A 54613-nucleotide genomic window follows, 5' to 3' on the forward strand; every position below is an offset into this window, starting at 1 on the left:
GGCGGCCGGCGTCGGCCGGACCGTGCGCATGCCGGCGAGGCCGGTCAGCTCGCCGACCGACTCGCCACGACGGGCGGCGGCCCGTCGGCCGGGGGCCGGGGCGGGCGTGCTGACCCGCGCGCTGAGCGCGCTGACGAGGGCCTCGCAGCCGGCGTCGCAGGCCCGTACGGAGGCGACGGCCTGCCGGACGGTCTCGGCCACGGCGGAGGTGAGTGCCCGGTTGACGGCGGCGCGGCGGGGTGTCTCCGAGATGGCGACCCGCAGCGCGGTGACCGCCTCGTTGATCTCCTCGGCGTCGGCGACCCCGTCCGCCGCGAGATGCGCGGCGATGGCGTCCGCGGCGACTGACACCTCACGGCCACGGGCGATGGTGCCGCCGAGCATGCCCGGCTCGGGCAGCGCGTCCAGCACTGCCAGGGACACCGGCTCGGCCGGATCCGGATAGGCGCGCAGCGCCGCCGGGTAGAGCTCCCGCAGCACCTCGCGCAGCGCCACGGCGGCGGAGTGCCGGCCGCTGGCCAGGGCGGCGTGTGCGGCGAGCACCTGCTTGTAGCCGGCGAGGTCCCGGGGAGCCGGCAGCGTGACGGCGGAGAGCGCACCGGCCTGCAACGCGCGGGCCAGACCGACGGCCCGACGCTCGGCCGGGGGTGACTGCATCTCCTCCAGAGAGTCGTCGTCGGCGAACCGCTCGGCGAAGTCGTCCACCGAGTCGTCGTCGGCGATCGCCAGGGGCCGACCCGCCGCGCTCAACAGCGAGGTGACCGTGTGGTCGTCGCTGTCGGCGGCGATGGCCGCACCGCTCGGCCCGCCCGACCGCTCCACGAGCAGGGCGACGAGCTGGGCGTAACCAGCCGCGTCGTCGCCGATCTCGCAGACATGCAGCAGACGGCCTGCGTCGTCGACCACAGCGGACGTCAGCGTCGAACCGGCCGAGGCCGGTCGGTCAGCCGGATCCGCCGAGGCCAGACCGCAGTACACGCGCACGAGCGCCACGGCGTCGTCCTCCTCCCGGGACAGGTCTTCCTACTGCCAGCAACTGATGCTCCCCGGTACGGGTCAGTCGCGCCAGTCCACCACCGCAGAGATCTTGCCGACAATGGTGCGCCAACCCAAACTCGCGGTCTGTGCCCCGATCTTCTTCAACCGTCGCCGGCCCATGAAGGCGCCGATCCCGCCGTTGGCCGTGGCCCGCAGCGCCTCGTCCAGGTTGTCGAGGCTGGAGCCGGCGGAGAGCATGTCCAGTACCGCAGGCAGGCGCAACGCGTACGACAGGTCGCGGGCGACCTCGCCGGCCTCGATCAGCAGGGTCGAATCCCAGCTGTCGTGACCGCCGCGCAGGTTCTCCACGACGAGGTCGAGTTCGTAGGTGTCCTCGTCGAGCGGCGCGATGTCGGCCGGCTCCACCCGTTCGGACAATTCATTCCAGCTGTCCAGTTGGGACAGATCGTTGGGTGCGCCGGAGCGGATGAAACTGACAAGCGATTCGGGGGTCTTGAACAGCAGCAGCTTGCCGCGGTGGCTGAGGAAGACCGGCACCTCCTCGTCGTCCGCCTCGTCGGCGACGTCCTCGGCCTCGGCTTCGGTCTCGTCGTCCTCGGCGGTCGCGTCGGCGTCCGTGGCGCTGTCGCGGCGACGGCGGGACGACTCGTCCTCGTCGCTGTCGGCGAACTCCTCGGCCAGCTCCTCGTCGAGGATGACGACGGTCTCGTCGTCCTCCTCCTCGATCACCTGGCGGCGGGCGAGGAACGGGTCGTCCTGGTCGCGCTCGGTCACGTCGGTAGGGGTCAGTGACCCCGCCGGCCGGTACGCCCGCAGCGTGAAACCGGTGCCGGCGGGCAGGGCGATCTCCACCGGGTCGATCCGCAGCTCGTCCCAGAGCGACCGGTCGGCCGACGCGCGGGGGGTGTCGTCGGCCTCGTCGGCCTCGTCTGGCTCGGCCGGGTCGGTGGTGTCGTCGAGCTCGGGCTCGTCGGCGTCGGGCCGTTGGGGCGACTGGCGGGCCACGCTGACCTCCGTGTGCTTCGGGTTGCCCACCCGCCGGCGTCTCCGACCGGCGAGTGACTCTGGGCACATACCCTAGTCGGCGGCTCGGGAAGCCCGGAGCCCGCACCCCGTTGGCCGGCCGAGAAACCTGTCGGGCCTGCGCGTGCGTGACGGTGGCGATCCGGGCGTTCGACAAGTAGCGTAGCTACGCATGAAGGCCCAGGCGCTGCACGGCCACCTCGACGCCCTTCTGCTCGCCGTTCTCGAACAGGGCGCGCTGCACGGGTACGCCATCATCGAGTCCCTGCGGGCGCGCAGTGACGGCAGTCTCGACCTGCCCACCGGCACGATCTATCCGGCGCTGCGCCGGCTGGAACGCGCGGGTCACGTGGCGAGCACCTGGAGCACTGTCAACGGTCGCGAGCGGCGGACGTACCAGCTCACCGACTCCGGCCGCCGTGCGCTGGCGGGCGAGCGCGCCGGATGGCAGGAGTTCCGCGTGACTGTCGGCCGTTTCCTCGATCCCGGCAGCCCGCCCGTCACCCCCGCCTGAGCCGCCCGGGGGTGGGCCAGGGCGTCGGCGGCCGTCAGCCGGCGGCGGCCCGCAGCCAGCCGCGCGCGGCGCGGGTCAGCGAGAAGTGCGCCGCGCCCATCACGACCATGCCGACGATCATCGGTGGCCACGTCAGCGCCGCGTCCCACATATCGATCGACCAGGCGAAGAGTGCCCCGCCGGCCAGGATGCCGAGGACCAGCGTGCCGATCAGGGCGGCGCCCACCGCGCGCTGCGCCGCCGCCAGGCCCGGTCGTGCGGACCGGGCGCTCGCCCGCACGACCAGCAGGCCGGTCACGGCCAGCAGCAGCGCGCCGAGCCAGATCCAGTCGACCGAGGCGGAGAGCAGCCGGTAGAGCGCCGGCGGCGGCGGACCCGCGCTCCAGCTCGACCCGCGCCACGTCAGGTCGCCGGCGGCCACCAGGATCCCGGCCACGGCCAGCATCCGCAGGGACAGGCCGCGCAGGGCGGCCACCGCCAGCTCCGCCTGCCAGGAGGGCAGCAGCTGCGCCGGTGAGCCGAACTCGGCCACCGCCCGCAGCTGCGCCTCCGTGGGTGGCACACCGCTCTCGCGGTACGCGTCGACGGAGTCCTGCAGGTCGTGCCGCGCCTCGGTGAGCAGGTCGGACTTCAACCGCGCCGGCCCCTGCAACCGGGAAGCCAGCGCCCGCAGGTGCTCCTCGACCAGGAAGTCGTCAGCATGCCGCATGGCACCACCCTGCCACGGAGGCGAGCGCCTCCACGTCGGGGAGAACCCTGGTCCGTCCCCGAAGCGGGTCAGGGAGCGAGGGCCAGGTATCCGCGCTCGGCTGCCGCCTGGAGAAGCCACTGGTCCCGGTACCAGCCGGGGGTCGCGACCAACTCGGCGTGCCGGCCGCGCTGGATCACCCGGCCGCCGTCGAGGACGACGATCTCGTCGAGGTCGGCCAGCCCGCTGAGCCGGTGACTGATCAGCAGGACCGAGTGCCCGGCGGGGGTGGCGGCGAGGGCGGAGGCGAGCACCGCGTCGGCGGCCGTCGGGTCCAGCCCCTCGGTGGGCTCGTCGAGCACCAGCACCGGCGGCGCGGCGAGCAGGGCCCGGGCGAGCGCGAGCCGTTGCCGCTGGCCGCCGGAGAGCTGGCCGCCCTCCTCGCCGACCAGGGTGTCCCAGCCGGCCGGCTGGGCGCGTACCCAGTCGAGCAGGCCGGCGGCCCGCACGGCCGCGGTCAACTCGTCCTCGTCGGCCCCGGCCCGCCCGAGCAGCAGGTTCTCCCGGACCGTGGCATGAAAGACGTACGCCTCGGCGAGCAGCCCGCCGACGCTGCGGGGCAGGTCCTCCTCGGCGTACGTCCCCAGGTCGCGCCCGGCCAGGGTGACGTGGCCGGAGGTGGGCCGGACCGCACCGGTCAGCACGGCGGCCAGGGTGCTCTTGCCGGCGCCGCTCGGGCCGACGACTGCGATGCGCCGGCCGGCGGGCAGGTCCAGGCTCACCCCGTCCAGCGCGGGTGCGGCGCCGGTCCGGTACCGCACGCTCACCTCGACGAAGCGCAGGTCGTGCGGCTCGGCCAGGTCGGTCGCCGGGGGAGCGGGCGTGGCGGTGGGCTCCTCGACGTCGAGGAGGGCCGCCACCCGGGCCAGGCCGGGCCGCAGCTGGGTCCACTGCCGGGCGGCCGAGACGAGGGCCAGCGCCACCTCCACGGCGGCCAGGGTGCCGACGGCCAGCACTCCGACCAGGACGCCCGGCACGTCGGAGGCCAGCGCGACAAGCACCACAGCGGCGGCGGTCAGTCCGGCTGTCAACACCCCCGCGGCGTCCACCGCGAAGCCGGTGGCGGCCAGCCGGCGTTCCAGGCGGGCGAGCCGGCCGGCCCGCTGTTCGGCGACGCGCAGCGCGGCGTCGGTCGCCCCGAACGCGGCCAGGTCGGCGGCGCCGTGGGTGAGGTCGACGGCGTCGGTGGCCAGCGCGCCGCGCAGCGGCGCCACCTCGGCGGCGCTGCGCCGGGTGACGGCTGTGGCCAGCGCCGGCAGCGCCACGGCGGCGACCACCAGCCCGAGCGCGAGCACACCGGCGGCCGGTGGTGAGATCAGCGCCGCAGTGGCCACCGCCAGCACCCCGACCAGTGCCGCCGCCGCGCCGGGCACCAGCACCCGCAGCAGCAGATCCTGGACCGCCTCGACGTCGGAGACGAGCCGGCTCAGGACGTCCCCCGAGCGGTGTCGGGTGTCGCGGCGGGCCGTGAGGGTGGCGAAGACCCGGGCCCGTACGTCGGTGATCATGCGGAGGACCGCGTCGTGCCCGGCGAGCCGTTCGGTGTAGCGGAACACGCCACGGCTGATGGCGAGGGCCCGGACCGCGACGATCGCCACGGTGAGCCGGTCCAGCGGAGGCCGCCCGGCGGCGCTCATCAGCAGCCACGTCGCGGTGGCCATCAGGGCGAGCCCGGCGAACTCGGTGGCGGCGGCGAGCAGCCCGGCGCCGGCCAGCCGGCCCAGGTACGGGCGGGCCAGCCGCAGCACCGCGCGCTCGGCGCCGACCCGCCCGGCCGATGCCACGCCGGCCCCGACCTCCGGTCCGTGTTCCGCGCTCATCGTGTCGCCTTCGACGTCGGTTCGGGCGTCAGCTCGGTGACCCGGCCGTCCTCGATGCGCAGGACCCGGTCGGCGTCGGTCAGCAGCGCCGGACGGTGCGCCACCAGCAGCGCCGTCCGTCCGGCGACCAGCCGCCGGGTGGCGTCGAGCACCACCGCTTCGGCGGCCGTGTCCAGCCGTGCCGTGGGCTCGTCGAGCAGCACCACCGGGGCGTCGCGCAGGAACGCCCGGGCCAGTGCGACGCGCTGCCGCTGGCCGCTGGACAGGCCGTGCCCGCGCTCGCCGAGCAGCGTGGTCAGTCCGTCGGGCAGGGCGGCCACCACGTCGTCGAGGGCCGCGTCGTGGACCGCGGCGGCGAGCGCCTCGGGCGGGGTGTCGGGTGCGCCGAGCTGGATGTTGTCGGCCAGCGAGGTGGCGAAGAGGTGGGCGCGCTGCGGCACCCAGGCGAGCTGCCGACGCCAGGCGTCCGGGTCGGCGGTGGCGAGGTCGACGCCGTCGACCGTGATCCGGCCGCTGGTCGGGGTCACGAAGCCGAGCAGCAGACCGAGCAGGGTGCTCTTGCCGGCGCCGCTGGGCCCGATGATGGCGATCCGTTCGCCGGGCCGGATGGTCAGTGTGACGTCGCGCAGCGCGGTGGTCCGCTCGTACGCCACTGTCACGGCCTCGAACCGGATCTCACCGCGACCGTCCGGGGTGGTCGCGCCCTCGGCGGCGCGGGGGGTGGCGGGCGCGGCCGAGACGGTGAGCGCCTCGTCCAGCGCGGTGAGCCCCTCCATGCTGGCGTGGAAGCGGCTGCCGGCGGCCCGCAGCGGCAGGTACGCCTCGGGGGTGAGCAGCAGCACCAGCAGCGCGGTGTGCAGGGTCAGCCCTCCGCCGAGCAGCCGGATGCCGACCGGCACCGCGACCAGGGCCACCGACAGGGTGGCGACCAGCTCCAGCACCAGCGCGGAGAGGAACGCGATCCGCAGTGTCTTCATGGTGGCGACCCGGTGCCCGTCGGCCATCCGGCGGACCACCTCGGTCTGCGCGCGGGCCCGGCCGAAGGCGCGCAGGGTGGGGAGCCCGGCCACCATGTCCAGGAAGTGCCCGCCCAGCAGGGCCAGCCGGCGCCACTGCCGCTCGGTGGCGGCCTGCGCCTGCCAGCCGAGCAGCGCGCCGAAGACCGGGATCAGCGGCAGCGTCAACGCGATGATCAGCGCGGAGCCCCAGTCGGCGACGACGATCCGGGCCAGCACGGCCACGGGCACCGTCACGCTGAGCACCAACTGCGGCAGGTATCCGGTGAAGTAGGCGTCCAGCGCGTCCAGCCCACGCCCGGTCAGGGTGGCCAGCTCGCCGGCCCGTTGCCCCGCCACCCAGCCCGGCCCGTGCCGCCCCACCGCGCCGAGCAGGTCGGCCCGCAGCGTGGCCTTGACCGTGGCGGCGACCCGCGCGGAGACCGTGCCCTGTGCCCAGACCAGCGCCGACCGGGCGGCGACCGCGACCACGAGACCCGCCAGCGCCGGCCGGTTCAACCGCCCGTCGAAGGCGGTGGCCAGCACCGCCGCCAGCGCGGTGGCCTGCGCGACGATCAACGCGGCGGCGAGCACGCCGAGGAGCGCGAGCACGGCGAGATCGCGCCGGGCCGCAGGGACCCGACGCAGCAGACGCGGGTCGAAGGGACGGCGGTTCACCAGTACACCGGTGCCCTGCCGTCGGTCCGTCCCCGGAAAACCCACCAGCACATCGCCTGGAAGCCTAGTAGGGCCGGCAGCAGCGGTAGCGCCACCCAGCCGAGCAGCCGCAGCGTCGGCGTGCTGGCGGCGGCGTCGGCCACCGTCAGCGAGGCGCCCGGGTCGGTCGTGGACACCAGCACGTAGGGCCAGAGAGCCGCGCCGACCAGCGCCACGGGCAGCGCCATTGCCGCGCCGGTGGCGATCAGGGCCCACCCCGGCCGCCGCCGTGCCAGCGCCGCGCGGGCCGCCAGCAGCGCCACCACCAGCAACACCGGCAGGAGTACGGCCACCGCCGGTCGCCCGACGGCGTCGCGTACCCGGGAGGAGAGCACGCCCACGACGGTGGCCACGACGACCGCGCAGAGCGCCACCGGCACCAGGCGGCGGGCCGCGCGGCCGGCCGCGTCGGCGGCGTCGGCCGGCAGTCGCAGCGTGAGGAATGTCGCACCGTGCACCGCGACCAGGGCGACCATGGTCAGCCCGGCGGTCGCCGCGAACGGGGTCGCCAGGTGCGACACCCCGGCGACGTGCCCGTCGGCCTGGCGGGGCACGCCCTGCAACAGCGCGGCCAGCACCACGCCCCAGCCCAGCGCGGCGAGCGCGCTGCCGACCACGATGACCCGGTCCCAGCGGGCGCGGACCCGCTCGTCGCCCGGCCGGCTGCGCAGTTGCACCCCGGCGGTGACCAGGACGACGCCGACCAGGGCACCGGCGACCGCCGGGTAGCAGCCGGCGAGCAGCTCACCCTCCAGCACCGGGAAGGCGCCGAACAGGATGCCCACGGCGGCGACCAGCCAGACCTCGTTGCCGAGGAAGAACGGGCCGAGAGCGGTGAGCGCGGCCCGCCGCCCGGCCGGGGCGCCGCCCCGGGCGAGCAGCAACCCGACGCCGTAGTCGTAGCCGGCGAGCACGAGGTAGGAGGCGAAGAAGAGGCCGAGAAGGGCGTACCAGGCGAGATCCACGGTGAGTCTCCTCAGTCGCTCAGGCGAGGGCGGGTTCGGGGTGGGCCGGCTCACCGGGCGCCGCCGGTGGGCGGCCGAGAGCCGGATCGGCCGCGCCACGGCCCGCGTGCCGGGCGAGCAGCACCCAGTTGGTGACGGCGAGGGTGCCCAGCAGCAGGCTGAAGCCGATCAACGAGGCGAGCATCACCGGCGTGCCGACGGGGGAGACCGCCTGCCCGGTGGGGAGCAGCCCGTACGCCACCCAGGGCTGGCGGCCGACCTCGCGGGCGATCCAGCCGAGGATCACCGCGATGAACGGCAACGGCACGGCGAGCAGGATGAGCCAGAGGGGGAAGCGCAGCCGGATGATCCAGTCCCGGTAGAGCAGAGGCAGCAGCAACCACACGCAGCCGAGGGTGAAGCCGATGAGGATCATGAAGCCCAGCCCGACACTGGCCAGCACCGGCGGGGTGTAGTCGCCCGGCCCGAACCGGGTGGTCCAGTCGGCGATCACGGCCTGGGCCTCCGGCCCCTGGCCGAACTTGGTCGGCTGCACCTCGCCGACCGGGCCGAACTGGGCGAAGCCGAAGCCCTGCACCATCGTGATCGCCAGTGCCGCCGTGACCAGGCCGATCCGCAGCGAGGTGCGAAAGAGCGCGAAGTCGGGCGTACGCCGGATCAGGTGCCAGGCGCTGACGGCCGCCATCAGCATCCCGCCGACCAGGAGCGCGGCGGAGACCACGTGCCCGAACGCCATGCCGAGGCTGGGGTTGGTGAGCAGCGCGCCGAAGTCGGTGAGGTGGGCGATGCCGTCGCGGACCTCGTACCCGACCGGGTGTTGCAGCCAGGAGTTGGCCACCATGATCCAGAACGCCGAGGCGTACGCGGTGAGCGCCACGCCCCACAGCAGCGCGAGGTGGACGCCCTTGCGGAGTCGGTGCCAACCGAAGATCCACATCCCGAGGAACGTGGACTCCAGGAAGAACGCCACAAGCGTCTCGATCGCCAGCGGCGCACCGAAGACGTTGCCGACGTAACGCGACAGGCCGCTCCAGTTCAGCCCGAACTGGAACTCCATCACGATGCCCGTGGCGATGCCGAGCACGTAGTTGATCACGTAGAGCTGGCCCCAGAACCGGGTCAGCCGCTCCCACTTCGCGTTGCCGGTGAGCACCCATGCGGTCTGCATGCCGACCAGCAGCGTGACCAGCCCGAGCGTGACGACCACGAACAGGAAGTGGATCGACGTGGTGGTGGCGAACTGCAGGCGGGCGAGGAGCAGCGTGTCCATGGCCGGCTCTCCCTAGCTGTTGTCTCCCTTGTCGTAGCAACCCTACACGTAGCTTGCCTACATGTACCTACTACTACGGCCCGTCGTAGGAAATTCTACGACGGGCCGTAGTAGTAAGGGGATCCGGGAGATGATCGCGCTCCACCGCGCCGGGGCGGGTGGGAGGCGCGCGCCAGCGGGTGGCGCGCGCCGGGGACGTGCGAGAGCGTGGGGCTCGGGCGTCAGCTCAGAAAGAGCGTGATCGGGAGGGCGACCAGGGTGGTGGCCACCGCGAGGGCCGTGGCCCCGAGGGCGCGGGGCGGCCGATCGGCGACCAGCAGGCGCTGGACGCGTACGTCCAGGTCGCGGTCGCCCAGGCCCAGGGCGCCGGCCGGGGTGACCCGGTGCCCGGCGGCGGCGAAGCGGCGCAGCGCGCCCGCCAGCGGAGCCTCGGCGTGCAGCTCGCGGGCCTTGTCGTCGGCGCGCATCTCGACCAGCAGGGCGACCCGCTCGTGTGCGTCACGGACCCAGCCGAACCACGGCAGCGCCCGGCACAGGGCGGTGAACGGCAGCAGCACCAGATCGTGTCGCTCGTGGGCGTGCGCGCGCTCGTGGGAGAGCACGGCGGCCAGTTCGGCGCGGTCCAGCAGGCTCAACGTGCCCGCGCTGACCACCACCTGCGGCTTCACCCCGGGCAGGCAGTACGCGGCGGCGCTCGGATGGTCCAGGACGAGCGCCCCGGGGGCGGCCGGGTCGTCCCGGGCCACCAGGGTCAGCAGGTCCCGGTGTCGGCGCTGGGCGCGGATGGTCCCGTGGATGCTGCGGACGGTGGTGGTGACGAGCACCGCTCCGATGCCGAAGCCCACTCCCACGCTGCCGAGGTGCACCGCGGTCTCACCGATCGGCAGATTGCCGTGGACGAGGTCGGTGGTCAGGGCGAGCAGGGCGCTGCCGGTCGGCAGGTCGTAGGCGCTCAGCCCGAGGGCCATCGGCAGGCCCATCGCGGAGAGGCCCAACGCCAGCCCGACGGCCTGCCAGCAGATGATCGCCACCCGCGGGCTGCGCCACGTCCAGGTGGAACGGGCCAGCACCTGCGCGGTCAGATAGCAGGCCAGCATGGTGGCGGCGAAGTGCACGGCGTAGGCCATGGCGCGTGCCCTACCGCTCCGCTGCCTCGCCGGCCGGCCGTCGGCCCGCCGGCGGATCCACCCGGTCGGTCAGGGCGTCGGCCCCGCCCGTGTCGCTGTCGACGGAACCGGGCCCGGCCAGCCCGGCCTCGCTGCCCAGGGCGGCCCGCAGCACCTCGGCCTCGGTGCCGGTCACCGAGCGGGCGAAGCGCACCAGCGCGGCGTCGCGGCTGCCGCCCAGGTCGAGGGCGTCGAGCATGAGCTGGGCGATGTGCGCCTCACGGCTGGCCGCCGGCCGGTACCGCCAGGCGCGACCTTCCCGTTCCCGCTGCACCATGCCCTTGCCGGCGAGCCGGTCGAGGACGGTCATCACCGTCGTGTACGCCAGCTCGCGACCGTCGAGCGCGTCGGCCACCTCGCGCACGGTCACCCCGTCCGACGTGCCCGGGACCACGTCCCACAGCACGTCCATCACCGCACGCTCAAGATCGCCCAACCGAGTCACCCGTCAATCCTACCCCCGGTAGTAGACCCTGCGGTGGGCCGGCCGGTGGCACGGCCGGCCCGCGTTCCTGATCACGGAACGATGACCGCGCGACCCTCCAGCGTCCCGTCCCGCATCCGGCGGTACGCGTCCATGGCCTGGTCGAGGCCGAATGTGGTGATCTTGGGTCGTACCAGCCCACGCGCGCCCAGTTCCAGCACCTCGCCGAGTTCGGGACGGCTGCCCCAGTAGGTGGTCTGGATGCTGGCCTCGTAGGGGACGGCGAAGAACGAGACCGGCAGGGTGCCGCCGCCGAGGCCCACGACGGTCAGGTCCCCGACGGTCCGGACGACCGCCGCGCCGAGCTTCAGGGTGGGGTCGGCGCCGACGAAGTCCAGCACCACGTCCGCGCCACGACCGCCGGTCGCGCCCCTGATCTCGTCCGCCGCGCCCTCGCCGGAGCGTACGGTCAGGTCCGCGCCGCACTCCTCGGCCAGCTTGAGGGCCTCCTCGCGGGTGTCCACGGCGATCACCCGGGCCGCGGTGGTGGCCTTGAGGATCTGCACGCCCACGTGCCCCAGACCACCGACGCCGATGACCACTGCCGTGTTCTCGGGTGCGAGCTTCGGCCAGGACCGGCGGACCGCGTGGTACGGGGTCAGCCCGGCGTCGGTCAGCGGGGCGGCGGCCGCCGGGTCGAGGCCGTCGGGCAGCGGTACGACGTGTCGGGCGGCCGGAACGAGCAGGTAGTCGGCCATCCCCCCGTCGAGTCCCAGGCCGCCACCGCCCCCGGGGACGGGCGCCCCGGCCGGGTTCTCGCAGTAGTTGTCGGCGCCCACTCGGCAGCGGGCGCAGATGCCGCAACCCCAGGGGCCGTAGACCGCCACCGGTTGACCGATCTCCAGCCCGGTGACGCCCGCACCCAGGGCGTGCACCCAGCCGGCGTTCTCGTGCCCGAGGGTGAACGGCGGGTTCCAGGGCACCGCCCCCGCCTCGAATTCGTCCATGAGGTGCAGGTCGGAGTGGCAGGCGCCCGCGCCCCCGACCTTGATCACGACCTCACCCGGGCCGGGCTCCGGTTGGTCGACCTCCACGATCTCCGGCTCGGACTTCCAGTTGGGCAGTCGCAGTGCGCGCATGCGTCGACTCCTGTTCGTCGGTGCTCGTGCGCCCCTCGCCTGCCCAACCAACCACCCCGCAAACGCCCGACACGCCCCCCACCAGGCACTTCACGGCCCGCAGAGCTAGACCCCCTTGGGGTGCCACACCGTCTTGGTCTCCAGCAGCGCGGTCATCCGGGTCACGCCCGGGTCGCCGGACCAGTCGTGGCCGGCCGGGGCCGGCCGGAGCACCCGCTTGAGGTTCTCCGCGGCCTTGACCTCCAGTTCGGTGGCGAGCGACGCGTCGGTGACCCCGGTCAGGTCGATCGCGTTGACGTCCATGTGCGCCGCCAGCGCCGGCGCGGTCTCGGTGATCGCGCCGGTGAGGATGTTGACCACCCCGCCGGGCAGGTCGGAGGTCGCCAGCACCTCGGCCAGCGTCACCGCCGCCAGCGGCTCCGACGGCGAGGCCGCCACCACCACCGTGTTGCCGGTGACGATCGCCGGGGCGATCACGCTGACCAGGCCGAGCAGCGCCGGGCGTTCCGGGGCCACCACGGCGACCACGCCGGTGGGCTCGGGCGCGGAGATGTTGAAGTACGGGCCGGCGACCGGGTTGGCGCCGCCGTACACCTGGGCGAGCTTGTCGGCCCAGCCGGCGTACCAGACCCAGCGGTCCACCGCGGCGTCCACCTCGTCGCCGGGGATGCCCAGGGCCACGAACTGCTCGCGGCGGCCCTCCAGCATCTCCGCGGCACGATAGAGGATCTGACCCCTGTTGTACGCGGTCGCGCCGGCCCAGCCCTTGACGGCGGCGCGGGCGGCGACCACCGCGTCCCGGGCGTCCTTGCGGGAGGCCAGTGACACATTCGAGGACTGCACGAGATACGACCGTCCCGACTCGCTGCGCGGGAACTTCCCGCCGATGAAGAGCTTGTACGTCTTGCGTACCGCGACCCGCTCAGACATTGAGGTACCCCTCCAGCCCGTGCCGGCCGCCCTCGCGACCGTAACCCGACTCCTTGTAGCCACCGAACGGCGAGGTGGGGTCGAACTTGTTGAACGTGTTGGCCCAGACCACACCGGCGCGCAGCCGGTCGGCCATCCACAGGATGCGGGAGCCCTTGTCGGTCCAGATGCCTGCCGACAGCCCGTACGGCGTGTTGTTGGCCTTCTCGACGGCCTCGGCCGGCGTGCGGAAGGTGAGCACCGACAGCACCGGTCCGAAGATCTCCTCGCGGGCGATCCGGTGGGCCTGGGTGACGCCGGTGAAGATGGTGGGCGCGAACCAGAAGCCCTGCTCGGGCAGCTCACACGGCGGTGACCAGCGCTCGGCGCCCTCGGCGGAGCCGGCGTCGGACAGCTCGCGGATCCGCTCCAGCTGGGCGGCGGAGTTGATCGCGCCGACGTCGGTGTTCTTGTCCAGCGGGTCGCCGACGCGGAGCTGGGCCATCCGCCGCTTGAGCGACTCCAGCACGCGGTCGGCCACGTTCTCCTGGACGAGCAGGCGGGAGCCGGCGCAGCAGACGTGCCCCTGGTTGAAGAAGATGCCGTTGACGATGCCCTCGACGGCCTGGTCGATGGGGGCGTCGTCGAAGACGATGTTGGCGGCCTTGCCGCCCAGCTCCAGGGTGAGCTTCTTGCTGGTGCCGGCGACGGACCGGGCGATGGCCCGGCCGACCTCGGTGGAGCCGGTGAAGGCGACCTTGTCGACGCCGGGGTGCTCGACGAGCGCGCGGCCGGTGTCGCCGGCACCGGTGACGATGTTGACCACGCCGGCCGGCAGGTCGGCCTGCTGGCAGATCTCGGCGAACAGCAGCGCGGTCAGCGGGGTGGTCTCGGCGGGCTTGAGCACCACGGTGTTGCCGGCGGCGAGCGCCGGGGCGATCTTCCAGGCCAGCATGAGCAGCGGGAAGTTCCACGGGATGACCTGGGCGGCCACGCCGATCGGTCGCGGGTTCGGCCCGAAGCCGGCGTGCTCCAGCTTGTCGGCCCAGCCGGCGTAGTAGAAGAAGTGAGCGGCGACCAGCGGCAGGTCGACGTCGCGGGACTCCCGGATCGGCTTGCCGTTGTCCAGGGACTCCAGCACGGCCAGCTCGCGGGAGCGTTCCTGGATGAGCCGGGCGATCCGGTACAGGTACTTCGCCCGGTCCCGGCCCGGCATCGGACCCCAGACCTTGTCGTACGCCGTGCGGGCGGCGCGGACCGCGCGCTCCACGTCCTGGGCGCCGGCCTCGGCGATCTCGGCCAGCACCTCCTCGGAGGCGGGGTTGATCGACTTGAAGCTGCCGCCGTCGGTCGGGTCGACGAACGCGCCGTCGATGAACAGCCCGTACGAGGGCTTGAGGTCCACCACCGAGCGGGACTCGGGGGCGGGGGCGTATTCGAACATCGGCTATCAGTCCAGGGTGAAGTAGTCGGGACCGGAGTAGACGCCGGTCGTCAGCTTGGTGCGCTGCATGAGCAGGTCGTTGAGCAGGCTGGACGCGCCGAAGCGGAACCAGTCCGGGTCGAGCCAGTCCGGGCCGACGGTCTCGTTGACCATCACCAGGTACTTGATGGCGTCCTTGGTGGTCTTGATGCCACCGGCCGGCTTCACGCCGACCTGCCGCCCGGTCGCCGCGCGGAAGTCGCGGACCGCCTCCAGCATCACCAGCGTCACCGGCAGCGTCGCCGCGACGGGGACCTTGCCGGTGGAGGTCTTGATGAAGTCGCCGCCGGCCAGCATGGCCAGCCAGGAGGCACGGCGCACGTTGTCGTACGTGGCCAGCTCGCCGGTCTCCAGGATCACCTTGAGGTGGGCGTCACCGCAGGCCTCCTTGGTGGCCACGATCTCGTCGTAGACCTCCTTGTAACGGCCGGCCAGGAACGCGCCCCGGTTGATCACCATGTCGATCTCGTCGGCGCCGGCCGCGACGGCGGCCCGGGTGTCGGCCAGCTTGATCTCCAGCGGCGCCTGACCCGACGGGAACGCCGTCGCCACGCTCGCGAGGTGGACACCGGATCCGCCCAGCACCTCGGCCACGTACGGGACCATCGCGGGGTAGACGCAGACCGCGCCGACGTGCGGGCAGGACGGGTCGGCCGGGTCGGGGCGCAGCGCCTTCGCGGCCAGCGCGCGCACCTTGCCGGGCGTGTCCGCCCCTTCCAGGGTGGTCAGGTCGACCATCCGGATCGCCAGGTCGATCGCCTGGGCCTTGGCGGTGGTCTTGATGGAGCGGGTGCCGAGCTGCGCCGCCCGCTGCTCCGCGCCGACCTGGTCCACGCCGGGCAGGCCGTGCAGGAAGGTCCGCAGAGCGGTCTCGGATCGTCCCAGCTCGGAGAGGTCCGACCGGGCCGACGTCGTTGTCGCCGTCATGCCGAGAAGTCTACGCACGGAACCGCTGAGTGATCTTGGTCACGGTGGGCCCGACGTGAGCGGCGTCGCCGGTCCGACCGCACCCCCACCGGCACGTCGACCGGCCGGGTAGGTTGAGCGATCGTGGACGTACACGTCATTGACCACCCGCTGGCCCAGTCCCGGCTGACCGCCATGCGGGACGCGCGCACCGATTCCTCGACGTTCCGGGCGGCGCTGCACGAACTGACCACCATGCTGGTGTACGAGGCGGCGCGCACCTTCCCCGTCGAGCGGTACCCGGTGCAGACGCCGGTCACCGGCACCGAGGGCACCCGGCTGGCGAACCCGCCGCTGCTGGTGCCGGTGCTGCGGGCCGGCCTCGGCATGGCGGACGCCGCGCTCGGCCTGCTGCCCGAGTCGTCGATGGGCTTCGTCGGCCTGGCCCGCGACGAGGAGACCTACGAGCCGCGCGCCTACATGGAGTCGCTGCCCCGGGACCTCGCCGGCCTGCCGGTGCTGGTGCTCGACCCGATGCTGGCGACCGGCGGCTCGCTGGAGCACTCGTGCCGGCTGCTGGCCGATCGGGGCTGCACCGACATGACAGTCGTCTGCGTGCTCGCCGCGCCGGTCGGCATCGAGCGGCTGGAGCGCTCCGGTCTGCCGTTGCGCCTGGTCACCGCCTCGATCGACGAGGGCCTGAACGACAGCATGTTCATCGTTCCCGGGCTCGGTGACGCCGGTGACCGCCAGTTCGGCGGCATGCCCCGGTTCTGATCTTCCACCCGGTAGGTCCGGGTGACGGCGGGTCCGCGCGCGGTGGTGCGCGGACCCGCTACCGTCTCGGGCCATGACTGGTGTTGCGCTCGCCGAGGAGCTGCTGCTCCTCGCCTACGACGACTCGACCGGCAAGGCGACCATGCCGCGGATCAGCCTGGACCTGGGCATGGCGGCCGCGGTGCTGGTCGAGCTGGCACTGGCCGGCCGGATCGCGTACGCCGACGGAAACCTGACCGTCGTCGACCCGACGCCCACCGGCGAGCCGGTCACCGACGAGGTGCTCGGCCGGATCGCCGCCGACACCCCGCACACCCCGGCCTCCTGGGTGCAGCGCCTGCGGCACGGCCTGCGCGACCGCATCCTCGGTGACCTGTGCGCCCAGGGCGTCGTGCAGGACGTCGACGAGACCGAGTTGGGCTTCATCCACGTGCACCGGTATCCGGTGGTGGACGCCTCCGTCGAGGCGGACACCCGCCAGCGGCTGACCGAGGCGCTGACCGGCGCCGCGGCCCCGGACGAGCGGACCGCCGCGCTGGCCACCCTGGTCGTGGTGCTGCGGATGGAGTCCGCGCTGGGGGTGAGCGGCGAGGAGGCCGCCACCGCCCGCCGGCGGTTGGAGGAGATCGCCACCGGTGCGGGCTTCTCCGGTCAGGTGAGCACCGACGATTCGGTGGTCCGCCCCTCGGTCGGCCTGGTCGTCGCTGCCCTGGCCACGGCTGTCGACGCGGCGCTCGGCAAGCGCGCCTGACCGCCGGGCCGGCCCGCCTCCGCTGTTCCCTTTGCTCTGCTTCAACCCAGGCAACACAAACGGCTGCCGGGTGTTGCCTCCGCTAAAGCAGAGCAAAGGGAACAGGACAGGGTGGTGGGGTCGGTCGCGGTCAGATGCCGAGCGCGGCGGCGATCTCGACGCGCAACTGCGCGACCGCCGCGCCGGCCCGGGTCCGCGCGGCCGCGACGTTGCCGTCCGGCACCGGCTCCACCACCTCGAGGTACGCCTTGAGCTTCGGCTCGGTGCCGGAGGGGCGGATCACCACCCGGGCCTTCGCGGTACGCAGGATCACCACGTCCGACTCGGGCAGCAGGTCCCGGACGCTGTCCACCGGCTGTCCCAGCAGGGTGGCCGGGGTGGTCGCCCGGATCCGGGTCATCGCGTCGGCGATGATCCGCAGGTCGTCCACCCGGGCGGAGAGCTGGTCGGTGTGGTGCACGCCGAACTCGGCGGCCAGCTCGTCCAGCCGGTCGGTCAACGTGCGACCCTGCGCCTTGAGGCCGGCGGCCAACTCGGCCACGGTCAGCGCGGCGGTGATGCCGTCCTTGTCCCGGACGTGCTCCGGGGCGACGCAGTAGCCGAGGGCCTCCTCGTAGCCGAAGACCAGCGGCGCGCTTCCACCGCCGGCCCGGACGATCCACTTGAACCCGGTCAGCGTCTCGTCGTAGGGCAGGCCCCGCGCCGCGCACATCGCCCGCAGCAGGGACGACGAGACGATTGTGGTGGCGTAGAGCCCGGTCACCCCGCGCCGCATCAGGTGGTCGGCGAGCAGCACGCCCACCTCGTCGCCGCGCAGCATCCGCCAGCCCCGCCCGTCCTCGCCTTGCCGGACGACCACCGCGCAGCGGTCCGCGTCCGGGTCGTTGGCGATGGCGAGGTCCGCGCCGGTGGCGTCGGCCAGCGCGATCAGCCGGTCCACCGCACCCGGCTCCTCCGGGTTGGGGAACGACACGGTGGGGAACTCCGGGTCGGGTTCGGCCTGGTCGGGCACCACACCGGGGATCGGGAAACCGGCCCGGACGAACGCCGCCGTGAGCACCGCCGCACCCACCCCGTGCAGCGGGGTGTACGCCACCGACAGGTTCCGCGGCCCGTCCGGGTCGATCACGGCGGTGGCCCGCTCGACGTACGCGGCGACGAGGTCGTCGCCGAGCACCTCACCGGGCCGGCCCAGCGGCACCTGGGCCAGCGGGCCGACAGCCCGGATCGCGGCCTCGATGCCGGCGTCGGCCGGCGGCACGATCTGCGCCCCGGCACCCAGCTCGCCGCCCAGCTCGGCGCCGAGGTAGACCTTGTAGCCGTTGTCCTGTGGCGGGTTGTGGCTGGCCGTGACCATGACACCGGCCACCGCGCCGAGCTGACGCACCGCGTACGCCAGCACCGGGGTGGGCAGCGGACGGGGCAGCAGCAGCGCCGGCCGGCCAGCGCCGGTGGCCACCTGGGCGGTGCGCTCGGCGAACTGGCGGGAGCCGTGCCGGGCGTCGTACCCGATCACCAGGGGGCCGGTGCCGCCCTGGGCGGCGAGCCAGCCGACGAGCCCTGCGGCGGCCTGGGTGACCACGGCGAGGTTCATGCCGTTCGGGCCGGCGCGCAGCGGGCCGCGCAGGCCGGCGGTGCCGAAGGTCAGGGGACCGGCGAACCGGTCGGCCAGCTCCGGCGCGCTCGCCGGCAGCCGGTCGAGCACCGCCGTCAGCTCGTCCCGGCTGGCGGGGTCTGGGTCGTCGGCAAGCCAACGTCGGGCTTGCTCGCGAATGTCGTCGATGTCAGTGGTGTCCGCCGCCATGCCCCTTGATAGCACGGCGGCGGATCACCGCTGTCGGTTCCCTCGGCTCAGCCGTCGCCGGTGAGCTGGAACGTGCGCACCATCTCGTCGAAGATCGGCTTGCTCTCGGCGAACTTGGCGTCGTTCGCGGTGAGGTAGAACGAGTACGCCTTGCCGTCCTGCGCCACGCCGCGCCAGATGCCGTGCCGCATGGTGTCGCCCGCGCCGCAGGTGTACTCGAATTCGGCGGCCGGCTTGTCGGCCAGCTTGGTCTCCGTCGAGGCGACCTGCGCGTACGGCTTTACGCAGGAGGTGCTCCGGGTCTTGAGGCCGTTCTCGGCGGTCTCGGCCCACCGGGTGGAGCTGCTGGACCACTTCTCGGTGATGATGCGCACCTTGCGGCCGCTGTCGTCCGGGTCGATGTAGTCGGTGTACGAGCCGCCGGTGGCCTTCTTCCAGCCCTTGGGCACCATGACCTGGATGCCGCGGGCCGCGTGCTCCTGCATCTCGACCCCCGAGGAGGCGGGCGCGGACGCGGTGGGCTGCGCCTGCGGGGTGCTCGGGGCGGGATCGTCGCCACTGGAGAGCGCCACGATGCTGATCAGCAGCACCACGGCCAGGCCGCCCGCCGCGGCGAGCTGCACCTTGCGCGGCCAGCCCTTCACCGTGGTGACGAGCTGGCCCCCGGTGGCGCGGACCTTGTCCAGGGCGCCGCCGCCCGAAGCGGTCGACGGTGTCGTCCAGGGCTGGCCGGTGCCCGGCACCGACCACTGGTTGCCGCCGCCGTAGGTGCTGCCGCCGATGCGCTGGGTGGCGTCGGGCCCACCGTAGCCGACCTGCTGCGTGGCGTCGGGCCGGCTGCCGTAGGTGACCCGCTGGGTGGCGTCGGGGTGCGCCCCGGCGTCCACCCGCTGGGTGGCGTCCGCGCTGCCGCCGTAGGTGCGCCCGGCGGCGGGACGGCCCGGGGTGGGCATCGCACCGGTCGGCGTGTGCAGCGGACCGGCGAGCGCGTCCGCGCTGGTCTCGTCCAGCGCGGCGGCAGCGGTGGCGGCCGCGCTGGCCGGCTGCGGGCGTTCGCCCCGGCGCAGCGCGGCCAGCCGGTCGGTGAGCGACTCGTCCGGGGCCAGCATGGCCCGGCCGCCGATCTGGTTGTCCGGCTTCGGCTCCGGCTGGGCCGGCGTGTGGACGGGCGCCGGGCGCTGCTGCACGGGCACCACGGCGTACGGGTCGGTGACCGAGTGCACGGCGGTGGCGGTGCTGCCCAGCGGGCCGGCGAGCAGTTCGCGCAGCATTCCCCGGGAGGTGTGCACGTCCAGTCGGCGGGCCGGGTCCTTCTCCAGCAGACCCATCAGCACCCGGGTCAGGGGGCCGCTGCGCTGCGGCGGGGCCGGCGGGTCCTCGACGACGGCGTGCATGGTCTCGATCGGGTCGCCCTTGTCGAACGGCGGACGCCCCTCGACGGCGGTGTAGAGCGTCACGCCCAGCGAGAAGAGGTCGCTCGGCGGACCGAACTCCTGGCCCATGGCCCGCTCGGGCGAGATGAAGTGCGGTGAGCCGAGCACCATGCCGGGGGTGGTGAGCTGCACGTCGGTGGGCATCCGGGCGACACCGAAGTCGGTGAGCACGCAGCGCCCGTCGGTGCAGATCAGCACATTGGCCGGCTTGACGTCGCGGTGCAGCACGCCGATCGCGTGCGCGACCTCCAGCGCGCCGAGCAGCGCGATGCCGATCTTGGCGACCGCGCGGGGCGCGACCGGGCCGTCCTCGATGACCATGTCGGCGAGGCTGCGGGCGTCCAGCAGCTCCATCACGATCCACGGCCGACCGGCCTCGGTGACCACGTCGTACACCTGCACCACGGCGGGGTGCTGGATGGCCGCGGCGGCGCGGGCCTCGCGCAGCGTCCGCTCGTACATGGCGTCACGGTCGCTGGGCGCCAGGCCCGGGGGAAGGACGACCTCCTTCACCGCCACGTCGCGGCGGAGCAGGGTGTCTGTGGCACGCCACACCGTGCCCATACCGCCGTTGCCCACCGCGGACCGCAGCGAGTACCGGTCACCAATTGTGGTGCCGGGCGCTGCTCGTCCGCTGGCGGGACTTACCTGTCCGCCGCTCCACGTCGGGATCTGAGTCACAGAAAAGCCACCGGGGGAAATCGAGGGGGGCTGGGACACAACCCCCCTATCTTGCTGGTTCCGACGCCCGATGCGAAAGCCGACGCGGCGGACGTTTACCGAAGTCCACAGATCGTGCCCAACCGTTCACCTCCCGTCGAGGTGTCGGGACGCACTGTGCGGTATCCCTCACCCGGCGATGAGCCGGCGCGTCCTACCATCCGGGGATGAGCGAACGGCGGTCAAGCGAGTCCGGTTTCCCGATCAAGGGCGTCTACACGGCGGCCGACCTTCCGGAGGACCTGGACTCCCGGCTGGGCGGCCCGGGCGAGTTCCCGTACACCCGGGGGGTGTACCCCACGATGTACACCTCCCGTCCGTGGACCATGCGCCAGTACGCCGGCTTCGGCACCGCCACCGAGTCCAACGCGCGTTACCACCAGTTGTTGCGGGCCGGCACCATGGGTCTCTCGGTCGCCTTCGACCTGCCGACCCAGATGGGGTACGACTCCGACGACCCGATCGCGCACGGCGAGGTCGGCAAGGTCGGCGTCGCCATCGACTCCATCGAGGACATGCGGCTGCTCTTCGCCGACATTCCACTGGACAAGGTGTCCACCTCGATGACGATCAACGCCCCCGGCTCGGTGCTGCTGCTGCTCTACCAACTCGTCGCCGAGGAGAACGGGGTGCCGGGCTCGGCGCTCAACGGCACCATCCAGAACGACATCCTGAAGGAGTACATCGCCCGCGGGACGTACATCTTCCCGCCGAAGCCGTCGCTGCGGCTGGTCGCCGACACCTTCGCGTACTGCCGCAAGGAGGTGCCGAAGTGGAACACGATCTCCATCTCCGGCTACCACATGGCCGAGGCCGGCGCGACGCCCGCGCAGGAGATCGCGTTCACCCTGGCCAACGGCGTCGAGTACGTCCGGGCCGCGCTGGCCGCCGGGCTCGCGGTGGACGACTTCGCGCCCCGGCTGTCGTTCTTCTTCGTGGCCCGCACGACGCTGCTGGAGGAGGTGGCGAAGTTCCGCGCCGCCCGGCGGATCTGGGCCCGGCTGATGCACGACGACTTCGGCGCCAAGGATCCGAAGTCGATGATGCTGCGCTTCCACACCCAGACCGCAGGTGTGCAGCTCACCGCCCAGCAGCCGGAGGTGAACCTGGTCCGCGTCGCGGTGCAGGGCCTGGCCGCGGTGCTCGGCGGCACCCAGTCGCTGCACACCAACAGCTTCGACGAGGCGATCGCGCTGCCCACCGAGAAGGCCGCCCGCCTCGCGCTGCGCACCCAGCAGGTGCTGGCGTACGAGACGGACCTGACCGCCACCGTCGACCCGTTCGCCGGCTCGTACGTGGTGGAGGCGATGACCGCCGAGATCGAGGCCGCCGCCGTGGAGTTGATGGAGCGGGTGGCCGACCACGGCTCGGCCGTCGACGCGATCGAGGCCGGGTTCCAGAAGCGGGAGATCGAACAGTCCGCGTACCGGATCGCCCAGGAGATCGACTCCAGCGAGCGGGTGGTGGTGGGGCTCAACCGGTTCACGATCGACGAGGAGGAGCCGTACGAGCCGCTGCGGGTCGACCCGGCGATCGAGGCCGCGCAGGCCGAGAAGCTGGCCCGGCTGCGCGCCGAGCGGGACGCCGACGCGGTGACGCGTGCCCTCGCCGAGCTGCGGGCCGCCGCCGAGGGCTCGGACAACGTGCTCTACCCGATGAAGGAGGCGCTGCGGGCCCGGGCCACGGTGGGCGAGGTCTGCGGGACGCTGCGCGAGGTATGGGGGCTGTACCGGCCCACCGACCGGTTCTGAGGGGGAAACGCCCCGGGTGTGCCTACCCGGGTTTGCGGGTACGCCGACGGGATGCGCGCCCTGTGACGCACACGGTGTGCGGTCGGGCTGGGCGGACGTATGTGAGCGTCCTGTCCGGCCCGTTGCGGAGCGTGGTCGTCTTATTGTCGGAGTGTCAGTTCATCACCCCGACTAATGCGACAATTCGCGGAGTGGGCAGATGGGCCGCAATGCGATTCGTGGCCACCCGGTCTGGTTACGCGTTGTAGGAGGTGAGGGGGCAGATGACGGCGTTCGAACGCGATCTACCTGCGGTCCCGCACCTTGACGAGCGCCCTCAGCAGGGCATACGTGACGCTACGCGGTCCGATCATCACCGTAACGAGGTTGCGCAGCGTCACCGCCGGAGGTCTAGGCTGTCTGCTGTCCCCGATGATCCATCCATCTCTAGTGATCGAGAATTCGACGTGACGAGTGCGTTGACGCTGCCCACGGGCGGCCAGCTGGCGTCGTCCTGGCCGGAGACTCCGCCCGGGTCCCAGCCCCTGCCCCGCGACCTGGACCACCTCCTCGCCCTTCGGGTACCGGGGCTCATCGCCACGCGCCGTCACCTCCACTCGCACCCCGAGTTGTCCGGTACGGAGTTCGAGACGGCGGCCCTCATCGCCCGGGAGCTCTCCCTGGCCGGTCTGCACCCTCGGCTGCTGCCCAAGGGCAACGGCGTGATCTGCGACGTCAACGGCCGTCCCGACGGCCCGATCATCGCCCTGCGCGCCGACATCGACGCCCTGCCGCTCGACGACCCCAAGGACGTGCCGTACCGCTCGACAGTCGACGGCGTCTGCCACGCCTGCGGCCACGACGTGCACACCTCGATCCTGCTCGGGGTCGGCATGCTGCTGGCCCAGCTCGCCGACCTCGGCGAGCTGGACGGCCGGGTCCGGCTCATCTTCCAGCCGGCCGAGGAGATCCTGCCCTGCGGTTCGCTGGAGGTCATCGAGGCCGGCGGCCTGGACGACGTCGTGCAGATCTTCGCGCTGCACTGCGACCCGAACCTGCCGGTGGGCCAGGTCGGGCTGCGGGTCGGCCCGATCACCGCGGCCGCCGACAACGTCACCGTCCGGCTCTCCGGGCCGGGCGGGCACACCGCCCGCCCGCACCTGACCGTCGACCTGGTCGACGCCCTCGGCCGGCTGATCACCGAGGTGCCGGCCCTGGTCAGCCGCAGGGTGCCGGCCAACAGCGGGCTGCTGCTGGTGTTCGGCCACGCCTCGGCCGGCACCCGTTACAACGTCATCCCCTCCGAGGCGTCCGCCTCGGGCACGCTGCGCGTCATGGACCGCGACACCTGGGAGCAGGCTCCCAAGATCGTGGCTCAGGTCGTGCGGGACGTGATCGCCCCGACCGGCGCCACCGTCGACCTGGAGTACCTGCGCGGCCGGCCGCCGGTGAGCAACGACGCCCGGGCGATCCAGGTGCTGACCGCCGCCACCGGCGCCGCGCTCGGGCCGGAGGGGATCGCCGAGACACCCCAGAGCATGGGCGGCGAGGACTTCTCCTGGTATCTGGAGTACGTCCCCGGCGCACTCGCCCGCCTCGGCGTGGGCCGTTCCGGGCCCAACGTCGACCTGCACCGCGCGTCCTTCGACGTGGACGAGCGGGCCATCCCGGCCGGCGTACGCGTCATGGTGCAGACCGCGCTGCGGGCACTGGCGGCTGCGCACTGACCGGAGCGACCAGGGCCGGCGTCTTCCGGCGCCGGCCCAGCACCACCAGCAGGATCGCCAGCGGTACGCCGAACGCCACCAGCCACGGCAGCAGCGCGCCCAGGACGGTGAGCAGGATCGTCATCGAGGTGACGAACGCCTTCCAGCCGCCCTTGAGCCCGACCAGGAAGCCCGTCTCGGCCTTCTCCTCGCTGGTCTTCACCGCCGGCCCGGCCAGCGACACCGTGATCGTGGACAACGCGGTCAGGTCTGCCAGCCGACGCTTCTTGGCCTCCAGCGAGGCCAGGTCCGCCTCCCGGCGACCCAACTCGTTCTCCAACGACACCAGGTCGGTGATCGAGTTGGCACGGGCGAGCAGCCGTCGCGCGCTGTCCACGCGCGCCCGCTGACTGATGATCCGGGCCTCCAGGTCGACGGTCTCCTCGGTGACGTCCTGGGTGTTGATCTCCCGGCTCTCCTGCCGGCCGAGCTTCGCGACCTCCTCCACGACCCCGGAGAACTTCGCCGCAGGCACGCGCAGCTGCAACTCCGCCACGGCGTCGGCGTCGGCGCTGCGCCGCTGGTCGCCGCCGATGAAACCACCGGCGCGGGTGACCACGGCGCTCACCTCACTCGCGGCGGCGTCCACATTGGCAACCTGCACCCGCATCGATCCGGTGTAGATGATCGCCCGCTGGTCGACCCGCAGGTCCGGAGCGCCGGCCCCGGCCGCCCCCGCCGCGTCCGTGCCGCTGCCCCGGTCGGCCGCCCCGCCCGCCTCGGCCGGCGCCTTGGCCGCCGGAGCTGCCGAGTCCGCCGATCCGCTGTCCTCGGCACCGCACCCCGTCAGGGCCAGCGCCGCCGCAAGTGTGCCCGCCGCCAGTAGTGCGCCACGGCGTCGTCCTGTTCGTCGGTCCATCCCCGCTCCCATCGTCGTCAGCTTCGGTGCGATAGCTCGGACGCGACGCGCCCGCCGACTGGTTCCGGCAGACTGCGCTCAGGACATCACGATTCGATAGTGGAGGAGTCACGATGCGGCTCACCAAGTACGCCCACTCCTGCCTCCGGGTGGAACACGACGGGGGAGTGCTCGTCGTCGACCCCGGGATGTTCAGCGACCCCGCGACGGCGTTGGACGGTGCGGACGCGGTGCTGATCACCCACCAACACCCCGACCACCTCGACCTCGCCGCGGTGCGCCTGCAACTGGACCGGCAGCCGTTTCCGATCCACGGGCCCGCCTCGCTCGCCGAGGCTCTGGGGGACGCGGCCGAGGCGTTGCGTCCGGTCAGCCCCGGTGAGTCGTTCACCGCCGCCGGGGTCGCCATCCGCGCGTACGGCGGGCGGCACGCCGTGATCCACCCCGACCTGCCGGTGGTGGACAACCTCGGCTACCTGATCAACGACGTGGTCTACCACCCGGGTGACTCCCTGGTCGTGCCCGACGAGACGCCCGTCGACACGCTGTTCGCGCCGATCCACGCCCCCTGGTCGAAGTTCTCCGAGGTGGTCGACTTCATCCGGGCGGTCGCACCGCGGCGCGCGTACGCCCTGCACGACGCGTTGCTCAACGACAACGGGCTGGCCGTGCTCGACCGGCAGTACGCCGCGCTGTCCGGCACCGACTACCAGCGCCTGGAGCCCGGTAGCCGGGTGGACGTCTGACGCGATGCCGGGCCCCTCCGCGGAGCTGGTGCAGCAGCTCTACCGCACTCCACCGGACCGGTTCGTGGCCGCCCGGGACGCCGCGGTGGCCGAGGCCCGCCGGGCCGGCGACCCGGCCACCGCCCGGGAGCTGGCCCGGCTGCGTCGCCCCACGGTCGCCGCCTGGCTGGTGAACCTGCTCGCCATCCGACGTCCCGAGCTGGTGGCCGACCTGGTCCAGCTCGCCGATGCCCTACGGGCCGCTCAGCGGGAGCTGCGCGGGCCCCGACTGCGGGAGCTGTCCGCCCAACGCCGGGCGGTGGTCGGCGCCCTGGTCGCCGAGGTCCGTAAGCTCGCCGCCGCCGAGCCGGAGGCGCCGCCGGCCGGCCGACTGCCACTGGCCGAGGTGGAGGCGACCCTGAACGCGGCGCTCTCCGACGCCGAGGTCGCCGAGCAGGTCCGGACCGGGCGCCTGCTCCGCTCGGCCACCTACGCCGGCTTCGGTGAGGTGCCCCGACCGCAGCTGCGGCTGGTCACCGGCGACGAGGAACAGGAGCCGGAGGCCAGGCGCCCGGCCCGCCGGCCGGGCGTTCAGCGCGAGGGCCGCGACGCCGCCCCCGACCGGGCCGGGGAGCGGGCCGCGCAGGCCGAGCGCGCGGCCCAGCGGGCGGCTCGGGCCGAGCGGGCCCGACGCCGCCGGGCACTGGACCGCGAGCTGGACCGCGCCCGGGCCGACCAGCAGCGGGCCGAGGACGAGTTGACCGAGGCGACCGGGCAGGAACGCGACGGCGTCGCCGTTCTCGACGGGATCGAGACCGAGCTGGCCGAGCTGGAGCGACGGCGGGCGGTCGCCGAGCAGGACCTCAGCCGCGCCAAGCTGGCCCGGCGGGCGGCCGAGCGGGCGGTGACGGTGGCCCGGCGGCGCTCGGGCGAGGTCGAGGCCGCCGTCGAGGCACTGGCGGCCGAAGAGGGGGATGCGGACGCGGGCGGTGGCGCGGCAGACTGACCATCGATGGACGACGACGAGCGAGTGGGCCGTCCGGGGCCAGCCGTCCCCGACCGGAGCGCCGTCGCCGTGCCGCGACCCCCACGGGCGGCGCCTCGATGACGCCGGAGCAGATCGCCGCCGCCAGCAAACCCGTCATCCTCGACCTCGGCGACGGGTTCAGCAGGTGCCCGAGCACGCTGCGCCGGGCCCGGCAGCTCGGCATCTCCGGCTGGGCCTTCTACATCTCCGGCCGGGCCGGCGCACTCGGTGACGTACGGGCGGAGACGGCCGCGGCGGCCATCGGCTTCGTCGCACCCGACGCGGTCGCCGACGGCTGGGACGCCGCCGCCCGGGTCCTGCGGCCGGCCGAGGTGGCCGCCGCGAGCCTCGTCGAGTGCTGCCGATGGGGGACGCAGCAGCTGGCGGTGCAGCCGGGGGCCGAGCGCCTGGCCGGCCTCGTCGAGCGGGCGGTGGCCGCCGCGGACGCCAGCGGCATGCCGCTCTTCGCCGCGTGGCGGGCCATGCCGCTGCCGGATCTCTCCCCGGGCGCCCGGAGCGCCGCCGGGCTGCGACTGCTGCGGGAACACTTCACCGGCGCCTATCTGCTGGCGGTGCGCGCGGCCGGGATGACCCCGCTGGATGCGGTGCTGGCCGGGCCGGAGGGGGAGGCCGGCGCGGGGGCGTGCGGTTGGCCGCCGCCGTACCCGCCGGTGGGGCCCTTGGTGCGTCGGCGGCTCTGGGCGGAGGCGGTGACCAACCGGCTGGCCGCGCCGGCGTTCGCGGCGCTCGGCCCCGCCGACGGCGCCGAGCTGGTGGAGCTGCTGCACCGCACCCGCGCCGGCCTCGCCGGCTGAGCGGCCGGGGCGAAAATAGGCGGCGTCGTCGGCCAGCTGCTGCCAGGATCTTCTGCCGTGACTCTTCCCGCCGGCTGGACCACACGCCGCCCCACCCTCGACGACGTGCCGGCGATCCTCGCGGTGGTGCACGCGGCCGACACCTTCGCCATCGGCCATCCCGACTTCGACGCCGAGGACGTCGAGCAGTCGCTGACGGCCCCCTACTTCGACCCGACCCGGGACTCCTGGCTGGCGCTCGACCCGGACGGCACAGTGGTCGCCTGGGCGACGGTGGACAACCCGACCGGGGTCGGCCGGGAGTTCGTGGAGATCTACGTCGACCCGGAGCAGGCCGCCACCCTCCGCGCGCCACTGCTGGCCCGGCAGCTCGACCGGGTCGCCGAACGGGCCGCCGAGCGGCGACTGCCGGCGCTCACCGTCCGGTGCGCGGTGTTCGCCCCGGAACGCGACTGGGCCCGGAACCTGCGCGCCGCCGGGTTCACCGTGGCCAAGCGGTACGTCCGGATGCGCCGGCCGTTGGCCGACCTGCCGACCGAGCCGTCACCGCCGCCCGGGGTCACGGTGCGGCCGGTCCGCCCGGACGACGAGGCCGAGCTGCGGGAGTTCCACCGGATCCACGACGTCGCGTTCGGCGACACCCCGGATCACGAGCCGCTGTCGTACGAGCGGTGGCGGGCCCGGATCGGTGACGTGACAGCCTGGGACGAGTGGTTCGTCGCCGAGGTCGACGGGGTGCTCGCCGGTGCCCTGCAGTCCTCCGACCAGGCGCTCGACCAGCAACAGGGCTGGGTGAAGAGTCTGTCGGTGCTGCCCGCGTACCGCCGGCGGGGTGTCGGTGCGGCGCTGCTGCGCCGCGCGTTCGCCAGCTACGCGGCGAAGGGGCGGGAGTCGGCCGGTCTGGGCGTGGACCTCACCAACCCGACCACCCCGCTGTCGCTGTACGAGTCGGTCGGCCTGCGGGAGACCCTGTGGACCGACATGTACGAGCGGGTCGTCCCCGCCGCCGGTGTGTGATTGACGACCCCGGCCGGGGCCGGCGGGCAGTCGGGTCGGCGGCGGTTGCAGACTGGGGGCGTGGGATACGCGCTACGGGGACGCGGTGCCGGTGGGACGGGACCGCAGCTCGGTGACGTAGTCGTCCGGCGCACCCGCCTTCTCGGCGGCGTTCGCGATCTCGGACAGGTACCAGGAGGTCGGCAGGCCACCCTCGTACCCGTCGAACACGTAGATCCACGCGGTCACGTCGCCGTCGAGGGTCGAGACCCGGACGGTCAGCCGCCGGTACGTGCCGGCGGTCACGCCCTCGATCTCGTCGAGCTGGGCGGCGTCGTACGGGTGGATGTCGTAGATCGCCACGAACACCCGGTCGCCGGGGGACTCGACGACGGTGCTCACCGCGCCCTCCCAGCCGATGACGTCCTCCCCGGCGAAGGTCAGCCGCCACCCCTCCAGCCAGCCGGTGCCCACCATGGGCGAGTGCGGGCAGTAGGCCCGCATCCGGGCCGGGTCGAGGTTTGAGCCGTAGGCGGCGTGATGACGCACGGCGATGACGATAGCCCGGCGGGCCGGTGGGGGAGAATACGACTGTGCGTGTCGGACGCGTTCGGGAGAAGAAAGTCACTGTGAGCATCAACGAAGGGCGAACGTGGTGAGCGCGAGGAGTGCAGCGCAGCGGAGCCCCGCAGTCGCGAGCGAAAGGATGGCGCTGTGAGCCGGATCGTGATCATCGGCGGTGGGCCGGCCGGGTACGAGGCGGCGCTGGTCGCCGCCCAACTGGACGCCGATGTCACCGTGGTCGAGGCCGACGGCGCGGGCGGGGCCTGCGTGCTCTCCGACTGCGTACCGTCGAAGACGTTCATCGCCAGTTCCCAGGTGGTCACCGGTTACCGGGACACCGAGGAGTTCGGGGTGCACTCGGACGGCCTCGAGGCGGTCACCGTCGACGCGCAGGCCGTCCACGAGCGGGTCAAGCGCCTGGCGCTGGCGCAGTCGTCCGACATCCACGCCAAGCTGCTCAAGGCCGGGGTCACCTTCGTGGCCGGCACCGCCCGACTGGGCGAGGACGCCCTCGGGCACACCCACCGGGTCATCGTCACCCCCGCCGACGGCGGCGAGGAGTACTCGATCGCCGCGTCCACCGTGCTGGTGGCCACCGGCTCGACACCCCGCCAGTTGCCCACCGCCGTGCCGGACGGCGAGCGCATCCTGACCTGGCGCCAGGTGTACGACCTGCCGGAGCTGCCCGAGCACCTGATCGTGGTCGGCTCCGGCGTGACCGGCGCCGAGTTCGCCAGCGCGTACCTGGCGATGGGGGTCGAGGTCACCCTGGTCTCCAGCCGGGACCGGGTGATGCCGCACGAGGACGCCGACGCGGCGTCGGCGATCGAGCGGGTGTTCCGCAACCGCGGCATGAACATCCTCAACAACTCCCGCGCCGACGCGGTCCGGCGTACCGCCGACGGGGTCGAGGTGGAGCTGTCCGACGGCCGCAAGGTCGCCGGCTCGCACGCGCTGATCGCTGTCGGCTCGATCCCCAACACCGCGGACCTGGGCCTCGCCGAGTACGGCGTGGAACTGGGCCGGGGCGGTTACGTCACTGTCGACCGGGTCTCCCGGACGAACGTGCCGGGCATCTACGCCGCCGGCGACTGCACTGGTGTGCTGCTGCTGGCGAGCGTGGCCGCCATGCAGGGCCGGATCGCGATGTGGCACGCCCTCGGTGAGGCCGTCCGACCGCTGCGGTTGCGGACCGTCGCGGCGAACGTCTTCACCGACCCGGAGCTGGCCACCGTGGGCGTCTCGCAGGACGAGGTGGACGCGGGCAAGGTGCCGGCCCGGCAGGTGATGCTGCCGCTGTCCGGCAACGCCCGGGCCAAGATGGACGACCTGTCCGACGGCTTCGTGAAACTGTTCTGTCGGCCGGCGAGCGGCCAGGTGGTGGGCGGCGTGGTGGTCGCCCCGAAGGCCAGCGAGCTGATCCTGCCGATCACCATGGCTGTGGAGAACAACCTGACGGTCAACGAGTTGGCGCAGACGATCACCATCTACCCGAGCCTGTCCGGCTCGATCACCGAGGCGGCCCGCCAGCTCATGCTCCACGAGCTGGAGTGACCCGTCGGGTCTGGATCACGGCGACAGTGCCGAGGACGGCGACCTCGGTGACGATCAGCAGGCGTTCGGCCAGGCCGATCAGCACGCGGTCGCCGGGGTAGGCGGACCAGACCATCGCCGCCGCCAGGGTCAGGCTGAGCAGGGCCAGGGTGCGCAGCGTCCGGGCGGCGGCGTCCAGGTCCGGCCGGCGGGCGAGCAGCCAGCCGCCGACCGGCAGCGCCAGGAAGGCGACCACCGAGGCGTACCGGTGTACGTAGGCGGCGGACGTCATTGCGGTGCCCGGCTCGTTCGTCGGCACCACGGCGGCCAGCAGCAGCCCCGCCACCCAGGCGCCGAGTAGCAGCTCGCCCGCCCGCCCCGGCGGCGGGCCGGCACGGCGCAGGCCGTACATCACCGCCACGGTGGCGAGGGCCAGCACGACCATTGCGACGTCGATGACGCCGCCCCGGTCGGAGACGGCGAAGTCGCTGATGGTCAGCGCCCACGGGTTGAGGTCGTCGTTGACTTCCAGGTGGCCGATCACGGTGAGCAGCGCCGCCACGGCGATCCCGCCGAGGGCCACCACACCGGTGTTCCGGGTTCCAGGCATGCCTCAGCCTGTCGCCGTCAACACCCCAGCCAAATCCGGGACCGCCACTGACTCGGCCCCCAAACCCCACCCCTAGGAACGCTGGTGGTCGCGGCGATCTTGGACAGTTTCCGTTAGCTGACAACGGAAACTGTCCAAGATCTCCCCACCGACCGTCGCGACGCTCAGTCGATCGGGAGGTCGGCTCCGGCGGCGGTGCGGGCGTGGCGGGCGCTGACCACTGTCATCGCCCATCCGGCCGCGGCGAAGCCGGCCGCCGCGGCGGTGGCGATGATGGCCAGCCGCCAGGCCGACTCGGTCAGCGCCGTGCCGCCCAGGTGCCCGACCAGCGCCCCGTAGGTGGCCCAGCCCAGCGCGGCGATCGTCTCGTAGAGCGCGAACAGCCGGTACGGATATCGGCTGCGGCCGGCCGAGAAGCAGGCCGCCATGCGCCCGCCGGGCACGAACCGGCAGAGCAGGATGACCAGTGGGCCGGGTTGGCGTAATCCCTGCGTGACCCGGCTCGCCATCCGGCGGGCGCGGCTGGGTTCGGCGTGCCGGGGCGCCCGGCGGTCCGGTGCGCCACGGCCGAGCAGGTAGCAGGCGAGGTCGCCGGCGAACACGCCGAGCGCGCCGACGGCGATGGTGACCGGCAGGCTGAGGCCGCCGTACACGGTCAGCGCGCCACTGGTGATCATGACGATCTGGGTGGGGATCACCGGTACGAAGGCGTCCGCGATCAGCAGGCCGAGCAGCACCAGGTACGCCCACGTCGGCGACGCGACGTCAGTCAGTAGTTCGGGCACGCCTGCCACCTCGCCGGATGCGGCCGATTGAGTGTCTTGAGCCTGACGACGTGTCCGGCGTCACCGTGGACAGCCCCGGCCCGTCGTGACCGTCGACACCACAGGGCCACTCCGTTCCAACGAGGCGAACCGCCCTCGGGTGACGGCTCGGAGGCCGTCCCACAGTGGCCCGAGGCGGTCGGCGGATCGGCGTCTCTCGGCGTACCGTGGGCGGCGCGGCCCAGCACGTCGGGTCCCCCGTTCCTGACGATTCGGGTCGCCCAGGGCCGCCGGCGGGTCCCGCGCCGGCGGCCCGCCTCCTCTCCCACCGTCGCAAATCCGGGTGCGTCCCCGACCGCCCGAGGGATACCGTCGCCGCATGCGCAGCGCGGTAGTGATGACGACGACGCCGGGTGTTCCCGGCGTGCCGCTCTGACGTAACCACCGTCGACCAGGCCCCGGGGCGATCCGCCCCCGAGGGCCGCGCGGCGTTCGGTGTCCAGGTCGCCTCCGGGTCGTCCCCGATCCAGGAGCCCGACATGATCGACCACCGCAAGCTCGGCCGTGAGCTGGAGCTGTTCGTCTCCGATCCGCTGGCCGGCGCCGGCCTGCCCATCTGGCTGCCGGCCGGCGCCGCCGCCCGGCACGCCGTCGAGGAGTACGTCCGGGACCTGGAGCGCCGCTCCGGCCACCAGCACGTCTACTCGCCGCCGCTGGGCAAGCGCGAACTCTTCGAACTCTCCGGCCATCTCGGCTACTTCGCCGACGACATGTTCCCGCCGATGCGGCTCAGCGCCGACGACGAGTTCGTGCTCCGCCCGGCGCTCTGCCCGCACCACGCGCTGGTGTTCCGCGCCCGGGGCCGCTCCTACCGGGAGCTGCCGCTGCGGATCGCGGAGCTGGGCGGGATGTACCGCTCGGAGCGCTCCGGCGTGCTCGGCGGGCTGTCCCGGGTGCGTGCCATCTCGCTCAACGACGCGCACACCTTCTGCGCCCCGGACCAGGTCGGCGCGGAGGTCGCCGAGATCCTCCGGCTGATGCGCGCCGCGCACGACGCGCTCGGCGTCCGTCCGGCGGGGTTCCGGCTGTCGCTGCGCGGGCCGGGCGGGAAGTACGTCGGCGACGACGCCCAGTGGGCCCGCGCCGAGGACCTGCTCCGCGGCGCGCTGGCCGGGGTGGAGTACGTCGAGGCCCCCGGGGAGGCCGCCTTCTACGGTCCGAAGATCGACGTTCAGATCATCGACGCGGCAGGCCGCGAGTCGACCATCTCCACCATCCAGGTGGACTTCGACAAACCCGAGAAGTTCGATCTGTCGTACACCGGTTCCGACGGCAGTCGGCGGCGGCCGGTCATGCTGCACCGCAGCCTGGTCGGCAGCATGGAGCGGCTGTTCGCGTACCTCATCGAGGTGCACGAGGGCGCGTTCCCGGCCTGGTACGCGCCCGTCCAGTTGGTGTTGCTGCCGGTGGACGAGGGGCAGGCCGACGCGGCTGCGGAACTGGCCCGGGCGGCAGTCGACGCCGGCCTGCGGGTCGAGGTCGACACCGCCGGCTCGCTGGGCGCCCGGGTCCGGGACGCGGCCCGCCGCCGCGTCCCGTACCTCGGGGTGCTGGGCGCCCGGGAGGCGGCCGACGGCGCACTCGCCCTGCGCCTGCGCGACGGCCGCGCCCTGGCCCCGATGCCCGCCGCCGCCGCGCTCGCCCTGATCGGCCGGCAGGTCGCCGCGCGTGCCGCCGACCTGCTCCCGGCGGACTGATCCGCCCACCGGGCTGAGGTGGACCGTCGATCGTGTGGCGCGCACGGCGGTCCGCCTCAGACCGGCGCCGGCTGGGCCCCGGCGGGCGCGGCTGGTTCCTCGTCGACCACGGCCCCGGTGAACTGCGAGCGGTAGAGCCGGTGGTACGCGCCGTGGGCGGCGAGCAACTGCTCGTGGGTGCCCTGCTCGACGATCCGGCCGTTCTCCATCATCAGGATCAGGTCGGCGTCGCGGATGGTGGAGAGCCGGTGCGCGATGACGAAGCTGGTCCGGTCCGAGCGCAGCGCCGCCATCGCCCGTTGGAGCAGCACCTCGGTACGGGTGTCCACCGAGCTGGTCGCCTCGTCCAGGATCAGCAGGGACGGTTCGGCGAGGAACGCCCGGGCGATGGTGATGAGCTGCTTCTCGCCGGCGCTGACGTTGCTGCCCTCCTCGTCGATGACCGTGTCGTAGCCGTCCGGGAGGCTGCGCACGAACCGGTCCACGAAGGTGGCGCGGGCCGCGGCGACGATCTCCTCCTCGGTCGCGTCCGGCCGGCCGTACGCGATGTTGTCGCGGATGGTGCCGCCGAAGAGCCAGGTGTCCTGGAGCACCATGCCGATCCGTCCGCGCAGGTCGTCGCGGCGCATCGTGGTGATGTCCACCCCGTCGAGGGTGATCCGGCCGGCGTCCAGCTCGTAGAACCGCATCACCAGGTTGACCAGGGTGGTCTTGCCGGCCCCCGTCGGGCCGACGATGGCCACTGTGTGCCCGGGCTCGGCGACCAGCGACAGGTCGTCGATCAGCGGCTTGTCCGGTTCGTAGCGGAACGAGACGTGCTCGAACTCGACCCGACCGTGCGGGTCGGTGACCCGGGCCGGCGCGATCGGGTCGGGGGTCTGCTCGTCGGCGTCGAGCACCGCGAAGACCCGCTCGGCCGACGCCACCCCGGACTGGAGCAGGTTCGCCATCGAGGCGAGCTGGGTCAGCGGTTGGGTGAACTGGCGGGAGTACTGGATGAACGCCTGTACGTCGCCGAGGCTCATCGTCCCCGAGGCCACCCGCAGTCCGCCGACCACGGCGATGGCCACGTAGCTCAGGTTCCCGATGAACATCATCGACGGCATGATGATCCCGGAGATGAACTGGGCGCCGAAGCTGGCCCGGAACAGCTCCTCGTTCTTCGCGTGGAACTCGGCCTCCACCTCACGCTGCCGGCCGAAGACCTTCACCAGCTCGTGACCGGTGTACGCCTCTTCGATCTGGCCGTTCAGCTCGCCGGTGTGCTTCCACTGGGCGATGAACTGCTGCTGCGAGCGCTTGGCGATGCGCTGGGTGACCAGCACCGACAGCGGGACGGCCACCAGAGCCACCAGGGCCAGCAGCGGGGAGATCCAGAACATCACGGCCAGCACGCCGATGACGGTCAGCAGCGAGGTGAGCAGCTGGCTCAAGGTCTGCTGGAGGCTCGTCGAGATGTTGTCGATGTCGTTGGTCACCCGGCTGAGCAGCTCACCACGGGGCTGGCGGTCGAAGTAGGGCAAAGGCAGCCGGTTGAGCTTCTCCTCCACCTCGGCGCGCAGCCGCAGGACGGTGCGCTGGACCACCCCGTTGAGCAGCCAGCCCTGCCACCACGACAGCACGCTCGCCGCCAGGTAGAGGCCGAGCACCAGCAGCAGCACCCGGCCCAGGGCGTCGAAGTCGATGCCCACCCCGGGCACCACGTCCATCCGGGCCAGCATGTCGGCGAAGCTGTCGTTACCGCTGGCCCGCGCCGCCGCGACGGCCTGTTCGGTGGTCGTGCCCGCCTCCAACCGCCGACCGATCACCCCACTGAAGATCAGGTCGGTGGCGTGGCCGAGGATCTTCGGCCCGGCCACGCTGAACCCGACGCTCACCACGGCGAGGGTGATGATCGCGGTCAGGTGCAGCCGGTGCGGGCGCAGCCGACCGAGCAGCCGTCGGGCCGACGGCCCGAAGTTCATCGACTTCTCGGCGGGCATCCCCGCGCTCATCCAGGGCGGGCCGCCGCCCGGCCGTCCGGCCGGCAGCCGCTTCGGCGTCGCCGCGCCGCCGCCGGGTTGCTGCGTGTCACCGCCCGGCTTCTGACTGGGTACGGTCGCGGTCCGCGACTCGTCGGCCTCGCTCATGCCGCCACCTCCGCCGTCTGCTGGGAAGCCACGATCTCGGCGTACGTCGGGCAGGTCTCCAACAACTCCGCGTGTCGTCCCACTCCGACGACCCCTCCGTTCTCGAGCACGATGATCTGGTCGGCGTCGACGATCGTGGACACCCGCTGGGCCACGATCACCACCGCCGACTGTGCGGTGACCGGGCGCAGTGCCGCCCGCAGCCGCGCGTCGGTGCCGAGGTCGAGCGCCGAGAACGAGTCGTCGAAGAGGTAGATCTCCGGCTGCCGGACCAGGGCACGGGCGATGGCGAGGCGTTGCCGCTGCCCACCCGAGACGGTGCTGCCGCCCTGGGCGATCGGCGCGTCCAGGCCTCCGGGCATCTGGGCCACGAAGTCGCGGGCCTGCGCGATCTCCAGCGCCGCCCACAGTTCCTCGTCGGTGGCGTCCGGGTTGCCGTAGCGCAGGTTGCTGGCGACCGTGCCGGTGAACAGGTACGGCCGCTGCGGCACCAGGCCGATGCGTCGCCACAGCTCGTCCGGTTCCAGCTCGCGGACGTCCACCCCGTCGACCAGTACCGCGCCGCCGGTGACGTCGACCAGGCGGGGTACGAGCGACAGCAGTGTCGTCTTGCCCGCGCCGGTGCTGCCGATGATCGCGGTGGTGGTGCCCGCGGTGGCCTTGAAGGAGATGTCGCGCAGCACCGGCTCGACCGCGCCCGGGTACTGGAAGCGCACCCCGCGCAGCTCCAGCTCGGCCCGGCTGGGCAGCTCGGTGACCGGCGCGGCGGCGGGGACCACCGAGGAGTCGGTGTCCAGCACCTCGACGATCCGCTCGGCGCAGACCGCGGCCCGGGGCACCATCATCAGCATGAAGGTGGCCATCATCACGGCCATCAGGATCTGCATCAGGTACTGCAGGAACGCGGTGAGCGCGCCGATCTCGATCGCGCCCGAGTCGACCCGCTGCGCGCCGAACCAGAGCACCGCCACGCTGGACACGTTCAGCACCAGCATGACCACCGGGAAGATCAACGCCAACAGCCGTCCGGTACGCAGGGCGGTGGCGGTCAGGTCGGCGTTGGCGACACCGAAGCGGTCCGTCTCGTACGGCTCGCGGACGAAGGCGCGCACCACCCGGATGCCGGTGATCTGCTCGCGCAGCACCCGGTTGACCGTGTCGATCCGGGTCTGCATGAGCCGGAAGCCCGGCACCATCCGCCGGATGATGGCACTCAGCGCGACGGCCAGCACCGGCACGCTGACCAGCATCAGCCAGGAGAGCCCGATGTCCTCGCGCAGCGCCATGAAGACGCCGCCGACGCTCATGATCGGAGCGGCGACCAGCATGGTGCAGCTCATCAGCACGAGCATCTGCACCTGTTGCACGTCGTTGGTGTTGCGGGTGATCAGCGACGGTGCGCCGAACCGGGCCACCTCACGGGCGGAGAAGAGATTGACGTGCGCGAACAGTCGGGCGCGAACGTCCCGCCCGAAGCCCATCGCGGTCCGGGCGCCGAGGTAGACGGCGGCGATCGAGCAGACGATCTGGACCAGGCTGACCAGCAGCATCCAGCCGCCGGTGTGCACGATGTAGTCGGTGTCGCCCCGGGCCACGCCCTTGTCGATGATGTCGGCGTTGAGGCTGGGCAGGTAGAGCGAGGCCATGGTGCCCACGAACTGGAGCAGCACCACCGCCAGCAGCGGTCTGGAGTACGAGCGCAGTTGACCGCGCAGCAGTCTGATCAGCACGACGGTTCCTTCGCGTCGGTGGGTCGTCCGGTCATCCGCGGGTCGTCCCCGCTGCCGATGACCTCGAGCAGGAACTCCCTGATCACCTGGGCTTTCGCCGGGTCGGCGTCGACCGAGGTGAGCGGGCTTCCGGAGTGCATGAGGGCGCCGAGCGCCGCCACCCGCTCCCGCCCGGCGGGGGTGATGGCGAGTCGGATGCTGCGCCGGTCGCTGTCGTCGCGCTGCCGCTCGACCAGACCGTCGCGTTCGAGTGTGTCGACGATGCCGGTCAGGGTCGCCGGGCGGACGAACCCCTTCTCGGCGACCTGGCGGTGGGGCAGCTCGCCGTGTCGGGCGAGCGTCATCAGGGTGATCATGCCGGCCTGGGTGAGGCCGTGCTCCTCGGCGAGATAGCGGTTCCACCGTTGCCCGACGAGGTGCCCGGCCACCACCAGCAGCCGCCCGAGCGGCACATCCTGGAGGGTGACGAGTTCCACGCGAGTACATTAGCTCCCTGATAGTCAGGGGCCAAACGAAATAGCCGCAGCCGTGGCGACGAACACGAGTTGCAGGACGGTGCGTTGCGCGAGCGGGGTGACCGGGCGCCCGGCGAGGGTCAGTTTCCGGCGTGCGGCCGAGACGTTGGCCGGGAACATCGCGAGCATGAGCAGGCCGAGCCCGGCCGCGGCCAGCCGGGCCGTCGCCGGGATCAGCAGCCCGGCGGCGCCGACCAGCTCCAGTACGCCGGTGACGGTGACCAGCAGGTCCGGCCGGGGCAGGCCGGGCGGGACCATCGCGATCAGTCCGGCCCGGCGCTGGCCGACGAAGTGGGCGAGGCCGGTCACGAGGAACAGCAGCGCCAGCCCGACCCGCAGCGCGGGGTGCCAGCCGTCGAGTGCGTCGACGCCGGCCAGGCCGGCCAGTCGGGCCAGGGCGGTGCCGACCACAAGGGCGATCAGGGGTGCCATCGAAATCCTCCTCGGCATCATCTTGTCGATGACAAGATTGCGTGCGGAGTGGCATCTTGTCAATGGCAAGATAAGATCCGGGAATGACCGGGACGCGCGGCTACCATCACGGCGACCTTCGTCGCGCCCTGCTCGCCGCCGCCGTCGAGGCGATCGACGAGGCGAGCCCGACGGCCCTGAGCCTGCGCGACCTCGCCCGGCGGGCCGGTGTCTCGCACGCCGCGCCGGCACACCACTTCGGCGACAAGGCCGGCCTGCTCACCGCGCTGGCCGCCGAGGGTTTCAACCTGCTGGCCGAGGCGCTGGAGACCGCCGACGACCTGTTGGCGGCCGGCGTCGCGTACGTCGACTTCGCCGTCCGGCACCGCGCGCACTTCGAGGTGATGTTCCGGCCCGAGCTGTACCGGGCCGACGACGCGGAACTGATCGCCGCACGGGGCCGCTCCGGCGCCGCGCTCCGCTCGGGAGTGGCGAGACTGTCCTCAGACGACGCGTCCGCCGACACCGACCGGGATGCGCTCGCCGCCTGGTCCATCGCGCACGGCTTCGCCACGCTCTGGCTGGCCGGTGCCCTGCCGGACCGGGTCGGCACCGATCCCCACGACGCGGCCCGTACGGTGCTGCGTCGCCTGTTCGACTGACCGTCGAAAGCCCCTTCGGGTCAGCTCTGCGGGCTGCCCGCCGGCCGGTCGGCAGGGGCGGTGGCGACGTACTCCCGCATGACCTCGGTGACGGCCCGCAGGAATGCGGTGGTCGCCGCCGCCTCTTGCGGGGTCAACCGGCTCACCACCTGGTCCACGCCGACGAGCATCGGTCGCAGTGCCGCCAGGACCTCGTCGTACGCCTGCTCGGTCACTTCCAGCGCGAGGCGACGCCGGTCGTGCGGGTGCGGGGCGCGGCGTACGTGGCCGGCCTGCACCAGGCGGTCCACCAGAGTGGTGGCCGAGGCGGAGCGGATGCCGAGCCGGTGGCCCAGCTCGACCGGCCCGAGCGGCTCGGAGCTGGAGATCAGGTGGTCGATCGCCGCGGCGTCGGTGGTGCCGATCCCCAGTCGACGGGCCAGAGCACCCCGGGTGTCGCCGGCCACGCGCAACAGCTCCCGCAGCGCACGAGCCGTCTCGCTGGTCGGGGTTGACGGGGGCCGCGCCATGGGTAAAAGCTAGCAGCCCGGGTAGCTAGAAAATCTAGCTACCAGAAGGAGAGAGTCAATGGCCGAGAACGGGCGCGGACGCTGGTGGGGGCTGTTCGCGATCAGCCTGGGCGTCGCGATGATCATCGTGGATGCCACGATCGTGAACGTCGCCGTCCCGCAGATCATCCGGGACCTCGACATCACCTCGACGGACGCGCAGTGGGTCCAGGAGGCGTACACCCTGGTCTTCGCGGCGCTGCTGCTGGTGGCCGGTCGCTTCGCCGACCGGTCCGGACGCCGGCGGATGTTCGTGACCGGGGTGGTCGTCTTCGTGGCAGCCAGCGTGCTGGCCGCCCTGGCCGGCTCCGGCGAAACCCTGATCGCCTCCCGGGTGCTCCAGGGCGTCGGCGGCGCCATGATGCTGCCCACCTCGCTCTCGCTGTTGAACGCCAACTTCACCGGACGGGACCGGGGTATCGCCTTCGCCGTCTGGGGCTCCACCATCGGCGGTGCGGCGGCCCTCGGCCCGCTGCTGGGCGGCTGGCTGACCACCGAGTACTCGTGGCGCTGGGCCTTCGGCATCAACGTCCCCGTCGGCGTGGCAGTCGTCGCGGTGACCCTCGCGCTGGTCGCCGAGTCCCGCGACGACCGCGCCGAGCGGGGCATCGACATCATCGGCGCGCTGCTCTCCGTGCTCGGCATGACAGGCGTCGTCTTCGCCCTCATCGAGGGTCGCACCTACGGCTGGTGGCAGCGGGAGAAGCCGTTCAGCCTCTTCGGGCTGGACTGGAACTTCACCCTCTCGCCCGTACCCGTGGCCGGTCTGCTCGGCCTCGCGGCGCTCGCCGTCTTCCTCGGTCACCAGCTCCGCCGCAACCGCGTCGGCCGGCCCGCCCTGCTCGACCTGTCGCTGTTCGGGATCGGGTCGTTCCGCAACGGCGTGCTCGCCGCCGCCATCGTCAGCCTCGGCGAATTCGGGCTGCTCTTCGCGCTGCCGCTGTGGTACCAGAACGTGCTCGGCTACAGCGCGTTCGACACCGGTCTGGCGTTGCTGCCACTCGCCGTGGGCAGCTTCCTCGCCAGCGGCATCGGCGCCCCGCTGACCCAACGCCTCGGCGCCGCCCGGGTCGTCCAGCTCGGCGTCGCCGCCGAACTGGTCGGGGTCGCCGGGTTGGGCTTCGTCGTCGCACCCGACACCCGCTGGTGGGCTCCGTTGGGCTTCCTCTTCGTCTACGGCATCGGCGTCGGAATGGCCACCGCCCAACTGACCGGGGTGTCGCTCTCCGAGGTGCCGGTGCAGCGCAGCGGGCAGGGCTCCGGCGTACAGAGCACCGCCCGGCAGGTCGGCTCGGCGCTCGGCATCGCCGTACTGGGCACCGTCCTCTTCGCCAGCCTCGGCGGCATCCTCGGCGACCGGTTGGTCGACCAGCCGGGCCTCGACGCCGGGCAGCGGGACCAGGTGGTCACGGCCGTCAAGGAGAGCGCCGGAGCGGCCATCGGGGGCCTGGCGGAAGACCCGCGTACCGCACCGATCGCCCAGGAGGCCCGCATCGCCTTCTCCGACGCGACCCGGTACGCGGCCTTCGCCGCCGCCGGCTTCCTCCTGATCGGCCTGGTGGCCTGCGCCCGGCTGCCCCGCACCCGCCCCGAGCCGCCCGCACCGACCGGCGCTGCTACCAGCTCGTCGGCAGCGGCATCCCCTCGGTGAAGCCGGCGGCGCTCTGCACGCCGACGATCGCGCGCTCGTGGAACTGCGTCAGGTCCCGCGCTCCGGCGTAGGTGAAGGCGCTGCGGACCCCGGCGATGATCTCGTCGATCAGGTCCTCGACGCCGGGCCGGGTCGGGTCCAGATACATCCGCGCCGAGGAGATGCCCTCCTCGAACACCGCCTTGCGGGCCCGGTCGTACGGGCTGTCGTCGGCGGTACGCGCGCTGACCGCCCGCGCCGAGGCCATCCCGAAGCTCTCCTTGTACCGCCGACCGTCCGGCTCGGTGTAGAGGTCACCGGGAGACTCGTAGGTGCCGGCGAACCAGGAGCCGATCATCACGTTCGACGCGCCGGCGGCGAGCGCGAGCGCCACGTCGCGGGGGTGCCGCACGCCGCCGTCGGCCCAGACGTGCCGGCCCAGCTCGCGGGCCGCCGTCGAGCAGTCCAGCACGGCGGAGAACTGCGGTCGGCCCACGCCGGTCATCATGCGGGTGGTGCACATCGCGCCCGGCCCGACACCTACCTTGATGATGTCCGCGCCGGCCTCGACCAGGTCGCGTACCCCCTCGGCGGTGACGACGTTGCCGGCCGCCACCGGAACGCCCGGGTCCAGCTTGCGGACCGCCCGCAACGCCGAGATCATCCGCTCCTGGTGGCCGTGCGCGGTGTCCACGACAAGCGTGTCCACGCCTGCCTCCAGCAGTGCGGCGGCCTTGCCGGTGACGTCGCCGTTGATCCCGACCGCCGCGGCGATGCGCAGCCGCCCCCGGTCGTCCACGGCCGGCGTGTAGAGGGTGGCCCGCAGCGCGCCCTGCCGGGTCAGCATGCCGACCAGCCGACCGTCGGCGTCCACCACCGGGGCGAGCCGGCGCCGGCCGGCGGAGAGCAGGTCGAAGCCGGTACGCGGGTCCGCGTCCGCCGGGACGGTGTGCAGCTCGGTGGACATGACGTGCCGCAGCTGGGCGAACCGGTCCACGCCCGTGGTGTCCGCCTCGGTGACCACGCCCACCGGCCGACCGGCCTCGTCGACAACGATCACCGCGCCGTGCGACCGCTTCGGCAGGAGGTGGATGGCGTCCCCGACGGTCTCGGTGGGGCCCAGGGTGATGGGTGTGTCGTAGACCAGGTGTCGCTGCTTGACCCAGGCGACGACGTTCGCGACGACCTCGATCGGGATGTCCTGCGGGATCACGGCGATCGCGCCCCGCCGAGCCACCGTCTCGGCCATCCGCCGCCCGGCGACCGCCGTCATGTTCGACACCACCAGCGGGATGGTGGTGCCGGTGCCGTCACCGGTGGACAGGTCGACGTCCAGCCGGGAGCCGAGGTCGGAGCGGGCCGGCGCCATGAAGACGTCGGTATAGGTCAGGTCGTGCGCGGGAACCGCGCCGTGAAGGAAGCGCACCTGAACATCATTCCTGCTCGCGCCCACTCCTGCCGCCGCTGGTGGCTCAAACCACCCCCACCGCCCGGTCCTGTGCGGCGGGTCACCGGCCGGCAGGTGCGCCGGAGCCGCCGTTGGGTGGTGGGGTCCGTCACGAGGTGGGCGGTTCCGGCGGATCGGATCGGTCGCGGGTGGCTGTCTCGTAGGCCGAGCGAAGTTCGTCGACCGCTCGCCGGGCGTGCGGATCGGGCCGCGGGACGCCGAGGTGGACCTCGCGTAGGTCGTCCATCAGGCGGGTGAGCAGTTCGGGGCCGCCGTCGCGGAGCAGTTCGGCGCGCACCCGCAGGCGACGTTCCCCACCGCGGTGGGCCAGTCCCCACGAGCCGAGCGCTGCCATGATCGGCAGTGTCTGAATGCCCGCCTCGGTGAGCGAGTAGGCCGCCCGTTGCCCCCGTCGGGCGTCCTCGCGGGTGAGCAGGCCCGCGTCGACGAGGCGGCGCAGGCGGCTGCTGAGGATGTTCGGCGCGATGCCCTCCTCGCTGCCGGCGAGCAGCTCGCGGAAGTGCCGCCGGTTGCCGAACATGATGTCCCGAAGCACGAGCATCACCCACGGATCGCCCAGAACCTCCACCGCCTGATTGATCGGGCAACCCGAGCGTGGCACCGAATCCATCACGCCCTCCCCGGCAAGTGATTGCACCCTGCTATCACTTCATCCTAGGGTAGGTCGAAGCAGTTGCATATCGCTATCACTGAGGGAGGGCCCATGTCGGGGCGATTCGTGTACTGGATGAACGTGTCCGTCGATCTGTTGATCGAGCGGGCGCCTGGCGAGCAGGGCGGTGGAGAGTGGCTGCGCATCGGGGAGCCACTGCACCAGGAGTTCAACACGCGGGCGCGGGCGCTGTCGCTCCTGATCCAGGGGCGCACGATCTACGAGACGATGGAGGGCTTCTGGCCGGCGGCGCGCGACGACGAGTCGTTGCCCGGCTACCTACGCGAGTACGGCGAGATCTGGACCTCGAAGCCCAAGGTGCTGGTCTCCCGCACGCGTACCAGCGCCGACCACAACACCGAGATCATCGGTGGCGACGATGCCGTCGGCGAGCTCGCGGAGCTGCGGCGACGGACCGACGGTGACATCGGCGTCGGCGGCGCCACACTGGCCACGGCGCTGCTGCGGGCCGGGCTCCTCGACGAGCTGCTGCTCTTCACGCACCCGGTCATCCTCGGCGCCGGCCGCCCGCTGTTCGACAGCCTCGACGAGCCGCTGCAGCTGGACCTGATCGAGCAGGCGCGCTTCGACGAGGGCGTCACCCTCCACCGGTACGCCGTTCGGAACGCGCGCGCCGCTGCCGCCGACCGCGTAACCGACCCCACGCCGCCGGGGTCGGCCGCGGCTGCTCCACCCGCAGCAGAGATCTCGCGCTCGCCCCTCAGGCGATGGTGCAGATGGCGGCGCCAGCGGTGATGACGGCACCGACCTCGGCGGTGAGCCCGCTGACCGTACCCGCCTTGTGGGCGTGCAGCGGCTGCTCCATCTTCATCGCCTCGAGCACCACCACCAGGTCGCCCTCGGCCACCGTGTCCCCCTCGGCGACCGCGATCTTCACGATGGTGCCCTGCATGGGGGAGGTGAGCGCGTCGCCGCCGACCGGGGCGCCCGCCTTGGCTCCGCCCCCGCGCCGGGCCGGCTTGCGGGAGGCGGGTGCCGCGGTGGTCGTACTCCCGCCGAAGCCGGCGGGGAGGCTGACCTCGATGCGCTTGCCGGCGACCTCGACCACGACGGTGTCGCGTTCTTCCGGCGCCTCGACGGCGCCGGCGGCGGCGACGAACGGCGGCACGGTGTTGTGGAACTCGGTCTCGATCCACCGGGTGTGCACGGTGAACGGTTCGGCGGTGAACGCCTCGTCCCGCACGACCAGGCGGTGGAACGGCAGCGCGGTGGCCATCCCGTCGACGACCATCTCGTCCAGCGCGCGGCGGGCGCGTTCCAACGCCTCGGTCCGCGTCTCACCGGTGATGATCACCTTGGCCAGCAGCGAGTCGAAGTTGCCGCCGATCACGTCGCCGGCCGAGATGCCGGTGTCCACCCGGACGCCCGGGCCGGTGGGCAGGCGCAGCGTGGTGACGGTGCCCGGCGCGGGCAGGAAGTTGCGGCCCGGGTCCTCGCCGTTGATCCGGAACTCGATGGCGTGCCCGCGCGGCGTCGGGTCCTCGGTGATCCGCAGCTTCTCGCCGTCGGCGATCCGGAACTGCTCGCGGACCAGGTCGATGCCGGCGGTCTCCTCGGTGACCGGGTGCTCGACCTGGAGCCGGGTGTTGACCTCCAGGAAGGAGATCGTGCCGTCCTTGCCGACCAGGTATTCCACAGTGCCGGCGCCGTGGTAGCCGGCCTCCCGGCAGATCGCCTTGGCGCTGTCGTGGATCTGGGCGCGCTGGGCGTCGGTGAGGAACGGCGCGGGGGCCTCCTCGACGAGCTTCTGGTGCCGGCGCTGCAACGAGCAGTCCCGGGTGCCCACCACGATCACGTTGCCGTGCTGGTCGGCGAGGACCTGCGCCTCGACGTGCCGGGGCTGGTCCAGGTAGCGCTCGACGAAGCACTCGCCCCGGCCGAACGCCGCGACCGCCTCGCGGGTGGCCGACTCGAAGAGCTGGGGGATCTCCTCCATGGTCCGGGCGACCTTGAGGCCGCGCCCACCACCGCCGAACGCGGCCTTGATGGCGACCGGCAGCCCGTGGTCGACGGCGAACGCCATCACCTCGTCGGGGCTGCCCACCGGGTCCGGGGTGCCGGGGACCAGCGGAGCGCCGGCGCGCTGGGCGATGTGTCGGGCGGTCACCTTGTCGCCCAGGTCGCGGATCGCCTGCGGGGTGGGGCCGATCCAGGTCAGCCCGGCGTCGATGACCGCCTGGGCGAAGTCGGCGTTCTCGGACAGGAACCCATAACCGGGGTGTACGGCGTGGGCGCCGGCCCGGGCGGCGACGTCGAGCAGCTTGTCGATGCGCAGGTACGTCTCGGTCGCGCTGTCCCCGCCGAGCGCATATGCCTCGTCCGCGAGGGTGGAGTGCAGGGCGTCGCGGTCGGAGTCCGCGTACACGGCGACGCTGCCCAGGCCGGCGTCACGGCAGGCGCGGATGACCCGGACGGCGATCTCGCCGCGGTTGGCGATGAGTACCTTGCGCACCTCGTGGCTCCTCCCGGCAGGTTACTGACCGGGAGTGTATCGGCCACCCGTGCCGACCCTAACGATCGCTCAGTGTGGGGTGCGGCACTGAAGTTAGTCAAACTTGGCTATTACGCTTGTGTGGTGTCTGCGACTCGAATGATGATTCTCGGTCTGGTGCGGTGGATGCAGCCCGTGCACGGCTACGACGTGCGCCGCGAGCTGCTGAGCTGGAGCGCCGACAAGTGGGCGAACGTGCAGCCGGGCTCGATCTACCACGCGCTGCGCAAGCTCACCGAGGAAGGGCTGCTCCGTGCCGTCGCCACCGAGCAGGTCGGCGCCCGTCCGGCCCGGACCACCTACGAGGTGACCCCCAAGGGCGAGGACGAGTTCGAGACGCTGCTGCGCAACTCCTGGTGGAACCTCACGGAGCCGTCCGACCCCTTCGCGGTGGCCTTCTCCTTCCTGCCCGCCATGCCGCGCGCCGAGGCCGCCGCGGCCCTGCGCAACCGGGCCAATCTGCTGCGCGCCGGCGTCGAGTCGATGCGCGCCTCCCTGGAGTCGGACTGGGTGCGTAACCGCAAGCCGGCGCACGTGGGTTGGATGTTCGAGCTGTGGGCGGCGCGGGCGGAGGCGGAGATGGGGTGGTGCGACCGGATCGCGGAACGGATCGACTCGGGAGTGTCGTACCTGCCTGCTGAGCTGGAGAACGCCGAGGGTTGGTCGGGGTGGAAGGACCGCCAGGAGTCGCGGCCTCCGACCGGCACGGAATAATCAACGTTGACTAGAAGAGTTATATCGCGTTAGCCTGCTGTCGGCACAGCGGGGGAGTGCGCCGTCCGGCGTCGTCCCACTCGACGGCCGGCGCGACCGGCCCGACCGACCAGGAGCACAAATGATCGAGACCAGGGGGCTGCGGAAGTCGTTCCGCTCCCGCGCGGGTCGAGAGACGAAGACGGTGGACGCCGTGCGGGGCGTCAACCTCCAGGTCGCCGAGGGTGAGATCTTCGGCTTCCTCGGCCCCAACGGCGCCGGCAAGACCACCACGCTGCGGATGCTCGCCACGCTCATCGAGCCCGACGGCGGCGAGGCCACCATCGCCGGAGCCGACCTGCGCAAGGATCCGGCCGAGGTCCGCCGCCGGATCGGGTACGTCCCGCAGGGCGGCAGCACGTGGGACGAGTCCACAGCCCGCGAGGAGCTGGTCCTGCACGCCCGGATGTACGGCATCGGCAAGGCCGACGCGCAGCAGCGCGCCGCCCGCGCGCTGGCCGCCTTCCAGCTCACCGAGTACGCCGACCGCAAGTGCAAGACCTACTCCGGAGGCCAGCGCCGGCGGGTCGAGATCGCGCTCGGCATCATCCACGAGCCGAAGATCGTCTTCCTGGACGAGCCGACCACCGGCCTCGACCCGCAGAGCCGCGCCCACATGTGGGACGAGATCCGGCGACTGCGCAACGACGGCATGACGGTCTTCATCACCACGCACTACCTGGACGAGGCCGACGCGCTCTGCGACCGCATCGCGATCATGGACAACGGCGAGGTCGTCGCCGAGGGCACCCCAGCCGAGCTCAAGCGGGAGATCTCCGGCGACGTCGTGCTCGTCGGTCTCGACCTGGCCGCCACCCCGCAGGCCGCCCAGGCGCTCGACGGCGAGGCGTACGTCAACAAGCTGGAGACCGCCGACGAGGGCGGCCTGCGCCTCTACGTCGACGAGGGCGCCACCGCCATTCCCCAGGTGCTGCGCCGACTCGACCACGCCGGGCTGGAGCTGCGCTCGATCGAGCTGCACCGGCCCAGCCTGGACGACGTCTTCCTGACCAAGACCGGCCGCTCGCTGCGCGAGTCCTGACCACCGGAGAGACGACTCATGAAATTCGCCCGCGACACGTGGCTGATCTTCCAGCGGCAGATCCAGCTCCTGCTGCGCAACCCGGTCTGGGTCTTCGTCGGCGTGTTCCAGCCGGTGATGTACCTGCTGCTCTTCGCCCCGCTGCTCAAGCCGGCCCTGAACGCGCCCACCCAGGCCGCCGCCTACAAGATCTTCGTGCCGGGTCTGCTGGTGCTGCTGGCCATCTTCGGCGGCCTGTTCCAGGGCTTCGGCCTGATCGCCGAGCTGCGCGCCGGCGTCATCGAACGGTCCCGGGTCACCCCGATCAGCCGGCTCGCCCTGCTGCTCGGCCGCTCGCTGCGCGACGTGGTCTCGCTCATCGTGCAGGCGGTCATCATCACCCTGCTGGCGCTCCTGTTCGACCTGCGGGTGTTCATCGGTGACCTGCTGCTGGCGTACCTCATGCTCGCCCTCATCGCGCTCATGACCTCGGCCGTCTCGTACGGCGTCGCACTCAAGGTCAAGAGCGAGGACGCGCTGGCCCCACTGATGAACACCGTGGCGCAGCCGGTACTGCTGCTCTCGGGCATCCTGCTCCCGCTGACCTTCGCACCGGGCTGGTTGCAGGGCATCGCCGACTGGAACCCGTTCTCCTGGGCGGTCGACGGCACCCGCGCGCTCTTCGCCGGCGACCTGGGCAGCGACAAGGTCTGGCAGGGCCTCACCATCACGGCGGTCCTCGCCGCGCTGGGAGTCTTCTGGGCCGCCCGCCAGTTCGCCCGCAGCGTCCGCTGACGCTCGCCCCGGGGCCCGGCCTGACCCCGGGCCCGGCTTGATCGACTCGGGTTCCTGAAAGTTGGGGTGTCCTACCGCCGAGGATGCCGCGATTTCCAGGAACCCGAGTGGATCAGAGCGCGGCGGTCAGCGGACCCGGGCGAGGGTGAGGCCGTCCGCGATCGGCAGCATCACCGGGTCGACCCGTACGTCGGCGAGCACCTCGTCGTTGAACGCGGCGATCGCCCGGTCGTTGGCGTCCCGCGGGGCGAGCACCCGCCCGCCGCGCAGCACGTTGTCCACGGCGATCACCCCGCCCGGCCGCATCCGGGGCACCAGCTCGGCCCAGTAGACCGGGTACCCGGTCTTGTCCGCGTCGATGAACGCGAAGTCCAGGTGACGCTCGTGCGGCAACTCCCGCAGCGTCTCGCCGGCCGGGCCGATCCGCAGGTCGATGCGGTCCTGCACGCCGGCGCGGGCCCAGTACCGCCGGGCGATGCCGGTGAACTCCTCGGAGATGTCGAAGCAGGTCAGCTGTCCGCCCTCGGGCAACCCCCTTGCGATGGCCAGCGCCGACAGGCCGGTGAACGTGCCAACCTCGACGGCCTGCCGTACGTCCAGCAGCCGGGTCAGGAACGTCAGGAACGCGGCCTGCTCCGGTGCCACCTGCATGGAGGCGTGCTCGGGCAGCAGCGACCGGGTCTCCTCGGCGAGATCCTGGATGATCTCGTCCGGTGGGGCGCCGTGCGCGACCAGGTAGGCGTGCAACTCGTCGGTGAGCGGGATCGACTTCGTGGTCATGACCGGACGTTACCGATCGGCTCGACCGATTGGCCGCCCGGCGCGACAGTTGTCCACAGGTCCGTGATCTGCAGCCCCAGTTCGGCGAGGAGCCGACGCAGCAGCGGCATCGACAATCCGACCACGGTCCCCGGGTCGCCCTCGATCCGTTCCACGAACGGCCCGCCCAACCCGTCGATCGTGAACGCGCCCGCCACCGCCAGCGGCTCGCCGGTGGCGACGTACGCGGCGATCTCGTCGTCGCTGATGTCCGCAAAATGGACTGTCGTCGAGGCAACCGCCTCCGCGCGCCGCCCACTGACGCCGTCGATCAGGCAGTGCCCACTGTGCAGGACACCGCTGCGCCCCCTCATCCGCAGCCAACGCCGGGTGGCGTCGGCCGGATCCGCCGGCTTGCCGAGAATCTCCGAGTCGAACTCGAGCACCGAGTCGCAGCCGATGATCAGGGTCCGCTGGCTGGTGCCTGCGGTGCTGGTGCCTGCGTCCGTGCTGGTGCCTGCATTGGTGCGGGCTGGCTCGGCTGCCGTTGCGGCCGGGCTCAGTCGGGCCAGCACTGCCTCCGCCTTGAGCCGAGCCAACTCCAGACACAGGTCCTCGGCCCGATCGGTCACCACCAGGGACTCGTCCACCCCGCTGACCAGCACGTCCGGCTCGATGCCAGCAGCCTGGAGAGACTTACGACGGGCAGGGCTGGCCGAGGCGAGCACGAGGCGGAGCGGCAGAGAATCAGACACCAGCCCGACGTTACCGGCTCACCACCCACCACACCGGTCCACCCGCCCCCGCGTCGCTCCCAACGCCGTGCCCCTCACGCCACGACCCCGCGCTTCATGCCAACGCGGCCTCGCGCTTCATGCCCACGCGGCCTGGCGCTCTTGATCCACTCCACATCGCCGATGTCGGCCTATCAACCAGCCACGAAAGCCCCACATCGCCGATATAAAGTCGATCAACCCTTCGGTCCCTCCATGATCGACTCGACTTCATGGATATCGGGGTATCCCGCCGCCCGGACACCCCGATATCAAGGATCCCGAGTCGATCAACGCGCTCCGGCCGATCAGCGACTGATTCTGGGCGGCGGATCATCACCACGCCGCCGACGCCGCGCCACCAGCGCCCACCCGACGCCCGCGGCCACGATCACGGCGAGAGTGGCGAGACCGCGAGCTGTCGCGCCATCATCGCCCCCACCAGGCCGAGCGTCGGCCGTCGTGGTCGGGCCAGCGCCGGCCGGAGCGCTCACCGACTCAAACCCCAGCGGGGGTACGTCTGCCGTCAGCGCTGCCACAAGATCGATCACGCCGTACCCGTACTCGTCGTCCCGGCCCGGCGGACCCTTGTCGATAGCTGTGGCCGTCAGTCGATGGGCCACCTCCTGCGCCGGCAGGTAGGGGTACTTCGACCTGATCAACGCCGCCGCCCCAGCCACAATCGCCGTCGCGTCGGAAGTGCCTGTCCCTTTGCGGTACTTGCCGTTAATGCTCGTGCTGTAGATGTCGACAGCAGGCGCAACTACGTCAATCTCGGGGCCAGTCACTGAAATCGCAGCACGGGTCCCGTTTCGGTCGATACCTCCAACGGCTATTACTCCCGGATGTCGTGCGGGGTAACCTACCATCTGTGTTCCGGGGGAATTGCCTGCTGCGGCTATCACTACGATGTCAGCCATCAAAGCCGATGTTATTGCTTGTTGGAGCCTAATGCTGGCGCCCCCCACGATTGAAATGCTGATCACGTCGGCTCCCTGGGTGACCGCAAACTCAATAGCTAACGCCAGCGCGTCTGTGTCCCCGTCCCGGCCTGCCGGAGAGCACAATATTGGCAGAATCTTTGCCCTAGGGGCTATGCCGAGGGCGCCCTCATTTCCAGTGCCGTGGGCGGCGATTAGGCCGGCCATTCCGGTTCCATGGCCGTCTCGATCGTCATGGCCGTCGCCCTTGCCTCCAGCAATTACGTCAGTTCCCGGAAGCAGGTTTCCTTGCAAGTCCTGATGGTTGCTCACGCCGCTGTCGGGGACGGCGACGGTTATCCCGTCTCCCTGACTGATCTTATGGGCGTCGGAAACCCTAAGTGCGGATAAATGCCACTGCTCTTGATGATCCGGACGCGAGTTGGTCTCTATGACGGGCGAGGCTGTTCCCGGAAGTGCCAAGGCCATCAGGACTGTAGCGACGAGTCGGAAGGTCACCGGGAGAAACCGATAGCGGGACCCGGATCTATTGGGCCCTCATCCTCAGGCGGAAGAACGATCGGTGCCACTCCTTGCTCGGTCTCCCAGGGTTGGTCGGGATCCCATCGGTGTGGCTCGACACTGTCATCGTCAAAACCCCCGCGCCCTGTTCGGGTAGGAGCGGTGCCCATGCCCGGGCCTCCACCATTGATGGGGGCACCACCGAATGGAGGCATGCCGCTCATGCCACCCATGCTGCGTCGAGCACCCGGTCGAGAGCCTGCGCTTCCTGCCGGAGCCGTACCAGCGCCGCCACCTCCAATGACGCCTCCGACTGGATTGACTCGGCGTACAGGAGCGGAGCCTGGACCTGGCTGGCCCAGCCCGAGCCCGGGCGCTCCTCCGATTAAGCCGCCTGGGGGCATTGATCGAGATGATGAGGTGCCAGTGCTGCCCTTAGCAACTCCCCCGGGGGTCGAACCGATTGCCGACCCATGGGCCTTGGGCGCCGAGTGCGGCAATCTGGGAGTTGTGGTGGATGCGGGACCAAGCACTGGTGGTACCCCGGCGGGAGTCGTGTTCGCAGGCAATTGCGGCGTTCGCGGTAGATCCGGGTTTGGTGCGGTGGTAGTTCCACTGGCACCGCCGAGTATGGGCCCAATGCCTGGCGAGGTTGGCATTCGCTCAGTTCGAGAACTAGTTGCGGTTCGATCGATCATCGGTGGTGTTCTTGGTGTCACCATAGGCGCCGGCACTATGGGAGGAATGGTTGGAGCTCCGTCTCCGGCCGGTGCGACCGCCTGTTCGTCAACCCTCGGTGCTGGCCTTGCCGGTGGTTGGCGGAGGGTGGCTTGGGCTTGTTGGAGTTCGCCGCTGAGGTTGAACATCATGGCCCGTGCCTGCACGTTCAGCCGTTCCAGCTCGCCGTCCGTCACCGGTGACTCGACAACCCGGTTACCCATGATCGCTTTGGGGTCCGCGGCTGTAGCGTCGTACGCCTGCTTCTGCTGGAGCTTGGTCGCGTACTCCTCGTGGATCTTGCGGAGCTCGGCGCGGGTGGAGCCGATGGCCTGGGTGGCGGCGGACAGCGCGGTGTAGTTGGCGGCGGCGGCGTCGTGGGTGTGCCGCACCTTGGCGATCAGGTCGTCGAGTTGGGCGAGGTACGTGCCGGAGGCGGCGCTGGTTTCCGGGGGCCACGCTTCGGCGAGCCCGCGCCGGTACTCCTGGAGTCGGCCGAGGTGGATCTGGGCGAGGTCGCAGACCTTGCGCCAGCCGGCGACCTGTTTCCAGTGGTTGGTGGTGTCGTGGTCCTGGAGGCACGCCCACATGCTGTTGACGTCCATCAGGTGCCAGTCGGTCTGGCCGGAGGTGCGGCCGCCACCTCGTTCGATCATGGCAGGACCACCGGCCTCTGGCTCTCGGGGCCGGTGGGGTCGGGCAGCGTCGGCGTCCGGCCGCCGGGCAGGACGGTGCCGGGGTCGGCGAGGGCCCGCTGGACGTCCACGGCGCGGGCGGCGGAGAAGGCGTCGCTGTCGGCGTACTGGGTGGCGACCCGGTCGGCGACGGCGGCGAGGTGGCCGGTTGCGCCCCGGACGGCGTACACCATGTCGGCGGTGGCCTGCTGCGTCTCGTGGTGGGCATGCAGGAAGGTGACCAGCTCGATGAACGCGTCGCAGGGGTTGGGCACCTTCGCGGACATGTCGTCGGCGATGTACGACAGGTGGGGCGCGTAGTTGCGTTCGACGTCGGCGGCGAGCCGGTCGGCGAACTCGCGGAGCTGGCGGATGTCGGCCTCGATGCCGCCGTAGCTGTGCAGCCAGGGCGCCGGCTGGTCCTCTTCGGGGATCATCGATCCTCCCTATCCGTCACGGCACCGTTTCCCTGAGTGAGGTTAACGGCTGCACGCCATCCTGGCAGCCCCCACCGGGGCGACCCGGGTCAGCGAGAAAGACGAGGAAGGCCGGAGGCACGCCAGGTGTCGGGGCGGGCCGGGCGACCGCTGCGGGCCCACGCGGACGTGGCAGCCGGCGCGGGGGTGGCGGCCGGGCGGGACCGCGCGATTACCGCGCCGACCAGAGCGGCCAACTCCTCGGCGGTGGGCACGCCGCGAACGACCCGGAACAGCGGCTCTTCGGCAGACATGCCGCCAGGGTACGCGGCTCGAAGTCATCCGCAGCGAACAGTGGCGTGCCGGCGGTGTGAGCGTCGGCGGCTCCGGGTACCGTCTCACCGATGTCGAACGCGCTTCCCCAACTCGTCGCTGACCGATACCGGCTTCTGTCGCCGCTCGGCCAGGGCGGCATGGGTCGGGTGTGGAAGGCGCGCGACGAGGTGTTGCACCGCGACGTCGCCATCAAGGAGTTGGTGCCGCCGCCCGGCCTCACCGACGAGGAACGCCGCGAGATGCGGGAGCGGTCGCTGCGCGAGGCGCGGGCCATCGCCCGGCTCAACCACGTCAACGTGGTGCGCATCTTCGACGTTCTGCGCACCGATGGCGACCCGTGGATCGTCATGGAGTACGTGGCGTCGAAGTCTCTGCAGGACACCCTCGCCGAGGACGGGCCGGTGTCGGTGGCCCGCACGATCGAGATCGGCCTGGGCGTGCTGGGCGCGCTGAACGCCGCCCACAAGGCGGGCGTCATGCACCGCGACGTCAAGCCGGGCAACGTGCTGCTGGGCGACGACGGCCGGGTCGTGTTGACCGATTTCGGTCTCGCCACGATCCCCGGCGACCCGAACGTCACCCGCACCGGCATGGTGCTCGGTTCGCCCGCGTACATCTCGCCGGAGCGGGCCCGGGAGGGCACCGCCGGGCCGGAGGCCGACCTGTGGTCGCTGGGCGCGACGCTCTACGCGGCGGTCGAGGGCAAGTCGCCGTACGCGCGGCCGTCCGCGATCGCCACGCTTGCCGCGCTGGCCACCGAGCCGATGCCGCCGCCGAAGAACGCCGGCCCGCTCAAGGCGGTGCTCACCGGGCTGCTGCAGAAGGACCCGAACGAGCGGATCACCGCGGAGGTGGCCGAGCGGCTGCTGCGCCGCGCCGGAGGCAAGCGGGCGCGGGGGATCTCACTGCTCGATGGCGTACGCCGGCCGGGGCCGAACGGTCCACGGGAGCCGCGCCCGCC

49 protein-coding genes and 1 pseudogene are annotated in these 54613 nt (G+C 72.3%); 18 read left to right on the forward strand and 32 right to left on the reverse strand.

All coding sequences use genetic code 11. From position 1 onward, the window contains the following. A pseudogene (locus B0E54_RS20820) lies at positions 1-1017 on the reverse strand (transposase); the annotation flags it as partial. A 39-nt stretch (positions 1018-1056) separates the two neighbouring features. Further along, on the reverse strand, positions 1057-2034 hold the full coding sequence (locus B0E54_RS20825; protein WP_234587300.1) for a DNA primase: 978 nt from the start codon (positions 2032-2034) through the stop codon (positions 1057-1059). A 160-nt stretch (positions 2035-2194) separates the two neighbouring features. Between B0E54_RS20825 and B0E54_RS20830 the strand changes: the two genes are divergently transcribed. Then, positions 2195-2536: a PadR family transcriptional regulator gene (locus tag B0E54_RS20830; protein WP_007455469.1), complete on the forward strand. Its 342-nt coding sequence runs from the start codon at positions 2195-2197 to the stop codon at positions 2534-2536. A gap of 34 nt (positions 2537-2570) precedes the next feature. On the opposite strand, the gene B0E54_RS20835 is transcribed toward B0E54_RS20830, so the two are convergent. The 11 genes from B0E54_RS20835 to deoC all read right to left on the reverse strand — a co-directional run bounded on the left by B0E54_RS20835 (position 2571) and on the right by deoC (position 15099). Beyond that, positions 2571-3245, reverse strand: a complete 675-nt coding sequence (locus B0E54_RS20835) for a permease prefix domain 1-containing protein (RefSeq protein ID WP_234587302.1) — start codon at positions 3243-3245, stop codon at positions 2571-2573. 68 nt (positions 3246-3313) lie between these two features. After that, a complete protein-coding gene (gene cydC / locus B0E54_RS20840) occupies positions 3314-5104 on the reverse strand; it encodes a thiol reductant ABC exporter subunit CydC (protein WP_234587305.1) in 1791 nt (596 codons plus the stop codon). Beyond that, complete coding sequence (gene cydD, locus B0E54_RS20845; protein ID WP_234587308.1) at positions 5101-6777, reverse strand: thiol reductant ABC exporter subunit CydD; 1677 nt, start codon at positions 6775-6777, stop codon at positions 5101-5103. The genes cydC and cydD overlap by 4 nt, the downstream gene beginning before the upstream one ends. Then, entirely contained in the window at positions 6774-7781 is a 1008-nt protein-coding gene (locus B0E54_RS20850) for a cytochrome d ubiquinol oxidase subunit II (protein ID WP_234587310.1), read from the reverse strand. The genes cydD and B0E54_RS20850 overlap by 4 nt, the downstream gene beginning before the upstream one ends. A gap of 19 nt (positions 7782-7800) precedes the next feature. Further along, a complete protein-coding gene (locus B0E54_RS20855) occupies positions 7801-9051 on the reverse strand; it encodes a cytochrome ubiquinol oxidase subunit I (protein WP_234587313.1) in 1251 nt (416 codons plus the stop codon). Positions 9052-9272: 221 nt separating this feature from the next. Then, on the reverse strand, positions 9273-10178 hold the full coding sequence (locus B0E54_RS20860) for a M56 family metallopeptidase (protein WP_234587315.1): 906 nt from the start codon (positions 10176-10178) through the stop codon (positions 9273-9275). Positions 10179-10188: 10 nt separating this feature from the next. Then, positions 10189-10662 carry a BlaI/MecI/CopY family transcriptional regulator gene (locus tag B0E54_RS20865; RefSeq protein ID WP_234587319.1) on the reverse strand — a complete coding sequence of 158 codons (474 nt, stop codon included), beginning with the start codon at positions 10660-10662 and terminating at the stop codon, positions 10189-10191. Positions 10663-10733: 71 nt separating this feature from the next. Further along, positions 10734-11780 (reverse strand): NAD(P)-dependent alcohol dehydrogenase, encoded by a 1047-nt coding sequence (locus B0E54_RS20870; protein ID WP_234587321.1) that lies wholly within the window; start codon positions 11778-11780, stop codon positions 10734-10736. Between the two features lie 105 nt (positions 11781-11885). Continuing rightward, positions 11886-12710: an aldehyde dehydrogenase family protein gene (locus B0E54_RS20875; protein ID WP_234587323.1), complete on the reverse strand. Its 825-nt coding sequence runs from the start codon at positions 12708-12710 to the stop codon at positions 11886-11888. Continuing rightward, positions 12703-14133 (reverse strand): aldehyde dehydrogenase family protein, encoded by a 1431-nt coding sequence (locus B0E54_RS20880; RefSeq protein ID WP_234587327.1) that lies wholly within the window; start codon positions 14131-14133, stop codon positions 12703-12705. The genes B0E54_RS20875 and B0E54_RS20880 overlap by 8 nt, the downstream gene beginning before the upstream one ends. Positions 14134-14139: 6 nt before the next feature. Next, positions 14140-15099 (reverse strand): deoxyribose-phosphate aldolase, encoded by a 960-nt coding sequence (gene deoC, locus B0E54_RS20885; RefSeq protein WP_234587329.1) that lies wholly within the window; start codon positions 15097-15099, stop codon positions 14140-14142. A gap of 123 nt (positions 15100-15222) precedes the next feature. On the opposite strand from deoC, the gene upp reads away from it, so the two are divergent. Together upp and B0E54_RS20895 are read left to right on the forward strand one after the other, a co-directional pair. Then, positions 15223-15855, forward strand: a complete 633-nt coding sequence (gene upp / locus B0E54_RS20890) for a uracil phosphoribosyltransferase (protein WP_234587331.1) — start codon at positions 15223-15225, stop codon at positions 15853-15855. A 73-nt stretch (positions 15856-15928) separates the two neighbouring features. Next, positions 15929-16606 carry a GPP34 family phosphoprotein gene (locus tag B0E54_RS20895; RefSeq protein ID WP_234587336.1) on the forward strand — a complete coding sequence of 226 codons (678 nt, stop codon included), beginning with the start codon at positions 15929-15931 and terminating at the stop codon, positions 16604-16606. Positions 16607-16736: 130 nt separating this feature from the next. Here the strand turns inward: B0E54_RS20895 and B0E54_RS20900 are convergent, their stop codons facing one another. Further along, positions 16737-18410 (reverse strand): phospho-sugar mutase, encoded by a 1674-nt coding sequence (locus B0E54_RS20900; RefSeq protein WP_234587338.1) that lies wholly within the window; start codon positions 18408-18410, stop codon positions 16737-16739. 47 nt (positions 18411-18457) lie between these two features. Next, a complete protein-coding gene (locus tag B0E54_RS20905) occupies positions 18458-20524 on the reverse strand; it encodes a serine/threonine-protein kinase (protein WP_234587340.1) in 2067 nt (688 codons plus the stop codon). A 206-nt stretch (positions 20525-20730) separates the two neighbouring features. On the opposite strand from B0E54_RS20905, the gene B0E54_RS20910 reads away from it, so the two are divergent. Then, positions 20731-22314, forward strand: coding sequence for a methylmalonyl-CoA mutase (locus B0E54_RS20910; RefSeq protein ID WP_234587342.1), 1584 nt, complete (start codon positions 20731-20733; stop codon positions 22312-22314). A gap of 446 nt (positions 22315-22760) precedes the next feature. Next, complete coding sequence (locus tag B0E54_RS20915; RefSeq protein WP_234587344.1) at positions 22761-24020, forward strand: amidohydrolase; 1260 nt, start codon at positions 22761-22763, stop codon at positions 24018-24020. Here the strand turns inward: B0E54_RS20915 and B0E54_RS20920 are convergent. After that, positions 23977-24939: a DUF4349 domain-containing protein gene (locus tag B0E54_RS20920; RefSeq protein WP_234587407.1), complete on the reverse strand. Its 963-nt coding sequence runs from the start codon at positions 24937-24939 to the stop codon at positions 23977-23979. The two genes, B0E54_RS20915 and B0E54_RS20920, sit on opposite strands and share 44 nt — an antisense overlap. Positions 24940-25031: 92 nt before the next feature. Here B0E54_RS20920 and B0E54_RS20925 point away from each other — a divergent pair, with 92 nt between their 5' ends. The 4 genes from B0E54_RS20925 to B0E54_RS20940 all read left to right on the forward strand — a co-directional run bounded on the left by B0E54_RS20925 (position 25032) and on the right by B0E54_RS20940 (position 28502). Next, positions 25032-25664, forward strand: coding sequence for an MBL fold metallo-hydrolase (locus B0E54_RS20925; protein ID WP_234587346.1), 633 nt, complete (start codon positions 25032-25034; stop codon positions 25662-25664). Between the two features lie 4 nt (positions 25665-25668). Then, positions 25669-26649 (forward strand): hypothetical protein, encoded by a 981-nt coding sequence (locus B0E54_RS20930; protein WP_234587349.1) that lies wholly within the window; start codon positions 25669-25671, stop codon positions 26647-26649. A 98-nt stretch (positions 26650-26747) separates the two neighbouring features. Next, complete coding sequence (locus B0E54_RS20935) at positions 26748-27485, forward strand: hypothetical protein (RefSeq protein ID WP_234587351.1); 738 nt, start codon at positions 26748-26750, stop codon at positions 27483-27485. 57 nt (positions 27486-27542) lie between these two features. Beyond that, entirely contained in the window at positions 27543-28502 is a 960-nt protein-coding gene (locus B0E54_RS20940; protein WP_234587353.1) for a GNAT family N-acetyltransferase, read from the forward strand. 72 nt (positions 28503-28574) lie between these two features. Here the strand turns inward: B0E54_RS20940 and B0E54_RS20945 are convergent, their stop codons facing one another. Then, a complete protein-coding gene (locus B0E54_RS20945; protein WP_234587356.1) occupies positions 28575-29030 on the reverse strand; it encodes a gamma-glutamylcyclotransferase in 456 nt (151 codons plus the stop codon). A 165-nt stretch (positions 29031-29195) separates the two neighbouring features. Here B0E54_RS20945 and B0E54_RS20950 point away from each other — a divergent pair, with 165 nt between their 5' ends. After that, positions 29196-30599: an NAD(P)H-quinone dehydrogenase gene (locus B0E54_RS20950; protein WP_234587359.1), complete on the forward strand. Its 1404-nt coding sequence runs from the start codon at positions 29196-29198 to the stop codon at positions 30597-30599. On the opposite strand, the gene B0E54_RS20955 is transcribed toward B0E54_RS20950, so the two are convergent. Further along, complete coding sequence (locus tag B0E54_RS20955; protein ID WP_234587362.1) at positions 30577-31188, reverse strand: DUF998 domain-containing protein; 612 nt, start codon at positions 31186-31188, stop codon at positions 30577-30579. The two genes, B0E54_RS20950 and B0E54_RS20955, sit on opposite strands and share 23 nt — an antisense overlap. A 164-nt stretch (positions 31189-31352) precedes the next feature. Beyond that, a complete protein-coding gene (locus B0E54_RS20960; protein WP_234587364.1) occupies positions 31353-31973 on the reverse strand; it encodes a DedA family protein in 621 nt (206 codons plus the stop codon). Positions 31974-32491: 518 nt separating this feature from the next. Between B0E54_RS20960 and thrS the strand changes: the two genes are divergently transcribed. Next, positions 32492-33709, forward strand: coding sequence for a threonine--tRNA ligase (gene thrS / locus B0E54_RS20965; RefSeq protein WP_234587367.1), 1218 nt, complete (start codon positions 32492-32494; stop codon positions 33707-33709). 56 nt (positions 33710-33765) lie between these two features. Here thrS and B0E54_RS20970 read toward each other — a convergent pair whose 3' ends face one another. The 4 genes from B0E54_RS20970 to B0E54_RS20985 are packed head-to-tail and all read right to left on the reverse strand — an operon-like array spanning position 33766 to position 38515. Further along, positions 33766-35838, reverse strand: a complete 2073-nt coding sequence (locus B0E54_RS20970) for an ABC transporter ATP-binding protein (RefSeq protein ID WP_374109297.1) — start codon at positions 35836-35838, stop codon at positions 33766-33768. Beyond that, positions 35835-37568, reverse strand: a complete 1734-nt coding sequence (locus B0E54_RS20975) for an ABC transporter ATP-binding protein (RefSeq protein ID WP_234587369.1) — start codon at positions 37566-37568, stop codon at positions 35835-35837. The genes B0E54_RS20970 and B0E54_RS20975 overlap by 4 nt, the downstream gene beginning before the upstream one ends. Then, entirely contained in the window at positions 37562-38044 is a 483-nt protein-coding gene (locus B0E54_RS20980) for a MarR family transcriptional regulator (RefSeq protein ID WP_234587371.1), read from the reverse strand. The genes B0E54_RS20975 and B0E54_RS20980 overlap by 7 nt, the downstream gene beginning before the upstream one ends. A gap of 24 nt (positions 38045-38068) precedes the next feature. Beyond that, positions 38069-38515: a DoxX family membrane protein gene (locus B0E54_RS20985; RefSeq protein WP_234587373.1), complete on the reverse strand. Its 447-nt coding sequence runs from the start codon at positions 38513-38515 to the stop codon at positions 38069-38071. 83 nt (positions 38516-38598) lie between these two features. Here B0E54_RS20985 and B0E54_RS20990 point away from each other — a divergent pair, with 83 nt between their 5' ends. Further along, positions 38599-39156, forward strand: a complete 558-nt coding sequence (locus B0E54_RS20990; protein ID WP_234587376.1) for a TetR/AcrR family transcriptional regulator — start codon at positions 38599-38601, stop codon at positions 39154-39156. Positions 39157-39176: 20 nt separating this feature from the next. Here B0E54_RS20990 and B0E54_RS20995 read toward each other — a convergent pair whose 3' ends face one another. Further along, positions 39177-39665 carry a MarR family winged helix-turn-helix transcriptional regulator gene (locus B0E54_RS20995; RefSeq protein ID WP_234587378.1) on the reverse strand — a complete coding sequence of 163 codons (489 nt, stop codon included), beginning with the start codon at positions 39663-39665 and terminating at the stop codon, positions 39177-39179. 58 nt (positions 39666-39723) lie between these two features. On the opposite strand from B0E54_RS20995, the gene B0E54_RS21000 reads away from it, so the two are divergent. Then, positions 39724-41355 (forward strand): MFS transporter, encoded by a 1632-nt coding sequence (locus B0E54_RS21000; RefSeq protein ID WP_234587380.1) that lies wholly within the window; start codon positions 39724-39726, stop codon positions 41353-41355. On the opposite strand, the gene B0E54_RS21005 is transcribed toward B0E54_RS21000, so the two are convergent. Both B0E54_RS21005 and B0E54_RS21010 read right to left on the reverse strand, forming a co-directional pair. After that, the gene (locus tag B0E54_RS21005) at positions 41321-42760 is read right to left on the reverse strand and encodes a GuaB1 family IMP dehydrogenase-related protein (RefSeq protein WP_234587382.1); all 1440 of its coding nucleotides are present in this window, start codon (positions 42758-42760) and stop codon (positions 41321-41323) included. The two genes, B0E54_RS21000 and B0E54_RS21005, sit on opposite strands and share 35 nt — an antisense overlap. Positions 42761-42890: 130 nt before the next feature. Next, complete coding sequence (locus B0E54_RS21010; protein ID WP_234587384.1) at positions 42891-43412, reverse strand: helix-turn-helix domain-containing protein; 522 nt, start codon at positions 43410-43412, stop codon at positions 42891-42893. Positions 43413-43505: 93 nt separating this feature from the next. Between B0E54_RS21010 and B0E54_RS21015 the strand changes: the two genes are divergently transcribed. Then, positions 43506-44210 (forward strand): dihydrofolate reductase family protein, encoded by a 705-nt coding sequence (locus B0E54_RS21015; RefSeq protein ID WP_234587386.1) that lies wholly within the window; start codon positions 43506-43508, stop codon positions 44208-44210. On the opposite strand, the gene B0E54_RS21020 is transcribed toward B0E54_RS21015, so the two are convergent. Beyond that, positions 44176-45927: a biotin carboxylase N-terminal domain-containing protein gene (locus B0E54_RS21020; RefSeq protein ID WP_234587389.1), complete on the reverse strand. Its 1752-nt coding sequence runs from the start codon at positions 45925-45927 to the stop codon at positions 44176-44178. The two genes, B0E54_RS21015 and B0E54_RS21020, sit on opposite strands and share 35 nt — an antisense overlap. A 138-nt stretch (positions 45928-46065) precedes the next feature. Between B0E54_RS21020 and B0E54_RS21025 the strand changes: the two genes are divergently transcribed. From B0E54_RS21025 to B0E54_RS21035, 3 genes are all read left to right on the forward strand, one after another. After that, entirely contained in the window at positions 46066-46680 is a 615-nt protein-coding gene (locus B0E54_RS21025) for a PadR family transcriptional regulator (protein WP_234587411.1), read from the forward strand. A gap of 121 nt (positions 46681-46801) precedes the next feature. After that, a complete protein-coding gene (locus tag B0E54_RS21030) occupies positions 46802-47761 on the forward strand; it encodes an ATP-binding cassette domain-containing protein (protein ID WP_234587392.1) in 960 nt (319 codons plus the stop codon). 18 nt (positions 47762-47779) lie between these two features. Then, a complete protein-coding gene (locus B0E54_RS21035; RefSeq protein ID WP_007455563.1) occupies positions 47780-48535 on the forward strand; it encodes an ABC transporter permease in 756 nt (251 codons plus the stop codon). A gap of 126 nt (positions 48536-48661) precedes the next feature. Here the strand turns inward: B0E54_RS21035 and B0E54_RS21040 are convergent, their stop codons facing one another. From B0E54_RS21040 to B0E54_RS21065, 5 genes are all read right to left on the reverse strand, one after another. After that, positions 48662-49315: an O-methyltransferase gene (locus tag B0E54_RS21040; RefSeq protein WP_234587394.1), complete on the reverse strand. Its 654-nt coding sequence runs from the start codon at positions 49313-49315 to the stop codon at positions 48662-48664. Next, the gene (locus tag B0E54_RS21045) at positions 49312-50049 is read right to left on the reverse strand and encodes a nucleoside triphosphate pyrophosphatase (RefSeq protein ID WP_234587397.1); all 738 of its coding nucleotides are present in this window, start codon (positions 50047-50049) and stop codon (positions 49312-49314) included. Before B0E54_RS21045 ends, B0E54_RS21040 begins: the two co-directional genes overlap by 4 nt. A 326-nt stretch (positions 50050-50375) precedes the next feature. Further along, complete coding sequence (mycP, locus tag B0E54_RS21050; protein ID WP_234587413.1) at positions 50376-51476, reverse strand: type VII secretion-associated serine protease mycosin; 1101 nt, start codon at positions 51474-51476, stop codon at positions 50376-50378. Positions 51477-52878: 1402 nt separating this feature from the next. Continuing rightward, on the reverse strand, positions 52879-53337 hold the full coding sequence (locus B0E54_RS21060; protein ID WP_234587401.1) for a hypothetical protein: 459 nt from the start codon (positions 53335-53337) through the stop codon (positions 52879-52881). 89 nt (positions 53338-53426) lie between these two features. Beyond that, positions 53427-53630 carry an acyl-CoA carboxylase subunit epsilon gene (locus B0E54_RS21065; protein ID WP_234587403.1) on the reverse strand — a complete coding sequence of 68 codons (204 nt, stop codon included), beginning with the start codon at positions 53628-53630 and terminating at the stop codon, positions 53427-53429. A 90-nt stretch (positions 53631-53720) separates the two neighbouring features. Here B0E54_RS21065 and B0E54_RS21070 point away from each other — a divergent pair. Continuing rightward, positions 53721-54613: serine/threonine-protein kinase (locus B0E54_RS21070; protein ID WP_234587405.1), on the forward strand; the 893-nt coding region annotated here is incomplete at its 3' end.

Source organism: Micromonospora sp. MH99 (assembly GCF_021442385.1).
Lineage (GTDB): Bacteria > Actinomycetota > Actinomycetes > Mycobacteriales > Micromonosporaceae > Micromonospora.

Coding starts and splice junctions, on each gene's coding strand:
- B0E54_RS20830 (WP_007455469.1), top strand. CDS start 2,195: ATGAAGGCCCAGGCGCTGCACGGCCACCTCGACGCCCTTCTGCTCGCC.
- B0E54_RS20835 (WP_234587302.1), bottom strand. CDS start 3,245: ATGCGGCATGCTGACGACTTCCTGGTCGAGGAGCACCTGCGGGCGCTG.
- cydC (WP_234587305.1), bottom strand. CDS start 5,104: ATGAGCGCGGAACACGGACCGGAGGTCGGGGCCGGCGTGGCATCGGCC.
- B0E54_RS20855 (WP_234587313.1), bottom strand. CDS start 9,051: ATGGACACGCTGCTCCTCGCCCGCCTGCAGTTCGCCACCACCACGTCG.
- B0E54_RS20860 (WP_234587315.1), bottom strand. CDS start 10,178: ATGGCCTACGCCGTGCACTTCGCCGCCACCATGCTGGCCTGCTATCTG.
- B0E54_RS20870 (WP_234587321.1), bottom strand. CDS start 11,780: ATGCGCGCACTGCGACTGCCCAACTGGAAGTCCGAGCCGGAGATCGTG.
- B0E54_RS20875 (WP_234587323.1), bottom strand. CDS start 12,710: ATGTCTGAGCGGGTCGCGGTACGCAAGACGTACAAGCTCTTCATCGGC.
- B0E54_RS20880 (WP_234587327.1), bottom strand. CDS start 14,133: ATGTTCGAATACGCCCCCGCCCCCGAGTCCCGCTCGGTGGTGGACCTC.
- deoC (WP_234587329.1), bottom strand. CDS start 15,099: ATGACGGCGACAACGACGTCGGCCCGGTCGGACCTCTCCGAGCTGGGA.
- B0E54_RS20895 (WP_234587336.1), top strand. CDS start 15,929: ATGACTGGTGTTGCGCTCGCCGAGGAGCTGCTGCTCCTCGCCTACGAC.
- B0E54_RS20900 (WP_234587338.1), bottom strand. CDS start 18,410: ATGGCGGCGGACACCACTGACATCGACGACATTCGCGAGCAAGCCCGA.
- B0E54_RS20910 (WP_234587342.1), top strand. CDS start 20,731: ATGAGCGAACGGCGGTCAAGCGAGTCCGGTTTCCCGATCAAGGGCGTC.
- B0E54_RS20925 (WP_234587346.1), top strand. CDS start 25,032: ATGCGGCTCACCAAGTACGCCCACTCCTGCCTCCGGGTGGAACACGAC.
- B0E54_RS20930 (WP_234587349.1), top strand. CDS start 25,669: ATGCCGGGCCCCTCCGCGGAGCTGGTGCAGCAGCTCTACCGCACTCCA.
- B0E54_RS20935 (WP_234587351.1), top strand. CDS start 26,748: ATGACGCCGGAGCAGATCGCCGCCGCCAGCAAACCCGTCATCCTCGAC.
- B0E54_RS20955 (WP_234587362.1), bottom strand. CDS start 31,188: ATGCCTGGAACCCGGAACACCGGTGTGGTGGCCCTCGGCGGGATCGCC.
- thrS (WP_234587367.1), top strand. CDS start 32,492: ATGATCGACCACCGCAAGCTCGGCCGTGAGCTGGAGCTGTTCGTCTCC.
- B0E54_RS20970 (WP_374109297.1), bottom strand. CDS start 35,838: ATGAGCGAGGCCGACGAGTCGCGGACCGCGACCGTACCCAGTCAGAAG.
- B0E54_RS20985 (WP_234587373.1), bottom strand. CDS start 38,515: ATGGCACCCCTGATCGCCCTTGTGGTCGGCACCGCCCTGGCCCGACTG.
- B0E54_RS20990 (WP_234587376.1), top strand. CDS start 38,599: ATGACCGGGACGCGCGGCTACCATCACGGCGACCTTCGTCGCGCCCTG.
- B0E54_RS20995 (WP_234587378.1), bottom strand. CDS start 39,665: ATGGCGCGGCCCCCGTCAACCCCGACCAGCGAGACGGCTCGTGCGCTG.
- B0E54_RS21000 (WP_234587380.1), top strand. CDS start 39,724: ATGGCCGAGAACGGGCGCGGACGCTGGTGGGGGCTGTTCGCGATCAGC.
- B0E54_RS21010 (WP_234587384.1), bottom strand. CDS start 43,412: ATGGATTCGGTGCCACGCTCGGGTTGCCCGATCAATCAGGCGGTGGAG.
- B0E54_RS21015 (WP_234587386.1), top strand. CDS start 43,506: ATGTCGGGGCGATTCGTGTACTGGATGAACGTGTCCGTCGATCTGTTG.
- B0E54_RS21025 (WP_234587411.1), top strand. CDS start 46,066: ATGATGATTCTCGGTCTGGTGCGGTGGATGCAGCCCGTGCACGGCTAC.
- B0E54_RS21030 (WP_234587392.1), top strand. CDS start 46,802: ATGATCGAGACCAGGGGGCTGCGGAAGTCGTTCCGCTCCCGCGCGGGT.
- B0E54_RS21035 (WP_007455563.1), top strand. CDS start 47,780: ATGAAATTCGCCCGCGACACGTGGCTGATCTTCCAGCGGCAGATCCAG.
- B0E54_RS21040 (WP_234587394.1), bottom strand. CDS start 49,315: ATGACCACGAAGTCGATCCCGCTCACCGACGAGTTGCACGCCTACCTG.
- mycP (WP_234587413.1), bottom strand. CDS start 51,476: ATGGCCTTGGCACTTCCGGGAACAGCCTCGCCCGTCATAGAGACCAAC.
- B0E54_RS21060 (WP_234587401.1), bottom strand. CDS start 53,337: ATGATCCCCGAAGAGGACCAGCCGGCGCCCTGGCTGCACAGCTACGGC.
- B0E54_RS21065 (WP_234587403.1), bottom strand. CDS start 53,630: ATGTCTGCCGAAGAGCCGCTGTTCCGGGTCGTTCGCGGCGTGCCCACC.